This is a genomic window from Aurantibacter sp. (assembly GCF_039941195.1).
In the GTDB taxonomy this organism is placed as follows: Bacteria; Bacteroidota; Bacteroidia; order Flavobacteriales; family Flavobacteriaceae; genus Aurantibacter_A.
On the sequence record NZ_JBDVFA010000035.1, the window covers coordinates 1 to 57,671 of the forward strand.

Annotated in this window: 53 protein-coding genes and 1 tRNA gene; 35 read left to right on the forward strand and 19 right to left on the reverse strand. The window is 33.6% G+C overall.

Annotated elements, in window-relative coordinates; all coding sequences use genetic code 11:
- On the forward strand, positions 1-1,749 hold a 1,749-nt coding region (locus ABJF52_RS06050; protein ID WP_348147781.1), incomplete at its 5' end, for a ComEC/Rec2 family competence protein.
- Between the two features lie 7 nt (positions 1,750-1,756).
- On the opposite strand, the gene ABJF52_RS06055 is transcribed toward ABJF52_RS06050, so the two are convergent.
- Together ABJF52_RS06055 and ABJF52_RS06060 are read right to left on the reverse strand one after the other, a co-directional pair.
- Positions 1,757-3,322, reverse strand: coding sequence for a peptide MFS transporter (locus ABJF52_RS06055; RefSeq protein WP_348147784.1), 1,566 nt, complete (start codon positions 3,320-3,322; stop codon positions 1,757-1,759).
- Between the two features lie 64 nt (positions 3,323-3,386).
- Positions 3,387-5,600 carry a S9 family peptidase gene (locus ABJF52_RS06060; protein ID WP_348147787.1) on the reverse strand — a complete coding sequence of 738 codons (2,214 nt, stop codon included), beginning with the start codon at positions 5,598-5,600 and terminating at the stop codon, positions 3,387-3,389.
- A 163-nt stretch (positions 5,601-5,763) separates the two neighbouring features.
- Here ABJF52_RS06060 and ABJF52_RS06065 point away from each other — a divergent pair, with 163 nt between their 5' ends.
- The gene (locus ABJF52_RS06065; RefSeq protein WP_348147790.1) at positions 5,764-7,083 is read left to right on the forward strand and encodes a hydroxymethylglutaryl-CoA reductase, degradative; all 1,320 of its coding nucleotides are present in this window, start codon (positions 5,764-5,766) and stop codon (positions 7,081-7,083) included.
- Complete coding sequence (locus ABJF52_RS06070; RefSeq protein WP_348147793.1) at positions 7,083-8,012, forward strand: GYDIA family GHMP kinase; 930 nt, start codon at positions 7,083-7,085, stop codon at positions 8,010-8,012. Before ABJF52_RS06065 ends, ABJF52_RS06070 begins: the two co-directional genes overlap by 1 nt.
- On the opposite strand, the gene ABJF52_RS06075 is transcribed toward ABJF52_RS06070, so the two are convergent.
- The 7 genes from ABJF52_RS06075 to ABJF52_RS06105 form a co-directional block, all read right to left on the reverse strand.
- Complete coding sequence (locus ABJF52_RS06075; protein WP_348147796.1) at positions 7,998-10,124, reverse strand: peptidylprolyl isomerase; 2,127 nt, start codon at positions 10,122-10,124, stop codon at positions 7,998-8,000. The two genes, ABJF52_RS06070 and ABJF52_RS06075, sit on opposite strands and share 15 nt — an antisense overlap.
- Positions 10,125-10,261: 137 nt before the next feature.
- On the reverse strand, positions 10,262-11,548 hold the full coding sequence (locus ABJF52_RS06080) for a hemolysin family protein (protein ID WP_348147799.1): 1,287 nt from the start codon (positions 11,546-11,548) through the stop codon (positions 10,262-10,264).
- Positions 11,548-11,754 (reverse strand): hypothetical protein, encoded by a 207-nt coding sequence (locus ABJF52_RS06085; RefSeq protein ID WP_348147802.1) that lies wholly within the window; start codon positions 11,752-11,754, stop codon positions 11,548-11,550. Before ABJF52_RS06085 ends, ABJF52_RS06080 begins: the two co-directional genes overlap by 1 nt.
- Positions 11,751-12,356, reverse strand: a complete 606-nt coding sequence (gene lptC / locus ABJF52_RS06090) for an LPS export ABC transporter periplasmic protein LptC (RefSeq protein ID WP_348147805.1) — start codon at positions 12,354-12,356, stop codon at positions 11,751-11,753. The genes ABJF52_RS06085 and lptC overlap by 4 nt, the downstream gene beginning before the upstream one ends.
- A gap of 2 nt (positions 12,357-12,358) precedes the next feature.
- Complete coding sequence (locus tag ABJF52_RS06095) at positions 12,359-13,732, reverse strand: hypothetical protein (protein WP_348147808.1); 1,374 nt, start codon at positions 13,730-13,732, stop codon at positions 12,359-12,361.
- A gap of 203 nt (positions 13,733-13,935) precedes the next feature.
- On the reverse strand, positions 13,936-15,216 hold the full coding sequence (locus tag ABJF52_RS06100; RefSeq protein ID WP_348147810.1) for a hypothetical protein: 1,281 nt from the start codon (positions 15,214-15,216) through the stop codon (positions 13,936-13,938).
- Complete coding sequence (locus ABJF52_RS06105) at positions 15,217-15,945, reverse strand: type III pantothenate kinase (protein WP_348147813.1); 729 nt, start codon at positions 15,943-15,945, stop codon at positions 15,217-15,219.
- A gap of 105 nt (positions 15,946-16,050) precedes the next feature.
- Between ABJF52_RS06105 and ABJF52_RS06110 the strand changes: the two genes are divergently transcribed.
- The 7 genes from ABJF52_RS06110 (at position 16,051) to ABJF52_RS06140 (ending at position 20,538) form a co-directional block, all read left to right on the forward strand.
- A tRNA-Phe gene (locus tag ABJF52_RS06110) sits at positions 16,051-16,123 on the forward strand.
- A gap of 40 nt (positions 16,124-16,163) precedes the next feature.
- Positions 16,164-16,445: a GIY-YIG nuclease family protein gene (locus ABJF52_RS06115; protein WP_348147816.1), complete on the forward strand. Its 282-nt coding sequence runs from the start codon at positions 16,164-16,166 to the stop codon at positions 16,443-16,445.
- A 76-nt stretch (positions 16,446-16,521) separates the two neighbouring features.
- Positions 16,522-16,728 carry a GIY-YIG nuclease family protein gene (locus ABJF52_RS06120; protein WP_348147819.1) on the forward strand — a complete coding sequence of 69 codons (207 nt, stop codon included), beginning with the start codon at positions 16,522-16,524 and terminating at the stop codon, positions 16,726-16,728.
- Between the two features lie 179 nt (positions 16,729-16,907).
- Positions 16,908-17,078: a DUF6747 family protein gene (locus tag ABJF52_RS06125; protein WP_348147822.1), complete on the forward strand. Its 171-nt coding sequence runs from the start codon at positions 16,908-16,910 to the stop codon at positions 17,076-17,078.
- A 260-nt stretch (positions 17,079-17,338) separates the two neighbouring features.
- Positions 17,339-18,280: a nucleoside hydrolase gene (locus tag ABJF52_RS06130; protein ID WP_348147825.1), complete on the forward strand. Its 942-nt coding sequence runs from the start codon at positions 17,339-17,341 to the stop codon at positions 18,278-18,280.
- A gap of 3 nt (positions 18,281-18,283) precedes the next feature.
- Positions 18,284-19,258: a phosphotransferase gene (locus ABJF52_RS06135; protein ID WP_348147828.1), complete on the forward strand. Its 975-nt coding sequence runs from the start codon at positions 18,284-18,286 to the stop codon at positions 19,256-19,258.
- Positions 19,255-20,538 (forward strand): ADP-ribosylglycohydrolase family protein, encoded by a 1,284-nt coding sequence (locus tag ABJF52_RS06140; protein ID WP_348147830.1) that lies wholly within the window; start codon positions 19,255-19,257, stop codon positions 20,536-20,538. Before ABJF52_RS06135 ends, ABJF52_RS06140 begins: the two co-directional genes overlap by 4 nt.
- A gap of 11 nt (positions 20,539-20,549) precedes the next feature.
- Here the strand turns inward: ABJF52_RS06140 and ABJF52_RS06145 are convergent, their stop codons facing one another.
- Complete coding sequence (locus ABJF52_RS06145) at positions 20,550-22,109, reverse strand: glycoside hydrolase family 32 protein (RefSeq protein ID WP_348147833.1); 1,560 nt, start codon at positions 22,107-22,109, stop codon at positions 20,550-20,552.
- 69 nt (positions 22,110-22,178) lie between these two features.
- Here ABJF52_RS06145 and ABJF52_RS06150 point away from each other — a divergent pair, with 69 nt between their 5' ends.
- From ABJF52_RS06150 to ABJF52_RS06175, 6 genes are all read left to right on the forward strand, one after another.
- Positions 22,179-22,703, forward strand: a complete 525-nt coding sequence (locus ABJF52_RS06150; protein ID WP_348147836.1) for a rhodanese-like domain-containing protein — start codon at positions 22,179-22,181, stop codon at positions 22,701-22,703.
- Between the two features lie 56 nt (positions 22,704-22,759).
- Positions 22,760-23,431 carry a TIGR04282 family arsenosugar biosynthesis glycosyltransferase gene (locus ABJF52_RS06155; protein WP_348148106.1) on the forward strand — a complete coding sequence of 224 codons (672 nt, stop codon included), beginning with the start codon at positions 22,760-22,762 and terminating at the stop codon, positions 23,429-23,431.
- The gene (locus tag ABJF52_RS06160) at positions 23,428-24,243 is read left to right on the forward strand and encodes a purine-nucleoside phosphorylase (RefSeq protein WP_348147839.1); all 816 of its coding nucleotides are present in this window, start codon (positions 23,428-23,430) and stop codon (positions 24,241-24,243) included. Before ABJF52_RS06155 ends, ABJF52_RS06160 begins: the two co-directional genes overlap by 4 nt.
- A 69-nt stretch (positions 24,244-24,312) precedes the next feature.
- Positions 24,313-25,059 (forward strand): DUF547 domain-containing protein, encoded by a 747-nt coding sequence (locus ABJF52_RS06165; protein ID WP_348147842.1) that lies wholly within the window; start codon positions 24,313-24,315, stop codon positions 25,057-25,059.
- A 4-nt stretch (positions 25,060-25,063) separates the two neighbouring features.
- The gene (locus tag ABJF52_RS06170) at positions 25,064-25,753 is read left to right on the forward strand and encodes a TIGR04283 family arsenosugar biosynthesis glycosyltransferase (protein ID WP_348147845.1); all 690 of its coding nucleotides are present in this window, start codon (positions 25,064-25,066) and stop codon (positions 25,751-25,753) included.
- Between the two features lie 91 nt (positions 25,754-25,844).
- Positions 25,845-26,345: a hypothetical protein gene (locus ABJF52_RS06175; protein ID WP_348147848.1), complete on the forward strand. Its 501-nt coding sequence runs from the start codon at positions 25,845-25,847 to the stop codon at positions 26,343-26,345.
- A gap of 10 nt (positions 26,346-26,355) precedes the next feature.
- On the opposite strand, the gene ABJF52_RS06180 is transcribed toward ABJF52_RS06175, so the two are convergent.
- The 6 genes from ABJF52_RS06180 to ABJF52_RS06205 form a co-directional block, all read right to left on the reverse strand.
- Complete coding sequence (locus ABJF52_RS06180; RefSeq protein ID WP_348147851.1) at positions 26,356-27,186, reverse strand: endonuclease/exonuclease/phosphatase family protein; 831 nt, start codon at positions 27,184-27,186, stop codon at positions 26,356-26,358.
- Positions 27,187-27,275: 89 nt separating this feature from the next.
- Positions 27,276-28,346 carry an N-acetylmuramoyl-L-alanine amidase gene (locus ABJF52_RS06185; protein ID WP_348147854.1) on the reverse strand — a complete coding sequence of 357 codons (1,071 nt, stop codon included), beginning with the start codon at positions 28,344-28,346 and terminating at the stop codon, positions 27,276-27,278.
- Positions 28,347-28,492: 146 nt separating this feature from the next.
- On the reverse strand, positions 28,493-29,716 hold the full coding sequence (locus ABJF52_RS06190; protein ID WP_348147857.1) for a POTRA domain-containing protein: 1,224 nt from the start codon (positions 29,714-29,716) through the stop codon (positions 28,493-28,495).
- Positions 29,717-29,760: 44 nt separating this feature from the next.
- Entirely contained in the window at positions 29,761-30,486 is a 726-nt protein-coding gene (locus ABJF52_RS06195; RefSeq protein ID WP_348147860.1) for a hypothetical protein, read from the reverse strand.
- On the reverse strand, positions 30,483-31,490 hold the full coding sequence (locus tag ABJF52_RS06200; protein WP_348147863.1) for a glycoside hydrolase: 1,008 nt from the start codon (positions 31,488-31,490) through the stop codon (positions 30,483-30,485). Before ABJF52_RS06200 ends, ABJF52_RS06195 begins: the two co-directional genes overlap by 4 nt.
- A gap of 45 nt (positions 31,491-31,535) precedes the next feature.
- Positions 31,536-32,429, reverse strand: a complete 894-nt coding sequence (locus ABJF52_RS06205) for a hypothetical protein (RefSeq protein WP_348147866.1) — start codon at positions 32,427-32,429, stop codon at positions 31,536-31,538.
- A gap of 146 nt (positions 32,430-32,575) precedes the next feature.
- Here ABJF52_RS06205 and ABJF52_RS06210 point away from each other — a divergent pair, with 146 nt between their 5' ends.
- From ABJF52_RS06210 to ABJF52_RS06300, 19 genes are all read left to right on the forward strand, one after another.
- On the forward strand, positions 32,576-33,922 hold the full coding sequence (locus ABJF52_RS06210; RefSeq protein WP_348147869.1) for an FAD/NAD(P)-binding oxidoreductase: 1,347 nt from the start codon (positions 32,576-32,578) through the stop codon (positions 33,920-33,922).
- 9 nt (positions 33,923-33,931) lie between these two features.
- Positions 33,932-35,512: a 4Fe-4S binding protein gene (locus tag ABJF52_RS06215; RefSeq protein ID WP_348147872.1), complete on the forward strand. Its 1,581-nt coding sequence runs from the start codon at positions 33,932-33,934 to the stop codon at positions 35,510-35,512.
- A 41-nt stretch (positions 35,513-35,553) separates the two neighbouring features.
- The gene (locus tag ABJF52_RS06220) at positions 35,554-36,039 is read left to right on the forward strand and encodes a hypothetical protein (RefSeq protein WP_348147874.1); all 486 of its coding nucleotides are present in this window, start codon (positions 35,554-35,556) and stop codon (positions 36,037-36,039) included.
- A gap of 146 nt (positions 36,040-36,185) precedes the next feature.
- A complete protein-coding gene (locus tag ABJF52_RS06225; protein ID WP_348147877.1) occupies positions 36,186-36,881 on the forward strand; it encodes a glycosyltransferase family 2 protein in 696 nt (231 codons plus the stop codon).
- 34 nt (positions 36,882-36,915) lie between these two features.
- Positions 36,916-38,400 (forward strand): cellulose synthase family protein, encoded by a 1,485-nt coding sequence (locus ABJF52_RS06230; RefSeq protein WP_348147880.1) that lies wholly within the window; start codon positions 36,916-36,918, stop codon positions 38,398-38,400.
- 210 nt (positions 38,401-38,610) lie between these two features.
- Positions 38,611-39,852 carry a mannosyltransferase gene (locus ABJF52_RS06235; RefSeq protein ID WP_348147883.1) on the forward strand — a complete coding sequence of 414 codons (1,242 nt, stop codon included), beginning with the start codon at positions 38,611-38,613 and terminating at the stop codon, positions 39,850-39,852.
- 177 nt (positions 39,853-40,029) lie between these two features.
- Entirely contained in the window at positions 40,030-40,644 is a 615-nt protein-coding gene (locus ABJF52_RS06240) for a GNAT family N-acetyltransferase (RefSeq protein WP_348147886.1), read from the forward strand.
- Complete coding sequence (gene argG / locus ABJF52_RS06245) at positions 40,641-41,831, forward strand: argininosuccinate synthase (RefSeq protein WP_348147889.1); 1,191 nt, start codon at positions 40,641-40,643, stop codon at positions 41,829-41,831. Before ABJF52_RS06240 ends, argG begins: the two co-directional genes overlap by 4 nt.
- The gene (gene argC / locus ABJF52_RS06250) at positions 41,824-42,798 is read left to right on the forward strand and encodes an N-acetyl-gamma-glutamyl-phosphate reductase (RefSeq protein WP_348147892.1); all 975 of its coding nucleotides are present in this window, start codon (positions 41,824-41,826) and stop codon (positions 42,796-42,798) included. Before argG ends, argC begins: the two co-directional genes overlap by 8 nt.
- Positions 42,799-42,893: 95 nt before the next feature.
- Entirely contained in the window at positions 42,894-43,694 is an 801-nt protein-coding gene (gene proC / locus ABJF52_RS06255) for a pyrroline-5-carboxylate reductase (RefSeq protein ID WP_348147895.1), read from the forward strand.
- Between the two features lie 127 nt (positions 43,695-43,821).
- Positions 43,822-44,952 (forward strand): aminotransferase class III-fold pyridoxal phosphate-dependent enzyme, encoded by a 1,131-nt coding sequence (locus tag ABJF52_RS06260; protein ID WP_348147898.1) that lies wholly within the window; start codon positions 43,822-43,824, stop codon positions 44,950-44,952.
- On the forward strand, positions 44,949-46,145 hold the full coding sequence (locus tag ABJF52_RS06265) for a glutamate-5-semialdehyde dehydrogenase (protein WP_348147901.1): 1,197 nt from the start codon (positions 44,949-44,951) through the stop codon (positions 46,143-46,145). Before ABJF52_RS06260 ends, ABJF52_RS06265 begins: the two co-directional genes overlap by 4 nt.
- A 2-nt stretch (positions 46,146-46,147) precedes the next feature.
- Entirely contained in the window at positions 46,148-46,912 is a 765-nt protein-coding gene (proB, locus tag ABJF52_RS06270; RefSeq protein WP_348147904.1) for a glutamate 5-kinase, read from the forward strand.
- Positions 46,909-47,847, forward strand: a complete 939-nt coding sequence (locus tag ABJF52_RS06275; RefSeq protein WP_348147907.1) for an acetylornithine carbamoyltransferase — start codon at positions 46,909-46,911, stop codon at positions 47,845-47,847. Before proB ends, ABJF52_RS06275 begins: the two co-directional genes overlap by 4 nt.
- A 1-nt stretch (position 47,848) precedes the next feature.
- Positions 47,849-48,598, forward strand: coding sequence for an SDR family oxidoreductase (locus ABJF52_RS06280; RefSeq protein ID WP_348147910.1), 750 nt, complete (start codon positions 47,849-47,851; stop codon positions 48,596-48,598).
- Between the two features lies 1 nt (position 48,599).
- Entirely contained in the window at positions 48,600-49,379 is a 780-nt protein-coding gene (gene argB, locus ABJF52_RS06285) for an acetylglutamate kinase (protein ID WP_348147913.1), read from the forward strand.
- Between the two features lies 1 nt (position 49,380).
- Positions 49,381-50,451 (forward strand): M20 family metallo-hydrolase, encoded by a 1,071-nt coding sequence (locus tag ABJF52_RS06290; RefSeq protein WP_348147916.1) that lies wholly within the window; start codon positions 49,381-49,383, stop codon positions 50,449-50,451.
- 58 nt (positions 50,452-50,509) lie between these two features.
- A complete protein-coding gene (gene argH, locus ABJF52_RS06295) occupies positions 50,510-51,790 on the forward strand; it encodes an argininosuccinate lyase (RefSeq protein ID WP_348147919.1) in 1,281 nt (426 codons plus the stop codon).
- Between the two features lie 47 nt (positions 51,791-51,837).
- Positions 51,838-53,418, forward strand: a complete 1,581-nt coding sequence (locus ABJF52_RS06300) for a M1 family metallopeptidase (protein ID WP_348147922.1) — start codon at positions 51,838-51,840, stop codon at positions 53,416-53,418.
- A 16-nt stretch (positions 53,419-53,434) separates the two neighbouring features.
- Here the strand turns inward: ABJF52_RS06300 and ABJF52_RS06305 are convergent, their stop codons facing one another.
- The 3 genes from ABJF52_RS06305 to ABJF52_RS06315 form a co-directional block, all read right to left on the reverse strand.
- Positions 53,435-54,517, reverse strand: coding sequence for a putative zinc-binding metallopeptidase (locus ABJF52_RS06305; RefSeq protein WP_348147925.1), 1,083 nt, complete (start codon positions 54,515-54,517; stop codon positions 53,435-53,437).
- Positions 54,518-54,540: 23 nt separating this feature from the next.
- Positions 54,541-55,383 (reverse strand): pseudouridine synthase, encoded by an 843-nt coding sequence (locus ABJF52_RS06310; protein ID WP_348147928.1) that lies wholly within the window; start codon positions 55,381-55,383, stop codon positions 54,541-54,543.
- A gap of 125 nt (positions 55,384-55,508) precedes the next feature.
- Complete coding sequence (locus ABJF52_RS06315) at positions 55,509-57,644, reverse strand: PQQ-binding-like beta-propeller repeat protein (RefSeq protein WP_348147930.1); 2,136 nt, start codon at positions 57,642-57,644, stop codon at positions 55,509-55,511.
- Between the last annotated feature and the right edge of the window lie 27 nt (positions 57,645-57,671).

Here is a 57,671-nt window from a genome sequence, read left to right on the forward strand (position 1 = left end):
AACACAAAAACAACAACCTGGCATGTAAAAATCTATGAATTACTAAAGCCAACGAACTTCTCGAATCGGTATTTCGCAACTATAGTTTCTTTAGATGGAAAAAAAGCTACTGGCAAAATTCTCTTAAGTCAGTTTAAAGATTCGACACAAAATTCACTCACTATAGATAACGAATTATATATAGTCGGAAAATCGGAAACTATAAAATCACCTTTAAACCCACACCAATTCAACTATAAGAAATATATGAACGGCCTTGGAATAAGGGAACAACTTTATTTAAAAAGTGGCAATTACATTATAGAGCCTAATGCTAGCAAAAGTATTTATGGAATCGCGGCAAATTTTCGAAATAAAATTATTAACAATTTAAAAAAGGAAAATTTTGGAGCCGAAGAACTTTCTGTAATTCAAGCACTTTTACTTGGCCAACGCAATGAAATTTCTTCATCAACATACGACGATTATAAAAACGCTGGCGCTGTACATATTTTAGCCTTATCAGGTTTACACATTGGAATCTTATTATTGTTACTCAACTTTTTATTGCAACCTTTTACTTATTTACCGCAAGGTAAAACTATTAAGTTAGTTGTTACGGTATGCTTACTTTGGGGGTTTGCACTTATTGCTGGACTTTCAGCGAGTATTGTTAGAGCTGTTACAATGTTCACTTTTGTTGCCTATGCTTTTTATTTAAACAGACCTAGTAATACCTTTAACATTCTTGCATTATCGATGTTTTTCATTCTTTTACTATTTGATCCCAATCTTTTATTTCAGGTAGGTTTTCAAATGAGTTACGCAGCAGTATTTTCAATCGTATGGATTTATCCCATGCTTCAAAAATTTTGGTTTCCGAAGAATATTATACTTCGTAAAATTTGGCAATTATTAGCTGTTAGTGTAGCCGCTCAATTAGGAGTATTACCCATTAGTCTTTATTATTTTCATCAATTCCCGGGATTATTTTTTATATCAAACCTATTAATAATACCAGCATTGGGAATAATTCTTGGCCTAGGAATTCTAGTTATAGGATTATCGCTACTAAATATCTTACCTCCTTTTTTAGTTACTTTTTATGATTCACTAATACGGTTAATGAACACCATAATTGCATGGGTCGCAAAACAAGAAAGTTTCGTATTTAAAGATATTTCATTTGACAGCACACAACTTATCTTGTGTTATATCCTACTAATAAGTTTTGTATTATTTTTTAGTAGAACAACTTTTAAAAGAGCAATATTTTTAGGCACGACCATACTTTTATTTCAACTTTATACGATTAGGGCAACTTATAAAAAGAGTCAAAAACAAGTATTATTAGTAGCGCATCAAACCAAAAACACGATACTATTAGAGCAAAATGGACATCTATTAAAAGTACTTTCTTTGGATTCTGTGCGAGCACAAAATTTAGTGCAAGGATATAAGGTTGCCGAAAGAATTTCGAAAATTAAAAACGAAACTATATTAAATGCTTTTACTTTTAAAAACAAAAGTATTTATCGGTTAGACAGTGCAGGTATTTATCCTCCAAAACATAAAAAAGTAGATTTTTTACTACTCTCTCAATCTCCTAAAATTAATCTAAACCGTTTTATTGATACTGTTCGTCCGGATAAAATAATTGCTGATGGTAGCAACTACCATAGTTATATTAATCGTTGGCAGCAAACATGTTTACAAAAAAAAATCCCTTTTCACTATACTGGTGAAAAGGGGGCTTATTATTTTGATTGAAATAGCATCAATGATCTGCTAACTCAAAACCTTCATTTTCGTTATCATCAATAACAGTTTCTTTATCCTCCGCACCATGAGTTAACCTTCTCAACGGTTTTATTAACAATAACACCAATAGCCCAAAAACTACAGCGAAAATAAACAGGCCACCAAAAATGTTTAATTCTCCAGCATTGGAAGCACTTTCTCCAATAACCCCAGCAACTTTGTTACCAAGACCCGTTGCAGCCCAATATACTCCCATCATCAAAGCCATATATCTTGCCGGAGCTAATTTTGTGAAAAATGATAATGAAACCGGGGATAAACATAATTCTCCCATTGTATGAAAAAAATAGGCCAATACTAACCAATACATTGCCGAACTGCCGTTAGCCTCATATTCCATTGAGGCAAACACCATATAAACAAATCCTACACCCATTATAATAACACCTGTAGCCATTTTAAAAAGAGAATCAGCAGCTTTTCCTTTTAATTTTCTTTTAGCCCAAATATTCGCTACCAATACTGAAAAAAGAATAATAAACCCAGCGTTAGCCCCTTGAAACCATGCTGCTGGAACTTCCATTCCCATGAACATTCTATTAGTTTTCTCCTCAGCATAAAGATTCATTAGTCCGCCCATTTGTTCAAAGCATCCCCAAAAAACTATAACCATCAAAAGAGATAACAACAATACTACATATCTATCCTTTTCTATTTGTCCATTTAAGTTTTTATAAATCATCATCATTAAACCAGCAATAATGGCTAAAACAATATATAAAATACCAAAACCCCAACTATCTGCTCCTTCATAGGTAAAACCGGCATAGATTGCATATACTACTATTACGACAACTATAACTAACTGCAACGGAGATTTGAATAATTGCCCAAATAATGTTGCTAAACTAATATCATTAGATTTATCTTCAACTGTTGGTTCATTACCAACATGTACTAAAAACCGTTGTCCATATAGGTAAACTAATAAACCTAGAGCCATTCCTATTCCAGCAAGACCAAATCCAGCATGCCAACCATAAATGGCAGCAACTAAACCTACAGAAAGTGAAGCCGTAAACGATCCAAGATTTATACCCACATAGAAAATACTGAATCCTTTATCTCTTCTAATATCATTCTGTTTATACAAACCACCAACCATTGTAGAAATATTGGGTTTAAGCATCCCAACACCAAGAATTACCAAACCAAGTCCCGTATAATAAGCCCATATAGCATCAATTGCTAAAACAGCATGACCAGCAGTAAGTAGAATCGCGCCTATGGTAACAGCCTTTTTTTGACCGATATATCTATCCGCAATAAAACCACCAGGAATACTCATTAAATAAACAAGCATCGTGTACCAACCATATAAAGCCAAAGCTTCTGTAGCTGTCCAACCTAAACCAGATTGTGGATTATTTTCTAAAGTTTGCGCCGTCATATACAAAGTTAAAAGGGCTCTCATACCATAGTAAGAAAATCGTTCCCACATTTCTGTAAAGAACAAAACGTACAAACCTACTGGATGTCCAAAAAGTTCTTTTTTATACGTTGGTTTTATTATATCTGCCATACTATTTATCTATGCTATAAAATTAACTTAATACTTGATGTTTCAAAATAAACTTAAATGTAAATCAGCCTTTTATTTTGCTATCTTCTAAATCTGAGTCTTGTTCAACTGGTTTACCTAAATTTTGATGTATAAAATCGGTCATTTTATTAAATAAATGCACTCTTGTATTCCCACCATAAATACCATGGTTTTTATCGGGGTAAATAGCAGAATCGAAAGGCTTATTGGCTTGTATTAGAGCTTCTGCCATTCGCATAGTATTTTGAAGATGCACATTATCATCGCCAGAACCATGTATAAGTAAGTACTTGCCCTTTAGGAGTTCTGGATAATTAAACGGTGAATTATCGTCATATCCACTCGGATTTTCTTCAGGAGTACGTAGAAAGCGTTCTGTATAAATAGTATCATAAAAACGCCACGATGTTACTGGTGCTACTGCAATTGCCATTTCAAAAACATCATTTCCTTTTAAAAGTGCGTTGGTACTCATATGACCTCCAAAACTCCAGCCCCAAATACCCGTTTTATTCTCATCTATATAAGGCAATTCACTTAATTTTTTTGCAGCAGCAATTTGGTCTTCTGTTTCGTACTTAACCAGATTTAAATAGGTCGATTTTTTAAAATCCGCTCCTTTAAATCCCGTACCTCTACCATCAACGCAAACAATTACATACCCTTGAGCTGCCAGCATTTGATGCCAATAATCGCGATCACCCATCCATCTATTCGCAACAGATTGCGAACCTGGACCACTGTATTGATACATGAGCATTGGATACTTTTTGTTCGCATCAAAATTTGTGGGCTTAATCATGTACATATTAAGATCGTTCCCATTAATGTTAATAGTTGAAAACTCTTTCGGATTCAATTGATAACCTTCTATTTTCTGATTCAAAGCACCATTATCTGTAATCATCTTAAGCTTTTTACCATATTTAGCTTCGTGCAAAGAATATTGAGGTGGTGTTGTTGCACTAGAATAGGTGTTTATAAAATTCGAAAAGTTGGCGCTAAAATCAGCAGCGTTAGTCCCTTCTTGCGAAGACAATCGTTTTTTATTATCACCATTAGTTTCAATGCTATAAACATCTCTATTAATTGAACCATTCTCTGTAGATTGATAAAACACTTTATCATTTTCTTGATCATAACCATAGTAATTGGTCACCTCCCACTCCCCTTTTGTAATTTGGTTCATTAATTCACCATCTTGATTATAAAGGTAAATATGATTGAATCCATCTTTCTCACTCGTCCAAATAAAACTATCATCAGCTAAAAAAGTAAGATTGTCAGTTATGTCGATATATGCGTTATCCGTTTCATCAAGCAAAACTTTTGTTGAATTATCCTTTGCATTTACTTCAATCAATTGCAAATGATTTTGATGACGATTTAATGTTTGCAGGCTCAAGTAATTCGCATTATGCATCCATTTAAACCTCGGTATATAATAGGGGTTATTCAATTCAACTTTAGAAGTCTTTTCAGATTTCACATCATAAAGGTGAAGGCTAACTTTAGCATTCTCTTGTCCAGCCTTAGGGTATTTAAATTCCTCCTGAGTTGGATATAAGCCTGTACCATAGACATCCATTGAAAACTGTGGCACATTAGTTTCATCAAATTTTATAAAAGCAATTTTAGTGCCATCAGAATTCCATTTAAAGGCACGTACAAATGCGAACTCCTCTTCATACACCCAATCGGTGACACCATTTATAATTTTATTTTTAGTACCATCAAGGGTTATTTGTTCGGTTTGTTTAGTGTTGGTATCAAATAAGTAAATATTGTTTTCAAAAACGTAAGCCACTTGTTTTCCATCAGGTGAAAGTGCTGGAGATTGAATTTTATTCTCAGAAATTTTAATAACCCCCTTACTTTTTAAATCAAATACATAATAAACACCAAGTCGTGAACGTCTATAAATCGGCTCAATTTCAGTAGCTAACAAAAGCTTTGTCTCATCTTCACTAAACTCATAGGATGTAAAAATTAATCCTCCAATATCGGAAGAAGAAACAATAACCTCATCTTTAGCTAATGTTCTATAATCATACTTATCAATGGATACAATACTTGTCGCTCTATCTGTATTAAGAATTGTATATTGTTTGCCATTTTTCATAGAACGTAGTACATCCATACCTTCAGTTCTAAATGCACCACCATAAATTTCTTCTACAGTAATCTGTTTTTTTTGAGCAACAGCGGTAGATACGGCTGTAATTAACAATATAAATACTAGTTTTAAATTCTTCATTTATTTAAATAATGTTATAAAAACGCCAAGTTTAACGATAATTAACCAAAAATTAAACTTTATCGTCAAAATAATACAAGTTTAACAGCTGTTAAGACCATTATTACAAACCGAAATAAAATATTAGGCTAATTGCTATCTTTGTCAACATAATTTAACCACTATGCCCACCCCTATTTCAGGATTTTCAAAACTTACCAAAGAAGAAAAAATTAATTGGTTAGCGACTCAGTATTCTACCGAATCTAAAAGCACCATAGCAATTTTAAAAAACTATTGGAATTCCGACACCAATCTTCAACAATTGCACGATGAGTTTATAGAAAATACAATCTCCAACTTCTATTTACCCCTTGGTATAGCTCCTAATTTTTTGATTAACAATAATTTACTAGCCATACCCATGGCCATAGAAGAAAGTTCTGTAGTTGCGGCAGCCAGTAGATCGGCAAAATTTTGGTTGGAAAGAGGTGGTTTTAAAGCGACTATATTAGGGACTGAGAAAGTAGGTCAGGTACATTTTATATTCAAAGGTGATAGTAAAAAGTTAACTACTTTTTTTGGTAAGATAAAACCAGTACTACTTTCTTCAACAAAACACCTTACACAAAGTATGGAAAAGCGAGGTGGTGGCATTTTGGATATAGTACTTAGAGATAAGACCGATGTATTACCCGACTATTTTCAATTGCACTGTACGTTTGAAACCAAAGATGCTATGGGCGCTAATTTCATCAATTCGTGTTTAGAACAATTAGCAAAAACAATAAAGGATGAAGCCAAAAAATATTCTAGTTTCACTCAGATTGAAAAAGAAATTGAAATGGTGATGAGTATTTTATCCAATTATGTACCTAATTGTGTGGTGAGAGCAGAAGTAAGCTGTCCGATTGATGATCTAAATGTAAAAGCGGATATAACACCTATAGCTTTTGCCAATAAAATAGTACGAGCAGTACAAATAGCCAACGTAGAACCTCATAGAGCTGTTACTCATAACAAAGGCATAATGAATGGTGTAGATGCCGTAGTATTAGCTACAGGAAACGATTTTAGAGCCATTGAAGCAGGAGTACATGCATATGCTGCTAAAGATGGTTACTATCGCAGTTTAACTAGTGCATCGATTAAAGAAAACATTTTCAATTTTAGCATAGAATTACCACTTGCTTTAGGAACTGTAGGTGGTCTTACAAGTATCCATCCGTTAGCTAAATTATCCCTAGAAATATTACAAAAACCATCTGCAGAAGAACTTATGCAAATAATAGCTGTAGCTGGTTTAGCTCAAAATTTTGCAGCTTTAAGCGCCTTAGTCACTACAGGCATTCAGGAAGGTCATATGAAAATGCATCTGGGTAATATTTTAAATCAATTAGAAGCTACCGTAGCAGAAAAACACATCCTTACAAAGCGTTTTAGTAAAGAAACTGTTTCACATACAGCAGTTGCTGAGGCATTAAAAGACCTGAAAAACAACTAATGAATACTTATTATAGCAATGGCAAATTATTACTAACCGCTGAATATGGTGTATTAGATGGAGCCCTAGCTTTAGCCATCCCCACAAAATATGGCCAAGAACTACATGTTTCGGAATCCAATTCTTCTCAAATTGCTTGGAAAAGTTTTGATGAAAGGGGAAACATTTGGTTTGAAGCAACCTTAAGTATAGCACCTTTTCTAATTATTGATTGTTCTAATTCTGACATTGCGCAACATCTTTTACGAATATTCATTGAAGCACATAAAATGAATCACAACTTTCTAAGTGGTTCTAAAGGATGCATTATTGAAACCAAAATAGATTTTCCAAGAATTTGGGGGTTAGGCACTTCTTCTACATTAATAAACAATATGGCACAATGGGCAGAGGTAAATGCCTTCGAATTATTGAATAATACTTTTGGTGGTAGTGGTTACGATATTGCCTGTGCTCAAAACAACAGGCCAATTCTATATCAATTAAAACAAGGAAAAGCTAAAATCTTAAAGACCACATTTACTAAAGATTTTAATAAGGATTTATACTTTGTTCATTTAAATAAAAAGCAAAATAGTAGTACTGAAATTGCGAGTTATAACACTCAAAAAATAGATAAATTAAAATTAGTTGAAAAGCTTTCTTCCATAACTAATCAAATAATTAATTGTAAAAATCTAATTGAATTTGAACTGCTTTTAAATATCCATGAAACCATCATCGCATCGGTTCTAAAACGTACGCCCGTAAAGAAATTATTTTTCGAAGATTATAAAGGAGCTATAAAAAGTTTGGGAGCTTGGGGTGGTGATTTTGTATTAGCCACGGGTGATGAAGATACGCCAGACTACTTCAAAAAAAAGGGATACACTACTGTGATCCCTTTTAATGCTATGATTTTATCAGATATTCGATTAATAAAAAACTGATCTATTATCCTCTATTTCAGCACCCTCTTTAAGGGCGTTATAAACTGATGTATTAACTTTCGCAGCTGCTGCAGATTTTAAATTATTAGCATAAGTACTATAATTATCTAACTTAGCTGCTTCTTGTTTCTTATTTAAGGTTACCATAAATATTCCCGTTTCGCCTTCAATCAAACCAGAAGTTTCACCTTCATTCATTGCATAAGCAGTGCCAACAACAAGGGGTTCACTCCCGGCACCAGGTATTGTAGGAGACTTCACTGTAACAGCAGTAGCAGTTGAAGCAGAAACATTGTTGTCTTTTGCAAAATCATCAATTGATTTTCCATTATTAGCACCAATAATCTGTGCTGCCTTTCTTTCTTTTCTAATTTTTGGAAGAACTGAAGCAGAAGCATCTTCTACTGTCATTAATCCTTTAGCGTAAGTAGCAGTCAATTGAACCACGGCATAACCATTATCAACCTCAAATCTTTTTATCTCACCAAGCTCAGTATCTTCATTAAATGCCCATTGAACGATAGCTCGTTGTGCAGATAATCCCGGTAAGTTTTCGTCCATTGCCTTTATTTTATTAACAGGTCTTACTATAAATTCTTTTTCTTTCGCTAAATCAGAAAATGCTTTATCTGAACTTTTAGAATCACTTTCAAATTGCGTTGCATCTGTAAACAATTTATTAAGTGTTTCTTCAGAAGCTTCAATCTCGCGTACTAAAGTTGCTATTTGTACAATATCTTCTTTATCGTCTACTTTAATAATATGGAAACCAAAATCGGTTTCTACCATACCTATAGTACCTACTGAATTTCCAAAAGCAAAGTCATTAAATTTTGGCACCATAGTACCTTCTTGAAAATAACCTAAATCGCCACCGTTAGTGGCAGAAGGACCATCAGAATTATCACGTGCTAATTCAACAAATACAACATCCTTTTTCTTCGCTTCTTTCAACAATCTTTTCGCTTCGGCCTCAGCTTCTTCCTTTGTTCTTGTAACCTCTGGGTTAGCACGCTGAGCACCTTCATAAGCTATTAAAATGTGACTTGCCTTCACAGATCCGTTTGCTTTTCTGCCCATCATCCTTGAAATCTTAAAAGCATCACCATCTCTATATGGACCAAATACTTCACCTACCTTTAAAGTCATTAATGTATCAGCAAATTTTGCTGGTAATAATTTTTTAGCTTTATAGATGGTATCAAATTTTACATCTGAATGGCGATCTAAAAACGCCTCCATATCGGTAGTTGTACTAAAACCAGCAATAGTATCTGTTTTATCGGTTTGTTGATTGTATTCAACAGTTTCATTTAATAAACCATTTACCGCATCTTCAACACTTTTCACATCAGCATCCGAAGGTTTTTCATTAAAATATACAAACTGTAAATCTCTAGCTGGATCTTGTTTATACTCATCTTTATGAGCGCTTATATAACTTGATATTTCACTTTTAGTAACATTTATAGTACTATCAGCTATAGATGCATACGGCACACGAACATATTTAATATCCAGTTTTTCATTAGCTAATTTATAATCAAGTTCGCCTTCTTTTAAAGAAGACCCTACTCCAGCTTTTATTAAATTAAAATAAGTTTGCTCCTTTGCATTTTGAATTATTGAAGTTTCGTCTTGAAGCCATAATTTGTATTGATCAGGGCTATTAACTTTCAAATCTGCAATAAACTGTTTGAATTTGAATTCATCAAAAAGTCCATCTTCATTTAAAAATTGTGGGTTCTGAGAATAACCAGGATTAGTTTTGATGTAATTCATTATTTGATCTTTCTCAATATCCACTCCCAGGTCCTCGAATTGTGCACCTAAAATTGAATTACGAACTTCTTGATCCCATACTTGATTTACAACTTGCATTGTAGATGAAGAAGGCCCCATTCGGCGACTTAGGTTTTCTACCTTTTGTCGGAATGCATCTACTGGCACCTCATTATCATTAATTTCTCCTATTGCAGAGCCAACTTTGTTACCACCACCTCCAATGGTTCCACTACTAAAAATTCCGGAAATTACAAATGCAAACAATGCCAAACCAATAATCAAAATTAATATGGTTGTTTGCTTTCTAATATTGCCTAAAATTGCCATCTTTTGTATTATTTTAAATCAGTTCGCGAAATTAGTGTTTTCCTGTTAATTATTAAAGTAATTTATTGAAACAACAGCAATTGTAATTATCATTCAATACTTAGATAAATGGTACTTTGAAGAAGTTTTATTCAGCTTTAGGAGTCCTTATCTACAATTTGCAAGCCAATAGTGTCAATTTTATTACTTGAGACCTCTAAAATTTTAAATAGAAAATTATCAATTTTTATCTCTGAATCTAGTTCAGGAATTTCACCCGTATTATGCACAATAAGACCCGCCAAAGTCTCATATTCGTCATTTTCAGGCAATTCTATTTTATAGTTTTCATTGATATAATCGACCTCAAGACGGGCCGAAAACCTAAATTTAGTGTCATCAATTTGTTCTTCGATATGATCTGTACTATCATGTTCATCTTCGATTTCGCCAAAAAGTTCTTCCACAATGTCTTCTACAGTCATAATTCCAGATGTTCCTCCATACTCATCCAAAACCACCGCAATACTCTTTCGCTTTTTTGTAAGGACATCTAGTATATCGTGAATTAACATCGTTTCCGGTACAAATTCAACAGGCAGCAAAATACTTTTTACTGTTTTTGGTTTTTTAAAAAGTTCAAACGAATGGACATAACCAATAATATTATCAATAGTGTCTTTAAAAACAAGTATTTTGGAATAACCAGTTTCACTAAAAAGCTTTGTAAGATTCTTAGGAGTTTCATGAAGTTCTACCGCCATAACTTCTGTTCTCGGAACCATTACCTCACGTGCTTTTACGGTTGAAAAATCAAGTGCATTTTGAAATATTTGAATTTCAGAATCCACTTCATCTTCCTCTTCTACAGCATCCATTTGCTCTGTAATATAATCACCAAGTTCTATTTTACTAAAGGCCAATTCAACCTCATCGCCGTCGGTTTTCAAAAATGTGCGTAGAATAAAATCGGACACCCAAATAACAAAATCAGAAACAAGTGAAAATAATAAATAAAATATATACGCAGGCAATGCCAATATTTTCAATAGCGAATTTGAATATATTTGAAAAATAACTTTTGGGAGAAACTCGGCTGTTAATAAAATAACCAAGGTTGAAATAACTGTTTGAGAAAGTAATTTAAAATCTGTAAAAAGTAAGTTTAAAAAACTACCATCAGCAATATTAAAACTAGCGAACCAATTTATTAAAAAATCACCCATAAAAAAACCGTAGATGACTAAAGCAATGTTATTACCAATTAACATTGTTGCAATATATTTAGATGGCTTTTTAGTAAGTCTGGTAAGCACTTGAGCTAAAAAACCCTCTTGCTTCTTTTCTATCTCAATATGAATTTTATTTGCTGATATAAAGGCAATTTCCATTCCTGAAAAGAAAGCAGAAAACAATAATGCAGTAATAATGATAGCAATTTCCACTAATTACTTTTATTATCTTGTTGACGTTGCTCAAATTTTTTACGATAGTTTCTTCTAAAAACAAACATACCAGCAGAAACGATTGCAAAAAACACAAAAAGGTAGGCGTTATTACGATCTACATTCCAATCCGTGAAAATTCTATAAAGCGAAAAGAACGCTACTATTAAATATAAATATTCGGTATATTTTAAAATTTTAATCATTTGTCTTCATCTTTGATTAACATAAGGCCATAGGTCTTATGAGCATTCAATAAACTTAAATCTTTGTTGAAATCCATTCCTTCCCCGTCCATTATGGTACCGTCTTCCGGATTAGTATACGTAAATTTTTCTTGTGTAAATATCCAGTCATTTCCTTGATCAAGGTATAGTTGTGGTGCTTCCAATTTTTTTCCATCATGACCTTCAATTACCACATTACCTTGCAAATCTATCAAATTAGTAACATTATAAGTAATTCCATAATCTGCTGTAATTACGCTTTTGTTTCCATCAATATCATAATAATCAACCTGTAAACCATTAGGAAAAATACGATGTGCAAAACTTAGATTAGTAAAACTCTCACAAATCGGACTCGTTAAAACAGCATTTACATGAGCGGAGTCAATTTTTTCATTTCTTAGTTCTTCTTCTAAGGTAGAGTATTCCATTACAAAATCTTCAGCTATACCTTCTGGAAATAAAAGTGGTGCAGCTTCATCACCAACTCTTTTATAACCATCGTTACAAGCCAAAAAAAACATTGCCACAATAAAAATCGTGGCAATGTTTTTAATTTCGTATGTTGAAAATATTTGCATTCTTATATACTCGGTACTTTAACGCTACCACCAACCCAACAATTAAAAGTTATTGTTTGTCCTGATTTACCAGAACTAAAAATCATCTCCTTAGTTGGTGCTTTTGCAGAATAACTAGCAGCAGATTTGTTAGCAGTACCACTTAGTGAAGGATCCACTCTACCTGCTTTTCTAGCTAAGTCAGCAGCTTTCCAAAACATTGCTCTTTTCGAGAACGTATCTGTACCACATGCATTAGCACTAGAAGCATATAGGTTCGCTATTAACAAATAAGCGCGCCCATTTGCTGAATTAGCATCAATAGCTTTTTGGGCATATTTTCTTGCTGTAGACTTACTTCCTTTTCTCTTATTAATAACAGCAACTTTGTACGCTATTTTAGACTTTTTAATATTATCTGTTTCTAGGCTCAATGCTTTATCAAAATCAGCAAGCGCTCCAGAAGAATCACCATTTTTCATTTTCAAGGTACCACCATATACATAAGCATCAGCAGAAGGATCTAAAGCCAATTGCGCTTCAAATAATTTTTGAAACATTGGGTCGTCAGTACATTCTTTTTGAAACATAAGACCAACTGCTCTTTTTACCCATTCCACATTTCCTTTATTTTGTTCAAAAGTTTTTTGATATAAAGGAATCAAGTTTTCGCAATCTGCTAAAGGACCTAATTTAGAATCGATACTTCCTGCAATTTTACCAAAAGACTCTGAATTTGTACGATCAGCTTTAAGAATTTTCTTTTCTTTAGATGTTAAAGTACCAGCTTCTTCTTTAGGTAATAATTTTGCAATTCTATTTGTTCTAACAGTAATTTCCTCTTCTACTTTAGCAGTAACATCATCATAAACATCAAAAACTTCTTGAAGATCTTTTTTGCCTGCTTTATGTAAATCAACTAAACTAGAGAAGTACAGATATAGAGCTTTCGGATTTTTAAAATTATCGCGATCTTCTTTCATCGCTTGACCTAAACTTTCATAAATTTCTGAATCGTCAGCCATTTTATTATCATACTTCAACATTGTCTTGTCGATAAGAACATCGGCTTTCTTTGTTTTAGCAGGAAAATATTTTAAACTACCATCATACAAAGACATCAAATCAGCAATAAAACCATCTTTTTCAGCACCAGAAGACTTTTTAATTTTGTCTTTTAAAATTCGCTCACCATATAAGAAGTTAGCTCTATTTATATCTGGACAATTATCATAAACCATTTTCCATGGTGTGTATGCCGCATCATAGTTTTTAACCTTGGCGTGTTCCACGTAAATGGAAAGGTTGGTCATACATTCTTGATTTTGGGCTTGGGCATTAACTGCCGTAAAAAACCCTAAAAAGAGTATTGCCGTGAAGTAAAATTTCGTTTTCATATTATTTGATTATTTACAGGGGGTTAAAATACTAATTTTTTTCAAAACACCTATAGTGTTGCCTTCAAAATACTATCAGCAAACCATTTAATAACATTATTGATTTAGTTTTCTAAAAAAATACATTTTAAAATAAAAAATCAGCAATTATATGATTTTTCGATAGACTTTTCAAAAAAACCAGTTAAGAATCAAAAAAAAGATTAATCAATTTTTCTTTTCTGAAACCACATATCGTTTAATGATAGGCCTAAATTAATTTTAAAATAACTTTCTTCAATTAAATCTGCTGAAGTAGTTCCTCTTCTTCCAAGTTCAAAACCTAGGTTTAAATTAGAAAAACTTCTACCCAGCGGTAAACCAAATCCAAAAGTTATGCCAAAATTGTTTATGTCCTTATCATTTACCACCATACCTGTATTATCCAGGCGCAGTCCTGCCCTGTATGTAACTCGTTTCCAGTAGCTTGTAAATGGTCCCGAGTCAGGAATAAAGAAACCTCCTAATGCAATAGTGCTTGCATCTTTGTAAACTAAATTATCAATAGCTAAAAATTCATTTTCAAAAGAACTCATTTCCTGAAAACTGTACTCAGCTCCCAAAAACCAAGATCGGTCTTTCCCATACCCAATACCTAAAGTTGTTTTGGTTGGAATTTTAATATCTGTATTCTTAAGCACCAAAGCATCTAAATCAACTTCATACGTTTCTTCGTCAGCCCCATCAATTAAGGAAAAAGAACCTATTTCCTGGGTATTTTCTGAAGTCAAATTCGCTTGTGTATTCACTCGTAACGAAGCAATTAGGGTATGATTATTTTTAAATGTTGGCGCATAATTTAATGCATAGTTAAAATCGAATCCATTTACCCTAGACGATTTATTATCTTGAACACCTAATTGTATGCCAGATGTACTTTGAATTCGTCTACTTTCTAATGTTCCAAAATTAAGATTTGCCGTAACTCCAACACTTAAATCTTTAGCAAACTCCCATCCTACGGAGACAAAAGCCTTGTTAAGTCCACCACTACCTATATACTGATTCGTTAAAGTAGAATCAGCAGATACGGACACTAAATTATAACCTACAGAAGATACGGGCATAATACCAAAACCAACTCCTAGTCCCTTTTTTAGACTAAAACCAACAGCCAGATAATCCAAATTGGTGATATTATTATTTTCTTGCGTGGTATAACTCTTTAATTGCAGCTGTTTATAAGACAAACCTCCTGTATAGGTTGTCATTCCAAAATCATCTCCCCTTTGCACTCCCAACTGACTATAAGCGGCAGGATTTTGAAGATTTACATGAATACTATCAGCATACATTCCTATCCCACCCATCATTTGGTTCTCATATGTACTTTGAGACCTTAAATCACCAATACCGAAATAAGAGTAAGGAGAAACTGAACCATCTTGCGCATAAACCCCTGTAGCGGTTAATAGCGCTATAACAATACCAATTCTTTTAATCATTTAATACTTATTGTATTCCAACAGATAATTCAATCCTTCTAGTAGAAAATTTGGATTCGCAAATATGGGATTTTTTAATCGTTTAGACAAAAATTCGGCATCACCTCCTGTTAAAATAACTGTTAAATCTCTAAAGCGCGATTTATACTGCTCAATAACTCCGTCAATTTCTGCGCACATACCAATATAAACCCCACTATGTATACTTGTTTCTGTGGAGTTTCCTATAAGATCTAGTACACTAGATTTTTCTAAATAAGGCAATTTAGCTGTTTGCTCACTTAAAGCCCTATATCTCATATTTAATCCTGGGGATATAGCTCCGCCAAGGTATTCGCCGTAATCATTTACCATATCATATGTTAAACAGGTTCCTGCATCTAGTACCAAAGTATTTGCTTTAGGATTATGATAAAAGGCAGCTGTAGCCAATGCAATGCGATCCACTCCCAAGGTACTTGGCGTTGCATATGAATTTTTAAAAGGTGTCTTGGTTTTAGAGGATAACTGTAATACTTTGCAAAAAACAGCTAGCACTGCCAGAGTTTTAGGTTCAAGATTCCTAACAGAAGCCACCATAGCCCATTTTATTTTAGGGTACACGTCGCAAATTTCTTTTAAACGTTTGGGCAGTCCTTTTTCATCTGCAATTTCTTGAAAAACAAGCTGTTTCTTTTCAAAGACTGCAACTTTTATTGATGTATTTCCGGCATCTAAAACTAAGTTCATATAGCAAAGTTCGAAAAATGTATTCTAATGAATGCCTTTTTTTTGTCTTTTTTGTTTGTAGTTCCTTTTTTTGAAATTATATTTGCCACCGCTTTAAGAAAGCATGGTGCCTTAGCTCAGTTGGTAGAGCAATGGACTGAAAATCCATGTGTCCCTGGTTCGATTCCTGGAGGCACCACACAAAAACCCCGCAATAGCGGGGTTTTTTAGTTTTAAATATGCATTATTTATACATTTTACATAGCGAAATAATTGACAAATTCTATACTGGAGAATCTAAAAATCCGGAAGAAAGACTATTACTCCACAACCAACATTATTTTAAATCTGCCTATACCAAAGCTGCAACGGATTGGAAAATAGCACTTCAATACAGGTGCAATTCAAAAGAAGATGCTGTGTTCTTAGAGAAATTCATTAAAAAAATGAAAAGTAAAAAGTTCATTTTAAAAATTGTCGAAAACCAAAACATTTTACTTGATATTTTGAACAAAAAATAACCTGGTTCCCCCGAAGCTTCGGGGCTGGAGGCACCACACAAAAACCCCGAAATAGCGGGGTTTTTTAGTTTTAAATATGCATTATTTATACATTTTACATAGCAAAATAATTGACAAATTTTATACTGGAGAATCTAAAAATCCGGAAGAAAGACTATTACTCCACAAACAACATTATTTTAAATCTGCCTATACCAAAGCTGCAACGGATTGGAAAATAGCACTTCAATACAGGTGCAATTCAAAAGAAGATGCTGTGTTCACTTCACGACCATTCTTGTAAAGAAAAAAACGTAGCCAATACCTTACAGGTAATAGACATCAGTCATACACTCATCAAAATAAGTTTACCATTCATCTATTAGCCCTGTTATTTAACAGAGTTAACAGCGCTTCAACAAGAAAGTTACCCACAAAAGGCAACTAACCTCATCTTTGCATACTTAATCCTAAATCTTATATATGAGAACAATTTTACTTATTAAGGAAATTTACACTGAAGGTTTTAAAAATCTAGGGAACCTAATTGTAAAAAAGTACTTCAAATTTTTTGCATGGTTCACTTTTATCATGTTCATTATTGTGCTTTATGCATTTATTTATAGAGTATCAACAGGCTTTCCGTTTGAATGATATTAAAATTAGAATGTAATTATTTACACAAGACCGCAACCATTAGGTTGCGGTTTTTTACTTTAAAGTGATTATTACATTTATAAATTCAGATAAAAATTAAAGTCATTGTATAAATATGAATTCATTCAAATATCAGTACTACTGATTTATTTGAACCTTATTGGCAAGGTTTATTTAGTTACACTACCTAATAAGTTTTTCAACTATCCAACAATAAGCTTATATTGAGAAAAATAAACGTCTTACTTAGTTTTATTATGAAAAGTCATTTTCTAATAATCGTATCAATTTTAACTTTTTTTACACTCACCAAGTGCTTTGCCCAAGTAAAAAACGATAAAATTCAAATTATTATAGATGCCGATACTGCAAATGAGGTTGACGACCTTTTCGCATTAGCACGAGCAATCAAAGAACCTAAATTTAATGTTTTAGGAATAACTTCGGCTCAATTCCACACTTCTCCTTTGGCATCAGATTCTTCTGTTTATGAAAGTCAGAAAATAAATGATGAACTATTACGTCTAATGAACAGAGAAGATATTGCCTTGCCTTTAGGCAGTAATACTCCTTTACTAAATAAAACCATTCCAGCCTCTTCTGCAGCAGCCGATTTTATTATAAATAAAGCGCATAGTATGAAAGGTGAACAAAAATTACAGGTTGTAATTCTCGGGCCATGTACCAATGTAGCCTCAGCTATATTAAAAGACAAAACTATAATACCTAAAATTCAGGTATATTATATAGGTTTTTGGCATGATACTAAAAAAAACATTTACGATAAAAATGAATTTAATTCTGGAAACGACCCTATAGCAGTTGATGTACTCTTAAATTCTCCTAATCTAGATTTTTCGATAATGACTGCTACAACATGCCAACATCTTGTTTTTGACAAAACAGAGGTTGATAAAAATTTAAAAGGGAAGGGTTCTATTTCTGACTATTTAGTAAATCGCTGGGACACATATGAACGATGGTGGACCAAAGAAGACCCTGAAAAACAAAAGTGGATTATGTGGGATTTAGCAATTGTAACTGCACTTATTCATCCCGAATTAGCAGAAAAGGCTAAATTTATAACTCCAAAGGAAAATGAACAACGCTTAATAACCATTTATACAAGTATTGATGTTCCAGAAATGAAAAGTGATTTTTGGTCAAGTCTTGTACCTAGCAAAATCAATAAAAATTGATTAATGAAAACTTTTGATCAAAACACCATTATTTCAGCGCTGCAAGAATACTTCCATGAAAATAATTGGTTACTTACCAAGCACGAAGAGGTTTTATCACTTGAGAAGCCTGGAGAGGGAAATATGAATGTTGTTTTACGAATTAAAACAAATGAGCGGTCATTTATATTAAAACAATCCCGCCCTTTTGTTCAAAAATATCAACAAATATCTGCACCAATAGAACGGGTAATTGTAGAACATCAGTTTTATAAAACTTTAGAGAAAAGTGCTTTAAGTGCCCATATGCCTAAAATACTAGGTTGCGATGTATCTAATTTTGTTATGCTTTTAGAAGACTTGGGTGATTGCGAAGATATGGTCACCATTTATAACAAAAGAGAAATAGGTAAAAAGGCATTTCAAAAGTTAATCTTTATTATTGGACTAATTCACCGAACAAAAGTAACCGATAATTATCCTGATAATATTGAAATGCGAGAACTTAACCATCAGCATATATTTGTGCTACCTTTTATGCAGGAAAATGGATTTTCGTTAGATGATATTCAACCCGGATTGCAAGAATTATCAATTCCCTATAAAAATGATAAAGCATTAAAAAAAGTAGTTAAAAAAGTAGGATCAAAATATTTATCAAAAGGAAACACCTTATTACATGGCGATTACTATCCAGGAAGTTGGATGACAGAAAAGAATAATCTTTATGTAATAGACCCCGAATTTAGTTTTAAAGGGTTTGCTGAATTTGATTTAGGTATAATGGCTGCCCACCTGATAATGGCTACGGGAAAGAAAAAATATTTAAACCGAATTCATCTAAATTACGACGGTGAAATTGATTTTAAATTACTTTCGAAAGTTGCTGGAATAGAAATACTGCGACGTATAATAGGTTTAGCACAATTACCTTTAGACCGTACCATTGAAGAGAAGAAAAAACTACTAAAAAAAGCTCGTAAAATGATTTTAGTATGAAAATAAAACTAATCATAGCAGGTATATTTTGTTTTTCTTTTTTTCTTTCCTGTAACGAATCGACTAAAGATGTAGCTATACCATCACCTGAGAATTCAGCTTTCATCTCAGATATTATTAAATTATCAAAAGAAGAGTATTATGATAAGGTATTAGGTGCATTGGTTGGTTCGGCGATAGGTGATGCTATGGGTGCCTCAACGGAAATGTGGCATCGTAGTGAAATTCAATTGAAATACGGTTATATCAATGGACTAACACCAGCTACAAGAGAGCAATCACCAGAGGGTACTTGGGATCACAATTTATTAGCTGGGGCAACCACCGATGATACACGCTGGAAATACTTTATGGTTAAATATTTTTCTAGTACTCAAGGAGATTTGAATCCCGAAAATTTTTCAAAATTTATTACAGACTACTATGCTTCGTTAACAAAAGAGTTAGGTAGTGATGAAGTATCAAGAAATCCTGATTTACTAGACAATCAAATTGAAAAAGTTGATTGGATTAAAGAATGGGCTCGAGTTTCATTAGCTTATCAAAATGGAGGTAAAGCTTATCAAAAAGCACAAAATCGTTTTTACGGTGGTGAAATGTCTTGCGCAGGTCAATTATATACACCAATGTTTGGTTTATTAACAAGTACTCCAGATGAAGCCTACAATATGGCATATGAGCATTCCATTTTTGACATCGGTTATGCAAAAGATATATCGGGACTTGTAGCTGCAATGACACAGACAGCAATGCGAACAAAAAATATAGATTCAATTTTAAACACAGCAGTTTTTGTAGATCCTTTAGGGTATAAAAGTTCACGACTGGTAACTCGTATTAGTCAAAATGTTCTTGATTCCTCCCGACGTACCGTGTTAGTTTCAAGAAAATTATCTGCAGAAAACGATTCTATTATTACGGCCATACCAAAAGGATATCCGCAAACAAAGCAAGCATGGATACAACAAGATTACCTGTATTCGTTTTTAGATAATGATAAAAAAGCCATTGCATTCCATGCTGGTGAAATATGGCAGATTATGGTTACCGCAATAGATTATGGCCAGGGTGATTTTCAAAAGACCATGCAATTCATTGTAAATTATGGCCGTGATAATGATACTGTAGCGGCCGTTGCTGGTATGATACTTGGCGCTAAAGATGGCTACAATAACTTACCAGAAGATTTAAAAACGAATGTATTAAAAGTGAGTAAGGAAAATATGGGAATAAATCTGGAAGCATTAGCCACTGAAATGACCAATAACCTTTATCATTAAAACTTAATTCACTACCAAATTCTTCTAATTTTATTTAAGTACAATTCTTTAATCAACATCTCAGAATCACCTTTATTTTCAACAGACAAATTACTATAAGCCTTGTTTGGAAAAAGTTGCGCGGTCATTACAAATTGACCACCGTTTAAGAATATTTCTATGGATGATTTATCCATTAATATTCGCACTTCAAATTCTTTTTCTGGCAAATTACCTATTGGCATCTTTTGAATACTTCCAAAATCTTCTTGAAAGTCAGTTTTACCAGATTTGGTTCTATCTAATATAGCCAATTTATCTTCACTATCAAGAGCAAAAATCACCTCTTCATTTAACTCATTACTAAGTTTTAACTGAAAATCTTTCGTTTTAGTTTTAAATACTACTTCTGACTGATTCAAATTTTCGAAATAAAACAATTCTTTTTTATTACTTGGTAGTGTTACATTTTTTGGTTCACCCTTTGAAACTATTGTGCTGAGATTTTCAATAGGATAATTTATTAAGCTAATATCATCATCAAATTTCTCTAAAGTTAATTTTCTTGCAACTGTCATAGCACTTCGCCATTTTTCGGTTGGTGTATCTCTAGCATAGGTCCAATTACTCATCCAACCAATAAAAATACGTTCATTATCAGGTGTATTATCATATGTTACTCCTGCATAATTATCAGTACCCCAGTCTAGCCATTTAGTATCTTTTTGCTGTGTAGTAAAAGTTTTACCATCAAAATCTCCAACAAAATATTGTGTACCACTTCCACCATTTGGGGCACCTGGGTTTATACTAATTAATAGCACCCATTTTTCTTGATTGGTATCACCAACTTTCAATTTAAACAAATCTGGACATTCCCACACCCCTCCATGTGCTCCTTTGTCTATTCCAAACTTTCCTGTCATTGTCCAAGATTTTAAATCTTTAGAACTGTAAAACTGTGCGTGATCACCGGCAACCAAGGTTATAATCCAATTTTTAGACGGCTCATGCCACATTACTTTCGGGTCTCTAAAATCTTTAATATCAGAATTGCCAATTACGGGATTTCCCTCATATTTCACCCACGAGTCTCCATTATCTAAACTATAAGCAATACCCTGTGTTTGAAAATCTTTTCTTCCAGCCTTTTCTCCTTCCATTAAATGATAGGTGTAAACAGCAACTAAAGGTGGGTTCTCTAAAGACCCAAAACCAGAAGTATTTTGTTTATCCAATACAGCTCCACCAGAAAAAATTAAACCTAATTCATCGGGGTATAAGGCTATTGGTTTGTGTTTCCAATGAACTAAATCGGCACTAGTTGCGTGACCCCAGTGCATTGGTCCCCATACAATATCGTCTGGGTAGTACTGATAAAATAAATGATAAATTCCTTTATGATAAACCATTCCATTTGGATCGTTCATCCAACTTTTCTCGGGTGTAAAATGATATTGAGAACGATAAGGTTCACTGTAATAGAGCGAATCTACATTCTCACTTACAGCTTTTTCTAAGCTCTGTTTTTTTGTCTCTTTACACGAATTAATGAATAGTGCAAATAAAAACAGAAACAGTAATTTTTTCATATGGTAGTATTTTTAGAGGCTATTTCAATCGACTTATAACATTGATAATATAGTATATTTGCCGTTAAAATGAAACACATTTTGAATAAAGCATTAATAATACTATTTATTTTATCAACTGTTTTTACGGCATTTGGGCAAACCAAGATAGATCGTACTTTACGACAATTGAACAAAGAAAGCGTTCCTTACACTTATGTTGAAAACTTAGAGGACACAAACAATATTATTTTACTTGATACCAGAGAAAAAGTAGAGTTTAATGTTAGTCACCTCGAAAATGCGATTTGGGTTGGATACAAAAATTTCGAAATTGATTCAATTAAACATAGAATTCCAGATACTGATAGTGAAGTAGTTGTGTATTGTTCTATTGGTGTTCGTTCAGAAGATATTGGAGAAAAACTAAAAAAAGCAGGTTACTCAAACGTAAAGAATCTATATGGCGGAATATTTGAATGGAAAAATAAGGGGAATATAGTCTACGATACGCTTGGCACAAAAACTGAACGCGTTCATGCATTTAACAAACAATGGGGCAAATTATTGACAGCTGGCGAAAAAGTTTACGACAAAAAGAAAAATAAGCGATAAGACATTTCAGACAATTTAATGTCTTGAATGGGCTTTAAAATATATTCATATTGGGAATTTTGGTACAAAAACAGCAAAAAACAGACAAAAAAACTGTTCATTTTAGTTTAATAAACTCTAAAAACTTATTGCTCATATTTACGCGCAATCCAGAATTAGGAAAATGTAAAACCCGACTAGCAGCTAAAATTGGGAATGAATCGGCATTAGAAATTTATAAGTTTCTATTGAAACATACGGTTAGCTTTACTCAAAATTTAAACGTTGCAAAACATGTTTATTATTCCGAAGAAATTTGGGAAGACGACATTTGGGATTCGCTATATTATGATAAAAAATTACAGACTGGTGATAATTTAGGGGATAGAATGGCTAATGCCTTCCAAGATGGATTTACATCAGGTTTTGAGAAAATTATCGTTATAGGTAGTGATATGTATGATTTAAGTCAAAGTGATATTGAATCGGCATTTTCAACTTTAGATAATAATGATTTTGTATTAGGACCAGCAGATGATGGTGGATATTATTTATTAGGCATGAAAAATTTTAATTCAAATCTCTTTCAGAATAAAGATTGGGGAACGGCAACAGTTCTTGAAAATTCTTTAAAAGATTTAGCAGATGAAAAATTAGCCTTGCTCGACACACGAAATGACATTGACGTTTATGAAGACATTGAAAATATCGAAGTTTTTTATCCTTTTATAAAACATATGAAAGTATGACACAAAAGCAATTAGATGAATCTGCGGCCTATTTAAAAGAAAGAGGGTTTGATAGCCCAGAAATAGGCATTGTTTTAGGCACTGGATTAGGGAATCTAGTTGAAATTATTGAGAATCCGATTGTCGCCCATTACAATCAAATTCCATTTTTTCCACTTGCGACGGTTGAATTTCATTCTGGTAAATTGATATTTGGCACAATAGAAAATAAAAAAGTTGTGGTAATGCAGGGTCGTTTTCATTTGTATGAGGGCTATGACTTTCAGGTCATCACCTACCCCATTCGAATAATGCATCAATTAGGTATTAAAAAATTATTTATTTCTAATGCCGCAGGTGCCATAAACCTAGATTATAAAAAAGGTGATATTATGCTAATAGAAGACCACATTAATCTACAAGGTGGCTCCCCGTTGGCATTTAAAAACGTATCTCAATTTGGAGAGCGATTTGTGGATATGATGGAGCCTTATGATATAGATATGCGTAAAAAATTAATGTCAATAGCCGAAAAAGAAGGAATTAATCTGAAAACCGGTGTTTATGCTTCTGTTGTTGGTCCACAATTGGAAACTAAAGCCGAATATAGAATGCTTAAAATTATAGGTTCAGATGCAGTAGGAATGAGTACTCTGCCTGAAGTAATAGTAGCCAACCATTTAAAATTACCAATTGTAGCGGTCTCTGTATTAACTGACGAATGTGACCCGGACAACCTACAGCCCGCTAATATCGACGAAATCATAAAAATAGCTGAAGAAACCGAACCAAAAATGGTTAAACTCTTTAGTGAACTTATAAAAGTAGTTTAACAAAAATTCTGGTATTTTGTAAGGTTTGGAACAACTATTGAACTAAATACTGAAACAAAACAGATTGCTATGTTCAAGACCATAATTTTTACAGTTTTAGGTATTTCAATGTTTATTGGTACTAACTATGCTAATAGTTTTAAAAATGAAACTGTTACAGACTATAAAGTTGCCAATCATACGTTATGGAACACCTTATTAGCCAAACATGTAGATTCTGAAGGCAATGTCGATTACGCCAGTTTCGTTGCAGATAAAGCTGATTTAGAAATCTATTTGGAATTACTAAACAAAAATACCCCTGATGATAATTGGTCTAAGAACGAAAAATTAGCGTATTACATAAATTTATATAACGCCGCCACCGTAAAATTAATTCTGGATAACTATCCACTTAAGAGCATAAAAGACATTAATAGTCCTTGGGATAAAAAATGGGTACTTATTGGAGGAAAGAAATTCTCACTAGGTAGCATAGAGCATAAAATTCTCCGTAAAATGGATGAACCACGTATTCATTTTGCGATTAATTGTGCTTCATATTCCTGTCCTAAATTAATAAATACCGCCTTTCTTCCCAGTACCATGGAAGAACAATTAGAAGCTGCTACGGTAGATTTTATTAATGACACGACAAGGAATAAAATAACAGAAGACAAAGTTCAATTGTCCAACATTTTCAAATGGTACAAATCTGATTTTACGGACAATGGATCGTTAATTGATTATCTAAATAAATATGCTACTTCGAGAGCTTCTAATGATTCTAAAATATCATATTTAAAATACGATTGGGGCTTAAATCAAGCACGTTAATTCCATGTCCATAAGTATAATAATACCAGTTTTTAATGAAGCCAGTATTATTGCTAGCTTGCTAACTTATCTAAAGCAAAATTCTGACAAGCGAAACATAAAGGAGATTATTGTTGTAGATGGCGGCAGTACGGATCAAACAATTACAATTGCAAAAGAATCTGGTGCTAAAGTAATTCAATCAGTAAAAGGAAGGTCTAGACAACTAAATTGTGGCGCAAAATATGCCATAGGAAATATACTTTACTTTTTACATGTTGACACGCTACCACCCAAAAATTTCGACAGTTCAATTTTAAGTGCAGTTCATGCCAATAGTCAGGCGGGATGTTTTAGAATGAAATTCGATACAAAGAATACATTCCTAAGTTTTTTTGCATGGATGACCAAACTCAATTTCAAAATTTGTCGCGGAGGTGACCAATCTTTATTTATCACTAAAGAATTATTTGAGCTAACCGGAGGTTTTAACGAGAGTTATGATGTTTATGAGGACAATGAATTTACTGACCGACTCTATGAAATAATTGATTTTAAAATCCTACCTCGGCATGTAATTACTTCCGCACGGCGATATGAGGAAATTGGCACTGTAAAACTCCAATACTATTTTGGCGTTATGCATTTTAAAAATTATACTGGTGCCGGACCTAAAAAATTACATGAGTATTATTTAAGAAAAATCGCAGTTTAAATCTGTTAACAAAATATCGATTACATTCGATTATACCCATTATTACTCAGCATGTTATATATTTATATATCCGTCCTGACTAAAATTTAAAATGAGAGCAATTCTATTCTTTGTACTTACTTTTCTTTTTTCGGCAAATATGGGTGCTCAAAAAACTATTGAAAAACCAAATAACCTAAGAACTCAAAGTGACCTCCTTACTTTTAAGGGCTTAAGTTTCCCAGAAGGTGTGAATGGAGAAATATTCAAAAATCTACAAATTAATTTCCAGATTGTAAAGAAAAATCAGGTTGAAATTCAACATTTCTATAACAAATTTGGCACCCATGAATTTACGAATTCATCGTTTTTGTTGAAACGACACATCAATGAAAATCTTTATTTATTTGCCGGACCCGAAGCAGTATTTGGAATAAATCAGGAAAATGGTTTGTTTGAATCTAAACAGATAAATATGTTTGGGGGTGTTGGTTATGAAGCGAATCCCAATTTATTATTGGAACTAGGCTATCGAGCTAGAACCTACAATGGCACCAACACAACTTTTGGGAATCCCGTACATAATTCATTTATGTTGCGAGCAAGTTTCTAGTTAACAGCTTTCAATATTCAAAAAGGGTAACTACAATACCATGATCCGAAGGATATATGATAGATTTACCATGAATAATAATTGGTTCATTTAAAAAAGCCATATACGATTTTGACGCTACTGCTTTTAATTTGGAACCTTTGTAAAAAATATAATCTATTCTATGCTCATCATTTTTTTCTATGGCATCCCAAGTGATACCAGGCGAAGCAATAGGGCTTTCGTTAATTGCTCTATAACTATCAATTAAGCCTATATCTTCTAAAATTTTTGTACTGTACCAAGGCACAACGAGCCCCTTATGAATTCGCTTTGTCTCAAGACCCCAATCCAAATGTGAGGGCGAATTCATATCACCTCCAAATATTAAAGGAATAGAATCTGCCTCTGCTGTATAATTTTTTAAATAGGGCAAAATCTTTTGAATCATGGAGTATCTTGTTTCCGTTCTTTCCCATTCAAGTAATTCTTCAACTGTTTTGCCCATTTTTTCCGGCTCATCGTTCCACGGCAGATAATGAAACCAATTCGTAAGAAATCTTATTTTTTGTCCTCTAATTAAAATTTCCGTTCCACCTAAATAAAAGGGGAATTCAGTATCTAATCGTTCACCAAAAGGAAATTTTGAATAAATAGACAAGTTTGTGCTTTTGTCATCTAAAGCTGTACCCTTTGGAGCTACTAAATGAAAGTTTAATCCCAACGAATCTGCAATCATTTTGCCAGACCCGTAGGTTTCTATCATCAAAATAACATCAGGGTCTATTTCTTCTATAATTTGGATGGCATTCTGAGGACCATTTTCAATATCATTGGCCCCATGAAGTATATTCCAGGCCATTACTTTAAATGTTTTAGGTTCTTCTTGTGCACTACAGTTTACAAAAACAAAAAATAAGTAAAAAGAACTCGTTTCATTACTGTCTAACACTACCTAATCCTACCTATTTCACCACTTTCAAAGTCTAGTATTACACCTTCAGAAATCCATTTTGCAAGTGCTTGTCGATTATCTGGATCTAGAATTCTACGCTGATCCTTCTTATTTCTAATATTCCCTATTTCTATATAAGCCATAGCAGGGTCGGTCCTTCTGACCATATACAGGCCTGTTCGATCACCAAAAGTGCCGGTATAGGTTCTATTGGGCTGATACTTTTTATATTTTTTGTGAAAAGTTTTATGTATGCTTTCAGCAAGCTTTTTCCCATTCTTGCTATTTTTATGATGATAAAAAAAAACATCGATGTTCTGTCCTACACTTCTACTATCTACATGAGTAACAAGCAAGCGTTGAAATTTGCCTCTATTTTTACTATGGAGTTGATTTATAATATCCACACGTTGTTTTAATCGAGCAACCTGATTTAATGGAATTACTTTATCTAAATAGGCAACTTCATCATGATCTATCTTTAAAATTCTTTCATCACGAATACCATCGTTAGGATCTCTTATAATAATGTAAACTGTAGCACCATGAGATAATAATTCTTTAGCCAAACGTAAGGTAATATCATAAGCATACTCATCTTCGGCAATAGACTTTCCACCATACACTGCCATAGCACCAGGGTCTGGGCCTCCGTGCCCAGCTACTAAGTAATACACTGCTCCTTTTAAACGTTCGCTTTGAGAAACTACAGCTGAATGTTTCTTTCCAAAGATTTCATATTCTTTGCCTACTACTTTTTTAATTTCGGTTGTTTGTTTTTGAATTTCAGCAACTACGGGTACCGTGTCTAATTTTGCATTTGGAATTTTATAAGTTCTTCCAGCATATAAATGCACACTATCTCTAAGGTTTTCAATATTTAGCGCAACAAACTCATCAAAATAATCATAAGGATGAAGTCCCTGTTTTCGCAATAACAACAGAATACCATCACCAGTTTCGGCTTTTACAGTAGCTAAAGAATCTTGTGCTAAAATTTGTCCACCGAAAAAAATGGTTAAAATGAATATTCCTTTAAATGTATTTTTAATTTTCAGTACGCCCATTGATACTTTTTGCATGAAGAAACCAAAAACAATGCCTAAATGAACATCGTTCGTTTACAAAATTACATAAGCAAATGAAAACCAAGAAGTCAATCTCAAAAATTAGTTAACGATTTACTTAACAATTATAAAAAAGAATACATAACCTAAAAATATTGCCCAATACCAAATACTATTCCGCGAGAAGCACCTTTGGTTATTCCATGCCCATAGTCTATTCTAAATACAGCATTAAAGATTCTTTTATGCACAAAGCGAAGACCCAAACCGGGATACACTCTAATATTGTCTTCGTGCGTAAAATCGTCGAAATTCCCACCAGGATTTCGCCATGTTCCAGCATCAATAAAGAAATTTCCTTGTAAAATAAACCAATCTTTATCAATAAAATTATGACGATATTCTGTATTTAAAACCACCGTACCTGTACCACGATCAATAGTATTCCCAACGCCCCTAATATTAATATTGTTATCTACCGAAAAAGGAGCAAATGGAGTTTTTTCATTTGATGAAAGTCCCATTCTTAATCGATTTGCCCAAACACCTTTATGCCATAATTCTCGGTAATAAATTAAATCATTAAAGGCAATAACAAAACTTGGAAAGTCTGTTTTAATAGCTTTAACATATTGAAAATTAAAAGTATTTCGAAAGCCATTTAATAATTGATAGTCGTAATCTACTCCATCATATTGATGAATTAATTTAAAAAGCGCTTTATCTATTTTTAGCGCTCGCGGGACATCTACACTAGTTGCACCTGAAATATATTCATAGTTCTCCGTAAAAAAACCACCACCAAATGACAATTGATTTCTAAAATTTATTTGATGTAATGCAAGCAATTCTATTGCTTTATTATTGTAGCTATAATCAGCAGCGGTATCATCGAAAAAAATTGGCTCTAAGGTTTTTAAATCGTGATAATCCAAAGACAAGCCCCATTTACGACCAAGCAAATATGGTGCTTTAACTTGCAGTCCATAAGAATTAAAAACATCATATTGATAAAAAGCTCCTAGGGTAATATTCCTTCCCAAAAAATTAAATTCTTGTAATCCAATTCTAAATGCAAATTCGTCATTGCTAGAAGTATAAATGCTCGCAAAAGGTATTAGTGTATAATTCTCAATAATAGTAAATAATACTTTTGCACTTTTTTCACTATCATAACTCAGTTCAAAATCAGCATTAGAAATCGATGGTAATCGTTTTAAATACTGAACATCATTTTCAATTTGTGTGGAATCAAGTACTGAACCCGGAGTAGTTTTAATTAAATTTTTTAAGAACGAAGGTTTAGTTCTTTTGGTCCCTTCAAAAACAACGTCAGCTATGTAAGTTTGAGCACAAATCGTCAAACTCATAAGAGAAAACCATAAGAAGCAAAAATATTTCATAAAAGCAAACCCTAATCCTCTTCTAATACAAAAGGTATCTCTACAAAAAGATTTACCCAATTATCTTCGCTAACCCCCATTAAAGTAAAATTATAATCTAAGTTATATTCTAGTTCGGGCGGAGTTTCTCGAGTTACATTTAAAACTACATTTATTGTATTATAATACTGAAATGTTCTGTCTTCTGTATAAGTGCCAGACAGAAGGTTGTCATTAGCATCTGAAACAACTTGAAAATAAATTATGGTATCATCATATATACCTTCCGGCCATGAAAAAGTAGGCATTCTAGAATTTGTAATTGTAATACCATCATTAAGAACTTCGGTGGGTTTGGAATCTTTTTTTATACGAATTGGGTTGCAAAGATGAACTTTATCATCTTCTTCAAAAGTCACAATAACCCAAGCTCCTTCTTCAACCCTAGTTTCAATCTTTTTTAAATAGCCATTAAAAACGTCTTGCGGATTTACATCATACTCATCATATTCAGAAAAATCGTTTTTATCTGAAGTCGCAGACCTGGTTTCAAAATATCGAATATTGGTTGCGCCTACACGCGGATAAAGGAAAACACTGGTTCGGTCATCATTTACATTGCTTGCTGCGCAGGCAATGATATTATCTCTAACAATTGCAGTTTCATTTATAGCAGCTTCTAAGGTACCGGACAAAACCTCCTTATCAACCGAACAGCTAAAACATAAGATTCCCAAAAATATAATGGCGTATCTCAAAATGAATTCGATTTAAAATGATTTCGAATTACTTCTTCGGCTTTTTTATTTTGTGGTGTAAACCGGTTATCCTCAGCACCACCAACTTTATCATGATTAACAAACCATTTCCAAACATAACCTCCAGCAAACCAATCTTCTTCCCAAAACTCTTCGAAAAGTACTTTAGTCGCAATTGCTTGTCCTTCAAAATTTACTTGATCTTCATTACGATCTACAAGCCATGGTTTTTTTGCGGTAAAATCCATACTTCGATAACCAAATTCAGTAAAGATAACGGGCTTATCTACTTTTTTCGATAATTCAGCGATAGGCTTTTTCCATTTTTGCCAACCTAGTTTTAATTGCTCTACGGTCGGAGTTCTTTCTTCAGAAAGTGGAAAATACGCATCTATACCTATATAATCTAAATCTGACCAAAATGGTGTTCTGGTGTATTCATCCCAATTTGCAGCATAAGTTAATTTACCTTTATAAACTTCTTTAACTTTTACTATTAATTCTGACCAAAATTCAGGTCTGTTTTTTACAAACAACTCTAATTCAGTACCAATACAGAATACATCTATTTTAGAGGCTTCGGCCAATGCAGCGTATGAAGTAATAAAATCTGCATAGGATGTTTCAAGAATTTGCCAGTCCTCTTCACTCTCCATAACTATACTACCAGTAAACAACCCTCTAGAAACCCAAATTTGGGGTTTTAACATAACACTTATACCGTTATTATGTAACAAGGCAACATATTGTTTAGCTCCCTTTTTAGTTTCTCCAAACCATTGCCTTTCGGAATTAAATACTACTTCTGGCGAACTTAAATCACGTATAAATCCAAATGGCATCACTGCTGCATGCGAAGCATTTAAAGCAACGACAGGGTCAATATGCTCTTGAGTAACCTCATTTCTTGAGGCAACAAAACTCACGCCATTCATTTTCGTTAACTTCTGACCAGCACAAGAAAGCTGTAAGAAGACCAATACAAGAAGTCCTAATTTTTTCATTTATAGTAAACTAGTCCCCTAAAATAGCTTTTTTATTAGTTTAAGCTATAAAATAACGCGTAAACCCAAATTAAAAGTTTGCCCAAGCCCTGTATTATTTCCTCGAACAAAATTAGTATACAATACTTCTAAATTTAAGGCATGGGTAAGTTGGTATTTTACTCCTCCACCCAATGCTGTATAGTTTTGGCTAAAATTATTACCTAAATCAATACGCTGAGAATGCTGAGCTAATGCCAAAATGGTGAATTTATAACTAGGAAAGTAACTCAAGAAAACACCAGGTGCCAAATTCATACTATTATTAGCAAAGCTATCACCAGAGTTACCAAAATTAAGTTCGGTATTTAACTCAGAAAACAATTGCCATTTCTCGCTAGGGAATGTATAATCATAAAAAAAACGGTTCTGCCAAACATATCCATTTTGCTCTAAATAAACCCCATCTTCAGTTTCGTTATCAATTAACGGAATAAAAAATGAGCTCTGAATAGAAAAATTACTAAGTGAAGCAATAGGAACAAACTTAACTGAAGGAGCAATTGCTGTTAACCCAGACCTAGCTGATGTGGCTTCACCATCAAATTTAAACACATCCAAAGCGGGTCTATCATTTGTGGTATTACTACGAATACGCGCTATGGCACCAACATTCCATCGTTTATTTTGCCCAATTCCCGTATATGCCTCTAATGTAGCTGTAAAAAACGTGGCTCTAGGAATATCATTATCACTAAAGGTGCTCTTCGTTTCAGTATATAAATTATTAAACCACTTAAGATCCCATTGACCCTTACCCATTAATTTTGAAGGTGTGTATTGTTGAATATTACTTCTATTTACTGAATCATCTGTAGTTTCATCTTGAGCATGAAGCCCAATAAAGAGGAGAAATACAGCAGATTGAATGAGAATTAAAATACGTTTTTTAAAATTCATTATTGGTTGCTTATTTATTATTATGTTCTATATAGTCCTGTATATAGCATAAAACTTACGTGCAGAAACAACATTATCGAAAAAAAAATAAAATATTAAGTTATTACCTTTAGTTACGACAGAATGTTAAAATAGAACGAAATAACATGGAACATATAGTTATTATTGGCAACGGAATTGCTGGTGTTACAGCTGCTAGACACATAAGAAAGAATTCTGACAAAAAAATAACTATAGTTTCCGCTGAGACTGATTATTTCTTCTCACGAACTGCCCTAATGTATGTTTATATGGGGCATATGAAGTTTGAGCATACACAACCATATGAAAATTGGTTCTGGAAAAAAAACAGAATAGATTTAGTAAAAGGATTTGTAAATGAGGTAAAACATGAAAACAAATCTTTGATTTTATCTGATGGAAAAACCATTTCCTATGATAAGTTAATTATTGCGACCGGTTCTAAACCAAATAAATTTGGTTGGCCAGGACAGGACCTAGATGGAGTTCAAGGGCTTTATTCCAAACAAGATTTAGATAAATTAGAAGCAAACGCACCCAATAATAAAGTATGTAAACATGCTGTTATTGTAGGTGGAGGCTTAATTGGAATAGAACTAGCAGAAATGCTGCGTAGTAGAAAAATACCTGTTACTTTTTTAGTTCGTGAAAGTAGTTTCTGGAATGGTGTATTACCAAAAGGTGAATCGGAGATGATTAACGAGCATATATTAGAACATCATATAGATTTACGCCTCGCAACCAATTTAGTTGAAATACATTCTGATGAAAATGGCAAGGTAAAAAGCATAACAACGGATAAAGGCGATACCATAGCATGTGATGTAGTAGGGTTAACTGCAGGTGTTGCCCCAAATATTGACTTCCTAAAATCTTCTGGAATTGAATTAGGTAGAGGTGTTAAGGTCAATAGGTACTTAGAAACTAATATAAAAGACATTTTTGCTATTGGTGATTGTGCTGAACAGCATGAAGCCATTGGAAACAGGCGTCCAATTGAAGCCGTTTGGTATACTGGTAGAATGATGGGTGAGGCTTTAGCCCAAACTATATGTGGTGCTAAACGAGAATACAACCCCGGACATTGGTTTAATTCTGCTAAATTCTTAGACATTGAATACCAAACTTATGGTTGGGTTTTTAGCGAAAGAGGTTTAAAAGACAACGAACAACACTTTCATTGGCGACATCCTAAAGAATACATAAGTATTACTATTTCATATGATAAAATTACCAGGAAATTTTTAGGGATTAACACTTTTGGTATTCGCATGCGACACAAAATTTTTGACCGGTGGTTAACAGAAGAAAGAAATGTGGAACATATTATAGCGTATTTAAAAGATGCCAACTTTGACCCTGAGTTTTATTCGCAAAATGAATCTCAAATAGTGTCAAAATTTAATGCTGAAATGGGTACCAATATAAAATCTAAGAAAAAAAGCTGGAAACGAATTTTTGTAAAGGCTTAAAAAAATACTATGAAAACCATAAAAACCACAGGACTTATAATTTTCTTAATAGGATTGGGCCTTTTTACCGCACTTCCTTTATTAGGCAAGTTTAAATTAGACCAAAAAGATTTTGACAAATTAGTTACAGATAAAGGTTTCAAAAGCGAACTATTTATCCAATCTATGCAAACCGAAGTAGTTGAAAGAGATTTCAATGGCATGCAGCAACTTTCACCTAAAATTGTGGATGCGCTAGAGGAAGCAAACAAACAACATAGAAAAAATAAAGAATACAAAAAAGTAATCTACACATCGCCACATGATATGGCCACACTAATTGGCAAAACATCTGGTAATGGATTCATTGCTGAAAATAAAGGATTAATGTGGATGCTAACTTTTGGTTTTGGCATTATCGGCGCATTACTATTTATTTTACCCAATGTTGTTTTACTTGGCAAAAAGGGCATAAAAAATGATGGTGTATATCATGAAAGCTCTACAAATAAAGGTTGGGTAGCGTGGCTAGTTTTCATCTTTTTAGTTAGTTTTTATCTGGTATTATATTTTAGGCCTGAGTTCGCTGTTAATTGGACTTTTCTGGTCGACCCTATCAGCGAATTTTTAAGTGGAAATCCTGCAGGACATTGGTTTGTATATGGTTTTATGTATTGTGTAGTAATGACTGTTATGGCTATTAGAATGTATATAAAATACAGACATAACGTGTACCAAATGGTACGAACAACTTCAGTGCTATTTTTTCAAATTGTGTTTGCATTTCTAATTCCAGAAATCATGACGCGTTTACAAATGCCGTATTACGATTTTAAAAATGCCTTCCCCTTAGATTATGATTTTTTCTTCCAATGGAATTTAAAATCGCTATTAAATAGTGGTGGAATTGGACTTTTTATTCTTGTTTGGGGGGTAGTTTTAACCGTTGTAATCGTACCAGTAATGGTATATTTCTTTGGCAAAAGATGGTATTGTTCTTGGGTTTGTGGATGTGGTGGCTTAGCTGAAACTTTAGGTGATCCTTATCGCCAACATTCCAGCAAGTCATTATTTTCATGGAAGGTAGAAAGATGGCTAATTCACGGAGTTTTACTATTCGCTCTGGTAATGACTGGAATGACATTGTATAGTTTCTTTGCAGAAACTGGCACAGTTTTGGGAATAAAAACACAAAGTGTGCAAAACACATATAGCTTAGCTATTGGTTCTGTTTTCGCAGGTGTTATTGGCACTGGCTTTTATCCGATTTTCGGAAATAGAGTATGGTGTAGATTTGGTTGTCCGCTTGCTGCCTATTTAGGTTTTGTTCAACGATTTAAATCGCGCTTTAGAATAACAACCAATGGTGGCCAATGTATTTCATGTGGTAATTGTTCAACGTATTGTGAACAAGGAATTGACGTTCGTGCATATGCTCAAAAAGGAGAGAATATAATACGATCAAGTTGTGTAGGATGTGGAATTTGTTCAGCTGTTTGCCCACGTGGCGTTTTAAAGTTAGAAAATGGACCAGAAGCCGGACGTATTAATCCGACAGAAGTTTTATTAGGTAATGATGTTGATTTAATGGATTTAGTAAACAAGAAGTAAAACAACCCAAAACCTATAAACGCAAATACGATTTAGATAAAATGATTTATAAAAGCCTAATATTAGCGTCATTGATTTTTTTCTTTGGAAATCCTTCCGAAGAGAATATTCGCTATTACAAGGAATATTATAAAACTGGCAAAAAGAAATCTGAAGGTTGGGTAAAAAACGGTGTAAAATCTGGTTATTGGAAATTTTACTATTCTAATGGAAATGTAGCGGAAAAAGGGCATTATAAAAATGGTCAACGGGTTGCTTATTGGTATTTCTACACCCCTAACAAAACAAGAAGTACTGAAGGGCACTATTCACAAGGAAGAAAATCGGATTGGTGGCTTTATTATGATGAAAATGGGAGGCTCGACTATAAATGTCAATTAAATACAGGAGTTAAAAACGGGTATTGCATTCAATACACCAATGGTGAAATAGCTTCAGCAATTAGGTACAACAAAGGCAAAAAAATAAAGGAATGGCATGACATTAAAAGTTTTAAAAGGGAAAATAAATTAACTGATTTGCGATAATATAACCACATTTGCATAAGTTATTATTTTCATTCATTTAATTCGAGCCTAGGAAAAAAATCTTCACCGAATACAAATTAATCTAAAGCAATAATTCATTGCATCTAAATCAAGGAAAAAAATAGAACCTTAAATAGGTCTCAGCAATGAAAAATAAAATAATTAAAGTTATAATTCCCGCATATAATGAAGCTGATTCTATTGCATCAGTCATTAAAGAGATTCCTGATATAGTTTCGGAAATTATAGTAGTCAATAATAATTCATCAGATGATACTGTAGAAAACGCCAAAAAAGCAGGTGCTACAGTACTTTCCGAAGCCCGAATGGGCTATGGATATGCCTGCTTAAAAGGAATGAATTATGTAGCAGAGCAATCCGAAAGACCACATATTATCGTATTTATTGATGGAGACTATAGTGATTATCCGGAAGAACTAAGTAAACTAGTAGCACCCATATTAAATGAAGGTTTTGATTTTGTAATTGGTGCTCGTGTAAAGCGACTTAGAGAAGAAGGCAGCATGACACCGCAACAAATTTTCGGTAATTGGTTAGCAACCAGTCTAATGAAATTGCTCTTTAAGGCAACATTTACTGATCTTGGACCGTTTAGAGCAATAAGGTACGACAAGTTGCTAGCGCTACAGATGGAAGATAAAACCTATGGGTGGACGGTAGAAATGCAACTTAAGGCTCTGAAAAAAAAGCTGATATATACTGAAATACCAGTGCATTACAAGAAAAGAATTGGTGTTTCAAAAGTATCAGGAACCGTAAAAGGTAGTATATTTGCTGGTATAAAAATCTTGGGTTGGATATTCAAGTACAGCCTAAAATAAAATAGAGTTTTTTATATAAATTTAGATTGTAATTATGGGATTGATTCTTACATACATTATTCTAACCGTATATAGCATCTCATTAATGCTCATATTCTTCTACAGTCTTGCGCAGTTAAACTTGTTAGTCAACTACTTAGGCAACAAACGTAGAAATCAAACCGCACCAAAATTCAATTTACTAGATCCAAAAGAAATACCATATGTAACCATTCAGCTCCCTGTTTATAATGAGGAGTACGTAATGGAACGTTTGTTAGAGAACATTTCAAAAATAGAATACCCAAAAAGCAAATTAGAAATACAGGTTTTAGATGATTCTACCGATGATACTGTAATTGATACTGCTAAACATGTAAAAGTATTACGGGAAACTGGTTTGGATATTACCCACATTACACGAACTAACCGTCAAGGATTTAAAGCTGGTGCCTTAAAAGAAGGTCTTGAAATTGCAAAAGGTGATTTTATTGCCATTTTTGATGCTGACTTTTTACCAGACAGCGATTGGTTAAAGAAAACTGTAATTTATTTTAAAGATGCAGAGATTGGTGTTGTTCAAACAAGATGGGGCCATATTAACAGAGATTATTCTACTTTAACTCGTATTCAAGCTTTTGCATTAGATGCACATTTTACGTTAGAACAAGTTGGAAGAAGCTCCAAGGGACATTTTATTAATTTTAATGGAACTGCTGGAATTTGGAGAAAAGAATGTATACTAGATGCTGGAAACTGGGAAGGCGACACTCTTACAGAAGATCTTGACTTAAGTTATAGAGCGCAATTAAAAGATTGGAAATTTAAGTATTTAGAAGATGTTGAAACTCCTGCTGAATTGCCAGTAGTAATTAGTGCAGCACGTTCACAACAATTTCGTTGGAATAAAGGTGGTGCTGAAAATTTTAGAAAATCTGTTTGGCGTGTTTTATCTGCCAAAAACATATCATTTAAAACTAAGTTTCATGGTGTAATGCACTTGCTAAACAGTTCCATGTTTCTATGTGTATTTTTAGTAGCCCTTTTGAGTATTCCTGCAATGTATATAAAAGCTATATACCCACATTTGGATTGGGTATTCTCACTACTTCAGTTTTTTGTCTTAAGCACCATAATATTATTTGTTTGTTATTGGTTTACGTTTAAAAGCATACAAGGCAGTAGTTTCGATAAATTTATAGATTACATTAAACTATTCTTTACCTTTTTTGCAGTAGCCTTAGGTTTTTCTTTACACAACACGATTGCTGTTTTAGAGGGGCATATGGGTAAACGCAGTGAATTTGTACGTACACCAAAATTTAATATAAATAGTATTACGGAAAGTTGGAAGGGCAATAAGTACCTTGCCAAGAAACTTTCACCAAATATGATTATAGAAGCCGTATTAATGGTTTATTTCTTATTTGGCATGTATAGTGCGATTCCTCTTAATGATTTCGGGTTATTTCCGTTTCACTTCATGTTATTTTTAGGTTTCGGATTTGTATTCACAAAGTCTTTGACCTCAAGAGCATAAATTTCTCGCTATTAAATAATTTAATTTTCATATTTTCAGTTATTCAAACCGACTAAAACTGAAATGCAAAATCGTATATTTTCATACGCCAAACTTCACAAAATTCCAATTCTGCTAGTAATAGCAAGTTTATTATTTTATTTTGTATTTGCTTATAAACTGCCTCGCACCGATTTTGTTAAGCTCCTCTGTTTATTTATTGCACTTTTCATGCTTTGTTTCAAGATAATTCAGTTTGAAAAATGGAACTATAAATTCCTTTTAATTGTAGGCGTCTTATTTCGGTTGGTGTTTATAGCAGCAGAACCTAGTCTTTCACAAGATTATTTTCGATTTATTTGGGATGGCGAATTGGTTAGTAATTTTATCAATCCGTATTTAGCAGTACCAAACACCCTAATAGAACAACAAGATTTAGTTATCGCGAATGCCAAAGAACTTTATAATGGTATGGGGACATTAAGTGCTAGGCATTTTAGCAACTATCCTCCCATGAATCAAATTCTATTTGCAATCGCTGCACTTTTTGGGGGGAAATCTGTACTAGGTACAACAATAGTAATGCGGATATTAATCATACTAGCAGATATTGGTATATTCTATTTTGGTAGAAAATTATTGCGAAATCTAAATCAGTCACCACATTTAATATTTTGGTATTTTTTAAATCCATTGGTCATAATTGAACTTACGGGTAATCTCCATTTCGAAGGCGTAATGCTCTTCTTTTTTGTATGGTCCATTTATTTATTATCTGTAAAAAAATGGTTAGTAGCAGCAATACCATATGCGCTTGCTATTTTAATAAAGTTAGTGCCTTTAATGTTTCTTCCGCTATTCTTTAAATATTTAGGTATCAAAAAAAGTATTTTATTTTACTTTATTGTGGGTATTGTATCCGTTATATTCTTAATGCCATTTTACTCCCCAGACTTTATTAACAATTACTCCCAAACAGTAGGCCTCTGGTTTTCCAATTTCGAGTTTAATGCAGGTCCGTATAATCTAATTGAAAAGATTGCTATTTATTATGACCAAAAACCATGGGAATTTATAAAGAGTTACGGTAAAGTAACACCATATGCTACTATTGCTTTAGTTCTATTATTCGCACTTTTTAAAGTAGATAAACAGTTAAAAAATCTACTTATGGCCATGCTTTGGGTTTTAACTGTCTATTATTTTATAAGTACAACGGTTCACCCGTGGTACATCATCTTTCTTTTGCCATTATGTGCTTTTTCTGATTTTAGATTTCCTATAATTTGGTCAGCAGCAGTAGTACTAAGTTATTACGCTTACGCCCAAGCGGACTATAAAGAAAATCTTTGGCTACTTGCCATTGAATATATTTCTGTGTTTGGCTATATGTGCTACGAAATCATTAAACTAAACAAACAAAAACCTTTTTTTCGAAAAAATACCACTTCAAACGTTGTCGACTCAATTTAATTTGTATTTTTGATTTTCAATGCAAGCACAGAATTACATATTCGCATTAAATACACGTCCGGTATCTCTACGCCGTCGTCGCCCGTAAGGGTGCACTTCTATTATGGAAAAAGGTGAGTCCATTTCCGCATTTCGACAAAACACATTCAAAAATTTTAATTTAAACAGGTAGCAACAATGGATATTGTTATTGCTAACGAGTCACATTTTAAGTACGCCCAAATTATTTGCGATACTATTGCAAAATCTGCACAAGTACGTGGCACCGGTATTGCAAAAAGAACGCCGGAATACATCAATAAAAAGCTTTCGAACGGAAATGCCGTAATAGCTTTAGAAGGTGATAAATTTGCTGGTTTTTGTTATATCGAGGTTTGGGGACATGAAAAATATGTGGCAAACTCGGGCTTAATCGTACATCCTGATTACAGAAATCAAGGTTTAGCAAAGAAAATTAAAAATGAGATTTTCAAGCTATCAACAAGTAAATTTCCAGATGCAAAAATATTCGGAATCACTACCGGACTTGCGGTAATGAAAATTAATTACGAATTAGGCTACAAACCTGTAACATTTTCGGAATTAACAGATGACCCTGAATTTTGGAAAGGGTGTCAAACTTGCAAAAATTTTGATGTTTTAACGCGCACAGAGCAAAAAATGTGTCTTTGTACTGGTATGTTATACGACCCAAAGGTTAAAGCAAAAAGCACAAAAAAGCCAAATAGTAAAGTATATCAAAAATTAAAAAGTTTAAAGGAAAGTATATTCCTAAAGAAAAATACAAAATGAAAAAATTAGTTTTAGCATACAGTGGTGGGCTTGATACTTCGTATTGCGCCAAATATTTATCAAAGGAAAAAGGATTCGAAGTACATGCAGTAAGTGTAAATACAGGTGGTTTTTCTACTGAAGAAATTGCAACAATTAAAGAGAAAGCATTACAGCTTGGCGCATCATCTTATACTTCTATAGATGCGGTACAAACATTTTATGACAAGGTAGTAAAGTATCTTATTTTCGGTAATGTATTAAAAAACAACACCTATCCTCTTTCTGTAAGTGCCGAACGAATTGTTCAAGCCATAGAAATAGTGAACTATGCAAAAGAAGTAGGTGCAGAATATATTGCTCATGGAAGTACTGGTGCTGGTAATGACCAAGTAAGATTTGATATGATTTTTCAAATTATTGCCCCTGAAATTGAAATAATTACTCCTATTAGAGACAACTCTTTAGCAAGAGAAGCAGAAATAGCTTACTTAAAAGAAAACGGTGTAGATTATTCTTGGGAAAAAGCAAAATACTCAATAAATAGAGGCCTTTGGGGAACATCTGTAGGTGGGGAAGAAACGCTAACTTCAGAAAAAGCATTACCAGATTCGGCTTACCCAAGTCAATTACAGGAAAAGAATCCTTCAGAAGTAAAACTTACTTTTGAAAAAGGAGAACTAGTAGCTATCGATGGAGAAAAAGATAGTCCCGTTGCCAATATAGAAAAGTTAGAAGCAATAGCATCTACTTATGCTATTGGGAGAGACATTCATGTGGGTGACACTATTATTGGAACCAAAGGCAGGGTTGGTTTTGAAGCACCTGCGTCGTTAATTATTATAAAAGCACACCATTTACTAGAAAAACATACACTTACTAAATGGCAGCAATACCAAAAAGAACAACAAGGTAATTTTTATGGAATGCTTTTGCATGAAGGAAATTATTTAGACGCCGTAATGCGAAATATTGAAGCTTTCTTAACTGACACACAAAAGACAGTATCAGGCGATGTTTTTGTTGGCCTATATCCATTTCAATTTAGATTACAAGGTATTTCTTCTAAACATGATTTAATGACAGATGCTTTTGGCAGTTATGGTGAAATAAATAAAGGATGGTCTGCTGATGATGCAAAAGGCTTTATTAAAATACTTTCAAATTCAGGAAAGATTTATAATCATGTAAACCAAAAAGATGATTAAGGCAGCAATAATTGGTGGTTCTGGTTATACAGGTGGCGAATTGATTCGAATTCTTTCAAATCATCCAGAAGTTGAAATAGATTTTGTTTTCAGCACCACAAGAGCAGGCAAAAAACTATCAACAGCACATCCTGATTTATTAGGATTAACTGAAATGAAATTTACGGGCACTGTAAATCCAAATGTAGATGTTGTATTTCTATGCCTAGGTCATGGTAATTCCTCCAAATTTTTACATGAAAATATCTTTTCTAATTCAACAAAAATTGTAGACCTCAGTAACGATTTTAGGCTTGAAAAAGATGCAATATTTGAAGGTAAAGAATTTATATATGGTTTACCCGAAATAAATAAAGCCCAAATTGAAAAGGCAAATTATATTGCTAATCCTGGTTGTTTTGCTACAGCAATTCAATTAGCTCTATTACCATTGGCAAAAGTTGGTCTATTGGATAAAGATGTACATATAAATGCCGTTACTGGCAGTACTGGTGCTGGTATTAGTCCTTCAGCTACTTCACATTTTAGTTGGAGGAATAATAATGTAAGTTGGTACAAGCCTTTTACTCATCAGCATTTAGGTGAAATTAATGAAAGTTTAAAATCCTTTCAAAAAGATTCTGGTGAATTGTTTTTTCTTCCGAATAGAGGAAATTTTACTAGAGGAATTTTAGCTACTGCCTACACCAAATTTGATGGCACAGTAGAACAAGCTATACAGCTATATAAAGATTTTTATGCTGATACAATTTTCACGCAAGTGGCTGAAGCACCTATAAATCTGAAACAAATTGTCAACACTAATCAATGCCATATTCATTTACACAAACATGAAGGTGTATTATTAATAACTTCTGCCATTGATAATTTATTAAAAGGTGCATCTGGACAAGCGGTACAGAACATGAATTTAATGTTTGGCTTAAATGAAAACATTGGACTCAATTTAAAAGCAGGAGTATTTTAAAAAAGTAATAAGTACAATGAATTAAGTACTAAGAAATTTTGTTAATGAGTAGTAGGCACTAATTACCTAGTACTTAATTCTTAAAACTAAAAACCATGAGAATAGCAATCATAGGAGCGGGAAATTTAGGATTATCTATTGCAAAAGGTATTCTACATTCTAAGGGATCAAATCACCTATATCTCACAAAAAGAAACCCAACAGAGATTTACAATTTTGAAAAGTATGGCAATGTTATAATTACTTCAGATAATGTAGAAGCGGTACGAAATTCACAAGTTTTAATATTTGCCGTTCAGCCGAGTCAATTAGAATCTATTCTTATAGATATAAAAAGTGTTCTTGCAAAAAGACATATAATAATTTCTACCATTACCGGGTTTAGCATTGCTAAAATTGAGGCTCTAATAGGTGAAAATCATAATATAATTAGAAGTATGCCAAATACTGCCATATCCGTAGGTAAATCAATGACCTGTATTTGCTCTAATGAAAAAGGAAAAAGTCGCATCGATTTAGCCAAAGCCATTTTTAATCGCATGGGGCATTCCATTGTAATTCCTGAAGAACAAATGCAAGCGGCAACAGTTATTTGCGCAAGTGGAATTGCGTTTTGGATGCGTTTAATGCGTGCCACTACTCAAGGAGCTATTCAGCTAGGCTTTGATGCTAAAGAAGCACAAGAGCTTGCCGTTTACACTTGTAATGGTGCTGCCAGTCTACTTATTGAATCTGGCAATCATCCAGAAGAAGAGATAGATCGCGTAACTACTCCACAAGGCTGTACGATACAGGGTTTAAATGAAATGGAGCACCAAGGTTTAAGTTCTTCATTAATTCAAGGAATTGTAGCTTCCTTTGAGAAAATTAGCAATATTAAAGAAAGACAAGTTTAATGTAACCCCTAACCCAGGAGAGAAGCACGTCTATTAAAAATATAAAACAAATACAGCTAATAAAATCAATTACAAAGGCTTTGCTTATATGTATTGAATTTTGTGTTTGAAATTGAACTTTGAAAATATGAATTTATTTGACGTTTACCCATTATATAATGTAACGCCAGTTTCGGCGAAAGGAATATTAGTAACGGATGACCTTGGCAAAACCTATCACGACTTTTATGGAGGTCATGCTGTGATTTCCATTGGACATTCGCACCCGCATTACGTAAAACGAATAAAAGACCAGTTAGATAAAATTGGTTTCTATAGTAATTCTGTTAAAAACCCATTGCAAGTAGAGCTTGCTACTAAATTGGGTGTATTATCAGATTGCGAAGATTACAACTTATTTTTAATTAACTCGGGTGCCGAAGCCAACGAAAATGCTTTAAAATTAGCTTCGTTTCACACTGGTAAATCGAGAATCATAGCATTTAAAAATGGGTTTCATGGAAGAACCTCAGCAGCAGTTGCAGCTACTGATAATCCAAAAATTAATGCACCTTTAAATCAGCAGCAAAAAGTAACCATTCTGCCATTAGATGATATTGAAGCTTTCGAAAAGGAAATATCGAAAAATGATGTTTGCAGTGTAATTATTGAAACCATACAAGGTGTTGGTGGGCTAGATGAGCCAACTGCTATATTTTATCAAAAAGTAGCATCACTTTGCAAAGAGAATGAGGTATTATTAATTGCTGACGAAGTTCAATGTGGTTTTGGGCGAAGTGGTAAATTCTTCGGATTCCAACACTACGAGGATATAAAACCAGATATTATTACAATTGCAAAAGGAATGGGAAATGGATTTCCCGTTGGCGGTGTTTTAATTCATGAAAGCATAAAAGCTTCTCATGGACTTTTAGGCACTACTTTCGGAGGCAATCATTTAGCATGTACTGCTACCTTAGCCGTCCTAGAGGTATTAGAATCTGAAAATTTAATAGAAAATGCAGCAACTTTAGAAAGTTATTTTAGAGAAAAAGCTGCTGAAATTCCTCAAATTAAAAGAGTAAAAGGTAGAGGCTTAATGTTAGGACTAGAATTTGATTTTGAAGTTGCAGACCTTAGAAAAAGATTAATACACAATCAATCACTATTCACCGGAGGTGCTAAGGACAAACATATTTTAAGAGTACTCCCAGCCTTAAATATTAACAGAGAACATCTCGACTTATTTTTTAATGCTTTAAAAGTAGAACTAGCATGAACAAACTTTTGAATATATCGCAGAGAAATGCAGTACTGCTGACTATGGCATCCTTGCTTGAAAAAGAAAAAAATGCGCTTTTATCAGCAAATGAAACTGATATGGACAGCTATTCTGGTGATGATATTGCCATGCGAGATCGACTAAAAGTTGATGATGCCAAAATTGAAGGAATGATTTTATCATTACAACAATTAGCAAGTTTAGATGACCCTTTAGGTGTGGAACGTTTTAATTTTACTCATGAAAACGGTATACATGTAAGTAATAAAACAGCGCCTTTTGGCACGGTTTTAATTATATATGAATCGCGACCAGATGTAACTATCGAGGCCGCCGGAATTGCATTTAAATCGGGTAATAAAATTTTATTAAAAGGCGGTAAAGAATCTATAAACAGCAACTTGGTATTGGTTGAATTATGGCATAAAGCTTTGCAAGATAATGGGGTGCAAAATGACTGGGTTACTTATTTACAATTTGATAGAAATCAGACACAACAATTCTTAGAAAAACCTACACAAAAAGTAGATTTGATTGTACCAAGAGGAGGCGAACGATTAATTGCCTTTGTAAAGCAGCATGCAACCTGTCCTGTAATAGTTAGTGGACGTGGAAATAATTTTATTTACATAGATGCCGAAGCCGATTTACAAATGGCTTTAGATATTATTATCAATGGTAAAACCACTAAAATTTCAGCTTGTAATGCTTTAGATAAGGTTTTAATCGATTCCAATCTTGTTCGAAAGCAACAATTTCTACAACATCTAATTCAAGAATTACAGAAAAGTAATGTTGAAATACTTGCCGACAATGCGCTATCTAGTTTAGAAGGAACGGCAGCTATTGCAGATGAAAATGTATGGTACGAAGAATTTTTAGATTATAAAATTGTTATCGGCCAAACTGTAGATTTAGAAGAAGCAATATCAAATATAAATACATATGGCGGCGGACATTCAGCCTGTATTGTTACTAACAATTCTGAACATGCGGAACAATTTATGAATAATGTTGATAGCGCAGCAGTTTACCACAATGCATCAACAAGATTTACAGATGGCGGGCAATTCGGCTTAGGCGGTGAGCTTGCTATTAGTACCGACAAATTACATCAACGAGGACCTATAGGATTGCAACACTTAGTTACCAACAAATGGTATGTTAAGGGAAATGGGCAAATTAGATAAATATGACAAAAAAGCGAATTTTATTAAAAATAGGCTCTAACACTTTAACTAAAGAAACCGACCAAATTTCTAGAGGAAAGATTGAAGATATTGGTAGGCAAATTGTACAACTAAAAAATGAATACGATTTTATAATTGTTAGTTCTGGGGCTATTACTGCGGCAAAACAATTTGTAAAGTTGGAGCATAATGGTGAAGAAATAAGCATGAAACAAGCCTTAGCTTCAATAGGTCAACCGCACCTAATGCGTATGTTTCAAGAGAATTTCAGAGAACTTGGACTATTTACATCGCAATGTTTATTATCGTATTCCGATTTTGAAAATCCGAAGTCAAAAGGCAATATTAAAAATACAATTGACATATTAGTTTCTAATAATTTCATTCCAATAATTAATGAAAACGACACAGTAGCAGCAGATGAAATACAGTTTGGCGACAATGATAAACTAGCAGCTTTAACTGCCGCACTTTTACAAGCAGACTTATTATTGATTGCAACGAATACCAATGGCATTTATACAAAAACATCCATAGAAAACGGCCAACCTGTTACCATAACAGAACCCGTCGGAATTGAAGAATTAAAAAAAGAAATTAGCACTATAAAATCGTCGCACGGTACGGGCGGTATGCAATCAAAAATAGAAGCTGCAACTATCGCAAGTGATGCCAATATTGAAACATGGATTACAAACGGACTAAAGGACAATTTTATAACAGATGCATTGAATAGCATCAGTCATTTTACAAAAATAAAAGCATGAGAAATTACCTCTCAATAAAAGACATTGACTCATTAACCGATTGGGTAGCTGAAGCACGAGAATTAAAAAGCAACCCTAGACAATTAAATAATTTAGGCAAGCATAAAACTATAGGTCTATTATTCTTCAACAACAGTTTACGTACTCGCTTAAGTACACAAAAAGCTGCTATGAATTTAGGGCTAGAAGTTATTGTAATGAATTTTGGCAGTGAAGGTTGGGCTCTAGAATATGCTGATGGCACAATTATGAACGAAGGCACCTCTGAACATATTAAAGAGGCAGCTCAGGTAGTTTCGCAGTATTGTGATATTGTTGCCATTCGTGCCTTTGCCAATTTAAAGAATAAAGAAAAAGACGAGGCAGAACAAGTTTTAAATGGCTTCAAAAAATATGCTGATATTCCAGTTGTTAATATGGAAAGCTCGGTAGGGCATCCGTTGCAAGCATTAGCAGATGCTATTACTTTAGACGAAAACAATTCAAAAAGTAAACCTAAAATAGTTTTATCATGGGCACCGCATCCAAAGGCATTGCCACATGCCGTAGCAAATTCTTTTGTTGAAATGATGCAGTTGCAAGATGCAGATTTTGTGATTACACATCCCGAAGGATATGAATTGGATAAAAAAATAACAAAAGATATTCCAATTGAGCATAACCAAGAAAAGGCTTTAGAAAATGCAGATTTTGTTTATGTAAAAAATTGGAGTAGTTATTCCGATTATGGTCAGGTAGTAAGTAAAGACTCTAACTGGATGATTACCAAGAAAAAGTTAGGCAATGCAAAATTCATGCATTGTTTACCAGTAAGAAGAAATATAGTTGTAGCAGATGAAGTTTTAGACAGCAATCAATCGTTAGTTATTGAACAAGCTAATAATAGGACTTATGCCGCTCAGGTTGTATTGAAGAAGATTTTAGAAAATAACTAAAGTGAATTTAAAACTAAAAGATAAAACGTGCATTGTAACAGGAGCCACTAGTGGGATGGGGAAAGCTATTGCTATAGCATTTCACAAAGCCGGAGCTAATCTTGTTTTATCTGGTAGAAATGAAGAAAGAGGTGATTTATTGGCTCAAAATCTTGAAAATTCTATTTTTTTAGCTGGTGATGTTAGTGAACCAAAGTACAATAAAAAACTTGTTGAGATAGCCATAGAAAATTTCGGAAAGTTAGATATTGTCTCACTAAATGCTGGAATCTTAGGTCTTGGTAATGTAATCGATTTATCGATTGCAGATTGGCACACAACATTAAACACCAACTTAAGTTCTATTTTCTATATTTCTAAATATGCTATTCCGTATTTAGAAAAAAATAATGGAAATATTTTAATCAATGCCTCAATAGCTGCTTTTAAAAGTTTTCCAAATCATCCTGCCTATTGTGCATCCAAAGCGGGTTCAGTTGCAGTAATGAAACAGATGGCCGTAGATTATGCACCAAAAATTAGGGTCAATGCTATTTGTCCAGGTCCTGTTGACACACCCTTAATTTGGGATTCTGCTAAAGCATTTGAAGATCCAGAAAAAGCAGTTGAAAATGCTGGAAACACAACTTTACTAAAACGTTTAGGCAAACCTGAGGACATTGCAAGTTTAGCTCTTTTTTTAGTTTCTGATGATGCTTCTTGGATAACTGGAACAGCAATGAATATAGATGGTGGAATATTAAATACATAAAATGAAAAAAAAATTATCCATTATAAAAATTGGCGGTAACGTAATTGAAAACGAAGAAGAATTATCAAAATTCTTAGCTAGTTTTTCGCAATTAGAAGGGTCTAAAATATTAGTTCATGGTGGTGGAAAATTAGCCACACAATTGGCTAATCAATTAGGAATAGAATCCAAAATGTTTCAAGGCAGAAGAATAACAGACGCAGATAGCCTTAAAATAATAACCATGGTATATGCCGGTTTAACAAACAAGAACATCGTAGCAAAATTACAGGCTTACAATTGCAATGCAATAGGGCTGAGTGGTGCAGATGGTAATATTATTAAGGCACATAAAAGGCCAATACGCGATATAGATTTTGGATTTGTAGGCGACATAGAAAACGTTGATGCATCGATTATAAATCAATTATTGACCATAAATTTAACACCAGTTTTCTGTGCAATGTCACATAACAAACGCGGTCAATTATTAAATACCAATGCAGATACTATTGCTTCAGAAATTTCAATTGCCATGAGTTCTATTTATGAAACTACATTGTACTATTGTTTTGAAAAAAAAGGTGTTTTAATGGATGTAAATGATGACAATTCTGTAGTTACAGAAATTAACTCAGAATCGTACAAACAATTACTTTTTGATGATGTAATTGCAGATGGTATGCTTCCGAAAATGAAAAATTGTTTTCATGCATTAAAAAACAATGTTAAAAAAGTCTGTATCGGAAACACTAATATGTTGGACTCACAATCTGAATTATTCACAACTTTGACGCTATAGAATGGAGCAAAAAGCACTTACTAAAAAAGCCATTGAACTCTTAAAGGAATTAATCTCTATTCAATCTTTTTCATCAGAAGAGGACAAAACTGCCGATGCCATTGAAAAATGGTTTGAAACTTTTGATATTCCTTTTCAACGAAAAATTAATAATGTCTTTGCTGTAAACAAATATTTTGATGAAAGTAAACCAACGTTGTTGCTTAATTCACATCACGACACAGTAAAACCGAATCAAGCGTATACAAAAGATCCATTTCGTCCACATATTGAAGATGGAAAATTATATGGATTAGGCAGCAATGATGCTGGTGGATGCTTAGTATCTTTACTAGCCACTTTTACTCATTTTTATGAAAGCGAAAATCTGAGTCATAATATAGTGATGGTAGCGTCAATGGAAGAAGAAAGTGCTGGCAAAAATAGTTTACGAGGCCTATTACCAGATCTCCCAAATATTGATGTAGCTATTGTAGGCGAACCCACTTTACTCGATTTAGCAATAGCAGAAAAAGGGTTAATAGTTTTTGATGCGGTTGTAAAAGGTACTCCTTCCCACGCTGCACATCCAAATACTGACAATGCCATTTACAATACTATTGAGGTTTTGGATTGGTTCAAAAATTATACATTCGATAAAATATCTGAATCTTTAGGAGCTGTTAAGTTAACGGTGACTCAGGTTAACGCTGGAAGTCAACATAATGTAGTGCCTTCTCAAGTAGATTTGGTTATTGATGTTCGCGTCAATGATAAATATACCAATGCAGAAATAGCTGAAATTTTAAAGCGTGAAGCACCGTGCGAGCTTAAAGAACGTTCATTACGTTTGAATTCATCTGCAATTGATAAAAATCATCCTTTGGTTAAATCTGGCATAGCACTGGGCAAAAAAACATATGGTTCCCCTACCCTTTCGGATCAAGCAGCATTAAGCTGTCAGTCTTTAAAATTAGGGCCTGGTGATAGTACACGTTCTCATTCGGCTGATGAATATATATATGTTCATGAGATTGAAGAAGGAATAGATGTGTACATTAAGATTTTAAATGGATTTATAAAACAAAATTAAGTACGTTGCACTAAGTTTCGGACTTTACACAACGCACTAAACAATCAATACTTACAAAATGAAACTTTGGGATAAAGGCTTTAGTACAGATAAAAAAATCGACCACTTCACTGTTGGCAACGATCGTGAACTAGACTTGTATTTAGCAAAATATGACGTAATTGCCTCAAGAGCTCATGCTAAAATGCTTGGAAAAATTGGGCTATTAACGGAAACAGAAACTAAAAATTTGGTAACCGAATTAGACCAACTTACAAAAAGAATTAAAAATGGCACGTTTACAATTGAAGACAATTTTGAGGATATGCATTCCAAAATTGAGTATCAATTAACGCTTGCCTTGGGCGATACTGGAAAAAAAATCCATACTGCACGATCGAGAAACGATCAAGTTTTAGTTGCCATGCATTTATATCTTAAAGATGAACTTTCTGAAATAAAGTCTCAAACAAAAATACTTTTCGACTTACTTTTAAATTTGGCAGACAAGCATAAGAATGTATTGTTACCAGGTTATACTCATCTACAAATTGCTATGCCATCTTCCTTTGGATTATGGTTTTCGGCATACGCAGAAAGTTTAATCGACGATCTTTATTTTATTGACGCTGCATATAAAGTAGCTGATCAAAATCCATTAGGCAGTGCTGCTGGTTATGGTAGTTCTTTCCCCATAGATAGAACTTTCACAACCAAAGAAATGGATTTTGAAACTATGAAATATAATGTTGTGGCAGCACAAATGGGTCGTGGTAAAGTTGAAAAAGCAACTGCTTTTGGTATGGCGAATATTGCAGCGACATTATCAAAAATGGCGATGGACATCTGTTTGTATATGAGTCAGAATTTTGATTTTATTTCTTTTCCTGATGAATTAACAACGGGAAGTAGTATTATGCCGCATAAAAAAAATCCTGATGTATTTGAATTAGTAAGAGGTAAGTGCAACAAACTTCAGGCAGTACCAAACCAATTAACCTTGGTCATCAATAATTTACCAAGTGGTTATCATAGAGACTTACAATTGGTTAAAGAAATCATAGTACCAGCAATTCAAGAAATGAAAGCATGTTTAGAAATCTTGACTTTTAGCCTCAAAGAAATTCGAGTTAATGATGGAATTTTAGAAGACCCAAAATACGATTACCTTTTTAGTGTCGATACACTTAATGAATTAGTACAAAGTGGCATGCCATTCCGTGATGCCTATAAAAAAATGGGGAAAGAAATTAATGAGGGTACTTTTAGTCCTAAAAGAGACATCAAACACACACACGAAGGTAGTTTAGGACAGTTGTGTTTGAATGAGATTCGGGATAAGATGAGCAAGATTATATAACAAAAAATGCTATTCCGATAAATTCAACAATTGAAAAAGCAATCAATATGAAAAAGTACTATTTATTTATCATTCTAATTTTATCGGTAATATGTATTAATGCACAAGACACATATCAAAGAAATTCATCAGCAGATGTTCAAGGATATGTTTTCAGTTTATTACTTAACGATGAAAACAATGTAATAAATGGTGAAGCAGAAATTAGTGTTTTATTCAATGATGATATTAATGATTTTAGTTTAGATCTTGTTTCTAAATCAGACGCTTATGGAATGCAAGTAACTGATGTATTTGAAGATAGTCTGAAAGCCAATTACAGTTACGAGGGTAATAAATTAAAAATTACACCTAATAATTCTGCGGCTAAGGAGCGTAAATATAAGGTACGTTATTATGGAATCCCTGAGAGAGGATTGGTAATTGACACTACTAAATTTGGTCAACGTTCGTTCTTCGGAGATAATTGGCCAAACCTTGCAAGACACTGGCTTCCTTCAGTTGACCACCCTTCGGACAAAGCCACCATAGAATTTAGAATTACAGCGCCAGAGCATTATGATGTAGTTGCAACGGGTGAAAAAATTGAAGAAAGTAATTTACAAAATGGTTTTAAATTAACCACGTATAAAGAACCTGCTCCAGTACCAATGAAAGTTGTTACTATTGGTGTAACTAAATTTGCTAGTAGATTATTAGATGAAGTAGAAGGTATTCCTGTATCGGCTTGGGTGTATCCAGAAAATAGATTGGATGGGTTTTCTGATTACAGCGTAGCTACTAATGTTTTACAATTTTTTATCGATAATATTGGACCCTATTCTTATGCTAAGTTGGCAAACATGCAGGCTAAAACTCAATGGGGTGGATTAGAAAATGCGGGCACTATTTCCTATTTTGAAAATTCGGTTACTGGTAAAAATGAAGTTGAAGGGCTAATTGCACATGAAATCGCGCATCAATGGTTTGGTAATTCCGCTAGCGAAAACGATTGGAATCATGTTTGGTTAAGTGAAGGTTTTGCAACATATTTCGCAATTTTATATCAAGAAAGTGTTTATGGTGATCAAAAACGAAAAGAAGAATTAGAGCTTGACAGAAATCAGATTATAGCTTATTACGCTAAAAATCCCGCTCCAATAGTTGACCCTCGTATCACAGACCCAATGAAGGTTTTAAGTGTTAACACCTATCAAAAAGCTGGTTGGGTTTTAAATATGTTACGCCATAAATTAGGGAATGATACTTTTTGGAAAGGAATAAGAGCGTATTACGCTAAGTTTCAAAATTCAAACGCAATGACGGCCGATTTTCAAAAGGTAATGGAAGAGGCATCTGGCGAAAATCTTGAATCGTTTTTCCAACAATGGATATTCACCAAGGGCTACCCAGAATTAAAATGGAATTGGACTTATAAGAAAGGAATAGTTCAAATTGAAATTAATCAGGTACAGGATCATTCACTTTTTAATTTTCCGATTGAAATTGCTACTGTTAAAAAGGGTGTTTCAACACTTAATATGTTCCAAGTAAATACCAAAACACAAACTTTTAACGTAAATGTAGATGCTAAACCCGATTCGGTAATACTTGACCCTAATTACTGGTTGCTTTTTGAGGAAAAATAATATTTTCTAATGCTTTTTATACCGGATAAATACCTGTTCTACTTTTCCATAATAGATTATGGATAAATTCTAGTTTGTTTTTCACAGGTTCAGAAATTACAAATGGATACGGGTCACTTTCCCCCATAGATCGGTTCATACTATTCATTGCATACAATAATGGAATACCTGAGTCTAGTATTACCTTAAAATCAGTTTCTAAATATGGATCAAAAGTAGCATTCATACCTAATTTATTTTCACCAACAAGTTTTGGGTTTATTTGTAATCCAAAATTGTAAGCAGTCTCAAGAGCATCCATTAAATGTAGATAATGAGACCAAGTCTCAGCCCAATCTTCCCATGCATGTGAAGAGGCATACTTACTTATATAAGTACTCTGCCAATTTAATTGTGGGCCATTTGAATAATAATTACTTAAGGCATCTGCATAAGAATAAGTTTCATCACCAAATACATTTCTAAAATTTTGAAGATTTTGAAAATCATCTCGGATTAATCTATCCCAGAAATAATGACCAACTTCATGCCTAAAATGTCCTAGTAACGTTCTATATCGCTCTTCCATTTGCTGTTTTATCTGCTCTCGTATTACAGCATCGGCTTCTGAAATTAATATAGTTATCACACCATTAGCATGTCCTGTTTTCACTCCTTTTGAAGCGTGGTCTAAATCTGCTTGTGACAAAAAATCGAATGATAGTCCACTTTGTGGATCTTCGGTTTTGCTAACAACAGGTAATCTTAATCGTAATAATTGATAAACCAATCGGTGTTTGGCATATTCAATTCTACGCCAACGTTCAAAATTTTGATCATCACTTAAATCGGGAATAGTTCTGTTTAATGAACAGGCCAAACAAAATTCGCTAGATTGTTCGTTTTTAACAAGCCAGTTACAAGTGCCGTGCGAATTATTTGCACAATATTTATACGTTGTACCAGCTAATTCTTGAAGATTCCATTCCTGAAGGTTATGATTTAATGAAACTATTTGATTATAATATGAAGAATATCCTAAATAATGACCACAACTAACACATGTATTGTTCTCAAAAACAACAGTATGGTTACAATTAGAACATTGAAACAATTTCATAATTGGTAAACTTTAAGCATATTTTATTTAATCATATTTAGATTAATCAATTCTTGATCAGTCAAATATCGCCAATGACCCCTCGGTAAATCTTTCTTTGTTAATCCAGCATAAGACACACGATCAATTTTAACCACTTCATAGTCCAGATGCTCAAAAATAAGTTCAACAACTTTATTTTTGGAACTAAAGATTTCAATTCCTACTTCTCTTTTAGGTGCATTATCGATAAAACTTATATCCTGTACGCGAATAGGTTTTTCATCTAAAGTAATTCCTTCTTGAATCTTTTTCATATCGGCACTACGAAGGTCCTTGTTAAGTACCACATGATATATTTTACGAAGACCATTTTTAGGGCTCTTTAACCGCTTTGTTAAATCACCATCATTTGTAAATAAAAGAAGTCCCGTAGCTTCTTTATCCATTTTATCAATAGGTAATAATGGAGTTTTTGAAGCATTTGAAATCAAGCCTGAAACATTTCTTTTTCCTCTATTATCTCTTACAGTTGTAGAAAAGTCTTTTGGTTTATTAAGTAGAACATACTCTTTTTTAATAGGATTAAGCAAACGACCATCAAATTTAACCTCATCTGTCAACTTAACTTTATACCCCATCTCCGTTATGGTTTTACCATTAACAGTGACGCTACCTGCGGAGATATAGATATCAGCATCACGACGAGAGCAAACACCTGAATTAGAGACGTATTTATTTAAACGGACCAAATCTGGATTACTAGGTCGTTTTGACACAGGAGCAGAATTCTCTTGTTTTTTTGGCTTATTAAAGCCTTTCTTTCTGAACCCCCCTGTATGTTTACCTGCTGATTTTTTATTCTGGCCAGTATTAGACTTACTCATATTCATAATTTTTGCAAAGGTAGCTTTAATCTTTTAACAAGTAAGTGCTAAACACTGGATTATAAATGGAGTTGCTCCCACTAATAACAAATATTTAAAACAGGATAAAATCAATTAGAATACTATTATAAGCTAAAAGCTAAATAATTATCGCCCGATTTTGTTCCACCTTTACCACCACCACAAGCAATTACAATAAATTGTTTTCCATTAATTTGATAAACACTCGGGGTTGCATATCCGGCGGCTGGGAGTTTAAATTTCCATACTTCTTCACCCGTATTTTTGTTAAATGCCCTAAAATATTCATCAATTGTAGCAGCGATAAAAACTAAATTTCCGGCTGTAACAACTGGCCCGCCGTAATTTGCAGTACCGGTTTTATCAATTCCTCTTTTTGTTAATTCATCATACTCACCTAATGGTACTTGCCATTTTATTTCACCCTTATTAAGATCTATTGCGGTTAAGGTTCCCCATGGCGGTTTGATTGCAGGATATCCTTCATGGTCGTAAAACCTATTATAGCCTGTATGTGTATATTTTGAATTTCTTTGATTTGAATCCATACCCATCTCATGCACATCCTCTGTTTCCCTTTGTTGATTAAATATGTAGTTAACAACTCCTTTTTTTTCTTTTTCAGAAATATGTTTAAAGCCAGGCATGAAACCCTTGCCATTATTGATAATTGATAAAGCTTCTTCCATCGATAGTTTTTTTTCTAAATCAACCAATGAAGGATAAGTTCCTGTAGCATCACCTTGTAATTCTTTGCCATGACACATAACACATTTTAATTGATATACATTTTCACCTAAATTTATGGGTCTACCATCTTCCATTGATGTGGTTTCCTCCATAGTAATAATACACGGAATCTCTTTAGCATTAACAAATAAAAGACCAGTTTCTGAATCAAAAGCTGATCCACCCCAACCACCTCCACCATCAAATCCTGGAAAGACGATTGTTCCTTGTTCGCTAGGTGGCACAAAAGGTCCACCTGCACGTAAATTCTTAAATTGTTTCGAAACGCTATCATGTGCAGCTGCCGAAATATCAGTAATTTCCTCTTTAGTAAACTGTTGTCTAGTAAAAGGAGGTGGGCTGACGGGGATTGGTTGTGTTGAAGAAGCCTTCTCACCCAATAATTCAGAAGGTTGTACTGCCCGCTCTTCTATTGGAAATAAGGGTTCACCAGTTTCTCTATTAAGTAAGAAAACGAACCCAGATTTAGTAATTTGGGCAGCCGCATCAATTTTCACTCCTTCATGCTCTACTGTTACTAAAGTAGGAGGTGTTGGAATATCACGATCCCAAATATCATGATGAACGGTCTGAAAATGCCAGATTCTTTCTCCGGTTTCTGCATTTAATGCTAATACGCAATTGGCAAATAAATTGTCACCAATTCTATTTCCTCCCCAGAAGTCAAAGGAGGCTGATCCAGTTGGAATGTAAACAATACCACGTTCAGTATCTAAACTCATCCCGGACCAAGCATTCGCACCACCAACATTTTTATAAGCTTCCTTAGGCCATGTATTATATCCAAGTTCGTCAGGTAAAGGAATCGTATTAAAAACCCATTCAAGCACACCACTATTTACATTATATGCTCGAATAGCACCCGGAGCTGCATCTGAATTTTCAGAAACACGAGTGCCATAAATAATTTTATCTTTAAATATCACCCCGGGGGTAGTAGAAACAACATATCGTTCCTGAGCGTCAATCCCTAAACCTACTTTAAGCGATACTTTCCCATTTATTCCGAAATCTTTTATCAATTTACCCGTATTAGCATCCAAACAAAATATTTCGGGGCCAGCAGTAAAAAAGATACGCTTATCAATACCGTTTTTGTAATAGGTTACACCCCTATTTACATTCATAGAAAAATTTACATTTGAATTTGGATTATATATCCATTTTTCTTTTCCTGTAGCTGCATCTAAAGCAAATACCTTTAGTTTAGGAGAAGTACCATATAATGTTCCATCAATTATAATAGGGTTACATTGAATTTGAGTTTTCCCATTAAATTCAGCATCACCTGTTGAAAATTTCCAAGCAATTTTTAAATCACTTACATTATCTAAAGTTATCTGATCTAAAGGTGAATATTGCGCCCCACTATTTCCTCCCAAATATATGGGCCAATCAGTACCAGCTTCGTCCTTTAAGGAGTTTGGAGATTGGCAACAATTAAAAAAAATTAGAATAAATAACCATACATATCTCGAATATTTCTGCATTGTATTATTTAATATGACATAAATCAG

What these genes read in the sequence shown, in the direction of transcription:
- ABJF52_RS06055 (WP_348147784.1), bottom strand. Translation starts at nt 3,322, where the DNA reads ATGGCAGATATAATAAAACCAACGTATAAAAAAGAACTTTTTGGACAT.
- ABJF52_RS06060 (WP_348147787.1), bottom strand. Translation starts at nt 5,600, where the DNA reads ATGAAGAATTTAAAACTAGTATTTATATTGTTAATTACAGCCGTATCT.
- ABJF52_RS06065 (WP_348147790.1), top strand. Translation starts at nt 5,764, where the DNA reads ATGCCCACCCCTATTTCAGGATTTTCAAAACTTACCAAAGAAGAAAAA.
- ABJF52_RS06070 (WP_348147793.1), top strand. Translation starts at nt 7,083, where the DNA reads ATGAATACTTATTATAGCAATGGCAAATTATTACTAACCGCTGAATAT.
- ABJF52_RS06075 (WP_348147796.1), bottom strand. Translation starts at nt 10,124, where the DNA reads ATGGCAATTTTAGGCAATATTAGAAAGCAAACAACCATATTAATTTTG.
- ABJF52_RS06085 (WP_348147802.1), bottom strand. Translation starts at nt 11,754, where the DNA reads ATGATTAAAATTTTAAAATATACCGAATATTTATATTTAATAGTAGCG.
- lptC (WP_348147805.1), bottom strand. Translation starts at nt 12,356, where the DNA reads ATGCAAATATTTTCAACATACGAAATTAAAAACATTGCCACGATTTTT.
- ABJF52_RS06095 (WP_348147808.1), bottom strand. Translation starts at nt 13,732, where the DNA reads ATGAAAACGAAATTTTACTTCACGGCAATACTCTTTTTAGGGTTTTTT.
- ABJF52_RS06100 (WP_348147810.1), bottom strand. Translation starts at nt 15,216, where the DNA reads ATGATTAAAAGAATTGGTATTGTTATAGCGCTATTAACCGCTACAGGG.
- ABJF52_RS06105 (WP_348147813.1), bottom strand. Translation starts at nt 15,945, where the DNA reads ATGAACTTAGTTTTAGATGCCGGAAATACATCAATAAAAGTTGCAGTC.
- ABJF52_RS06115 (WP_348147816.1), top strand. Translation starts at nt 16,164, where the DNA reads ATGCATTATTTATACATTTTACATAGCGAAATAATTGACAAATTCTAT.
- ABJF52_RS06120 (WP_348147819.1), top strand. Translation starts at nt 16,522, where the DNA reads ATGCATTATTTATACATTTTACATAGCAAAATAATTGACAAATTTTAT.
- ABJF52_RS06125 (WP_348147822.1), top strand. Translation starts at nt 16,908, where the DNA reads ATGAGAACAATTTTACTTATTAAGGAAATTTACACTGAAGGTTTTAAA.
- ABJF52_RS06130 (WP_348147825.1), top strand. Translation starts at nt 17,339, where the DNA reads ATGAAAAGTCATTTTCTAATAATCGTATCAATTTTAACTTTTTTTACA.
- ABJF52_RS06135 (WP_348147828.1), top strand. Translation starts at nt 18,284, where the DNA reads ATGAAAACTTTTGATCAAAACACCATTATTTCAGCGCTGCAAGAATAC.
- ABJF52_RS06140 (WP_348147830.1), top strand. Translation starts at nt 19,255, where the DNA reads ATGAAAATAAAACTAATCATAGCAGGTATATTTTGTTTTTCTTTTTTT.
- ABJF52_RS06145 (WP_348147833.1), bottom strand. Translation starts at nt 22,109, where the DNA reads ATGAAAAAATTACTGTTTCTGTTTTTATTTGCACTATTCATTAATTCG.
- ABJF52_RS06150 (WP_348147836.1), top strand. Translation starts at nt 22,179, where the DNA reads ATGAAACACATTTTGAATAAAGCATTAATAATACTATTTATTTTATCA.
- ABJF52_RS06160 (WP_348147839.1), top strand. Translation starts at nt 23,428, where the DNA reads ATGACACAAAAGCAATTAGATGAATCTGCGGCCTATTTAAAAGAAAGA.
- ABJF52_RS06165 (WP_348147842.1), top strand. Translation starts at nt 24,313, where the DNA reads ATGTTCAAGACCATAATTTTTACAGTTTTAGGTATTTCAATGTTTATT.
- ABJF52_RS06170 (WP_348147845.1), top strand. Translation starts at nt 25,064, where the DNA reads ATGTCCATAAGTATAATAATACCAGTTTTTAATGAAGCCAGTATTATT.
- ABJF52_RS06175 (WP_348147848.1), top strand. Translation starts at nt 25,845, where the DNA reads ATGAGAGCAATTCTATTCTTTGTACTTACTTTTCTTTTTTCGGCAAAT.
- ABJF52_RS06180 (WP_348147851.1), bottom strand. Translation starts at nt 27,186, where the DNA reads ATGGCCTGGAATATACTTCATGGGGCCAATGATATTGAAAATGGTCCT.
- ABJF52_RS06185 (WP_348147854.1), bottom strand. Translation starts at nt 28,346, where the DNA reads ATGGGCGTACTGAAAATTAAAAATACATTTAAAGGAATATTCATTTTA.
- ABJF52_RS06190 (WP_348147857.1), bottom strand. Translation starts at nt 29,716, where the DNA reads ATGAGTTTGACGATTTGTGCTCAAACTTACATAGCTGACGTTGTTTTT.
- ABJF52_RS06200 (WP_348147863.1), bottom strand. Translation starts at nt 31,490, where the DNA reads ATGAAAAAATTAGGACTTCTTGTATTGGTCTTCTTACAGCTTTCTTGT.
- ABJF52_RS06205 (WP_348147866.1), bottom strand. Translation starts at nt 32,429, where the DNA reads ATGAATTTTAAAAAACGTATTTTAATTCTCATTCAATCTGCTGTATTT.
- ABJF52_RS06210 (WP_348147869.1), top strand. Translation starts at nt 32,576, where the DNA reads ATGGAACATATAGTTATTATTGGCAACGGAATTGCTGGTGTTACAGCT.
- ABJF52_RS06215 (WP_348147872.1), top strand. Translation starts at nt 33,932, where the DNA reads ATGAAAACCATAAAAACCACAGGACTTATAATTTTCTTAATAGGATTG.
- ABJF52_RS06220 (WP_348147874.1), top strand. Translation starts at nt 35,554, where the DNA reads ATGATTTATAAAAGCCTAATATTAGCGTCATTGATTTTTTTCTTTGGA.
- ABJF52_RS06225 (WP_348147877.1), top strand. Translation starts at nt 36,186, where the DNA reads ATGAAAAATAAAATAATTAAAGTTATAATTCCCGCATATAATGAAGCT.
- ABJF52_RS06230 (WP_348147880.1), top strand. Translation starts at nt 36,916, where the DNA reads ATGGGATTGATTCTTACATACATTATTCTAACCGTATATAGCATCTCA.
- ABJF52_RS06235 (WP_348147883.1), top strand. Translation starts at nt 38,611, where the DNA reads ATGCTTTGTTTCAAGATAATTCAGTTTGAAAAATGGAACTATAAATTC.
- ABJF52_RS06240 (WP_348147886.1), top strand. Translation starts at nt 40,030, where the DNA reads ATGGATATTGTTATTGCTAACGAGTCACATTTTAAGTACGCCCAAATT.
- argG (WP_348147889.1), top strand. Translation starts at nt 40,641, where the DNA reads ATGAAAAAATTAGTTTTAGCATACAGTGGTGGGCTTGATACTTCGTAT.
- argC (WP_348147892.1), top strand. Translation starts at nt 41,824, where the DNA reads ATGATTAAGGCAGCAATAATTGGTGGTTCTGGTTATACAGGTGGCGAA.
- proC (WP_348147895.1), top strand. Translation starts at nt 42,894, where the DNA reads ATGAGAATAGCAATCATAGGAGCGGGAAATTTAGGATTATCTATTGCA.
- ABJF52_RS06260 (WP_348147898.1), top strand. Translation starts at nt 43,822, where the DNA reads ATGAATTTATTTGACGTTTACCCATTATATAATGTAACGCCAGTTTCG.
- ABJF52_RS06265 (WP_348147901.1), top strand. Translation starts at nt 44,949, where the DNA reads ATGAACAAACTTTTGAATATATCGCAGAGAAATGCAGTACTGCTGACT.
- proB (WP_348147904.1), top strand. Translation starts at nt 46,148, where the DNA reads ATGACAAAAAAGCGAATTTTATTAAAAATAGGCTCTAACACTTTAACT.
- ABJF52_RS06275 (WP_348147907.1), top strand. Translation starts at nt 46,909, where the DNA reads ATGAGAAATTACCTCTCAATAAAAGACATTGACTCATTAACCGATTGG.
- argB (WP_348147913.1), top strand. Translation starts at nt 48,600, where the DNA reads ATGAAAAAAAAATTATCCATTATAAAAATTGGCGGTAACGTAATTGAA.
- ABJF52_RS06290 (WP_348147916.1), top strand. Translation starts at nt 49,381, where the DNA reads ATGGAGCAAAAAGCACTTACTAAAAAAGCCATTGAACTCTTAAAGGAA.
- argH (WP_348147919.1), top strand. Translation starts at nt 50,510, where the DNA reads ATGAAACTTTGGGATAAAGGCTTTAGTACAGATAAAAAAATCGACCAC.
- ABJF52_RS06300 (WP_348147922.1), top strand. Translation starts at nt 51,838, where the DNA reads ATGAAAAAGTACTATTTATTTATCATTCTAATTTTATCGGTAATATGT.
- ABJF52_RS06305 (WP_348147925.1), bottom strand. Translation starts at nt 54,517, where the DNA reads ATGAAATTGTTTCAATGTTCTAATTGTAACCATACTGTTGTTTTTGAG.
- ABJF52_RS06310 (WP_348147928.1), bottom strand. Translation starts at nt 55,383, where the DNA reads ATGAGTAAGTCTAATACTGGCCAGAATAAAAAATCAGCAGGTAAACAT.
- ABJF52_RS06315 (WP_348147930.1), bottom strand. Translation starts at nt 57,644, where the DNA reads ATGCAGAAATATTCGAGATATGTATGGTTATTTATTCTAATTTTTTTT.